The organism is Massilia sp. CT11-108 (genome assembly GCF_047302915.1).
GTDB classification, from domain to species: Bacteria; Pseudomonadota; Gammaproteobacteria; order Burkholderiales; family Burkholderiaceae_D; genus Telluria; species Telluria orientalis.
In genome coordinates this window covers 1-57,671 of the sequence record NZ_JBKYMO010000001.1, presented here as the reverse complement: position 1 = coordinate 57,671, position 57,671 = coordinate 1, and the positions used below count along the sequence as shown (strand labels likewise).

48 protein-coding genes, 2 tRNA genes and 1 riboswitch (1 of these 51 running past the window's edge) are annotated in these 57,671 nt (G+C 64.9%); of the genes, 16 read left to right on the top strand and 34 right to left on the bottom strand.

The window, feature by feature from the left end; translation table 11 throughout:
- Together ACEN88_RS00250 and ACEN88_RS00245 are read left to right on the top strand one after the other, a co-directional pair.
- Positions 1-339 carry the 3' portion of an asparaginase domain-containing protein gene (locus ACEN88_RS00250; RefSeq protein WP_413336835.1) on the top strand. It extends 147 nt beyond the left edge of the window, so the window shows 339 of its 486 coding nt (coding positions 148-486); its start codon lies off the left edge, out of view; it ends in the stop codon at positions 337-339.
- Positions 340-463: 124 nt separating this feature from the next.
- Positions 464-2,086, top strand: coding sequence for a catalase (locus ACEN88_RS00245; RefSeq protein ID WP_413336834.1), 1,623 nt, complete (start codon positions 464-466; stop codon positions 2,084-2,086).
- Between the two features lie 42 nt (positions 2,087-2,128).
- Here ACEN88_RS00245 and ACEN88_RS00240 read toward each other — a convergent pair whose 3' ends face one another.
- The 5 genes from ACEN88_RS00240 to ACEN88_RS00220 form a co-directional block, all read right to left on the bottom strand.
- Positions 2,129-3,025, bottom strand: a complete 897-nt coding sequence (locus ACEN88_RS00240) for a recombination-associated protein RdgC (protein WP_036233477.1) — start codon at positions 3,023-3,025, stop codon at positions 2,129-2,131.
- Positions 3,026-3,114: 89 nt separating this feature from the next.
- Positions 3,115-4,191 (bottom strand): DNA polymerase IV, encoded by a 1,077-nt coding sequence (gene dinB / locus ACEN88_RS00235; protein WP_413336833.1) that lies wholly within the window; start codon positions 4,189-4,191, stop codon positions 3,115-3,117.
- A gap of 113 nt (positions 4,192-4,304) precedes the next feature.
- Complete coding sequence (locus ACEN88_RS00230; protein WP_413336832.1) at positions 4,305-5,924, bottom strand: S8 family peptidase; 1,620 nt, start codon at positions 5,922-5,924, stop codon at positions 4,305-4,307.
- A gap of 138 nt (positions 5,925-6,062) precedes the next feature.
- Positions 6,063-7,898: a S8 family peptidase gene (locus ACEN88_RS00225; protein WP_413336831.1), complete on the bottom strand. Its 1,836-nt coding sequence runs from the start codon at positions 7,896-7,898 to the stop codon at positions 6,063-6,065.
- A 561-nt stretch (positions 7,899-8,459) separates the two neighbouring features.
- On the bottom strand, positions 8,460-10,682 hold the full coding sequence (locus ACEN88_RS00220; protein WP_413336830.1) for a TonB-dependent receptor: 2,223 nt from the start codon (positions 10,680-10,682) through the stop codon (positions 8,460-8,462).
- Between the two features lie 326 nt (positions 10,683-11,008).
- On the opposite strand from ACEN88_RS00220, the gene ACEN88_RS00215 reads away from it, so the two are divergent.
- Positions 11,009-11,084 (top strand) — tRNA-Val (locus ACEN88_RS00215).
- Positions 11,085-11,129: 45 nt separating this feature from the next.
- A tRNA-Asp gene (locus ACEN88_RS00210) sits at positions 11,130-11,206 on the top strand.
- A gap of 202 nt (positions 11,207-11,408) precedes the next feature.
- Here ACEN88_RS00210 and ACEN88_RS00205 read toward each other — a convergent pair.
- Positions 11,409-12,563 (bottom strand): diguanylate cyclase, encoded by a 1,155-nt coding sequence (locus tag ACEN88_RS00205; protein ID WP_413336829.1) that lies wholly within the window; start codon positions 12,561-12,563, stop codon positions 11,409-11,411.
- A 247-nt stretch (positions 12,564-12,810) separates the two neighbouring features.
- On the opposite strand from ACEN88_RS00205, the gene ACEN88_RS00200 reads away from it, so the two are divergent.
- Together ACEN88_RS00200 and ACEN88_RS00195 are read left to right on the top strand one after the other, a co-directional pair.
- Positions 12,811-13,293, top strand: coding sequence for a cyclic nucleotide-binding domain-containing protein (locus ACEN88_RS00200; protein WP_413336828.1), 483 nt, complete (start codon positions 12,811-12,813; stop codon positions 13,291-13,293).
- The gene (locus ACEN88_RS00195) at positions 13,290-14,426 is read left to right on the top strand and encodes an AI-2E family transporter (RefSeq protein WP_413336827.1); all 1,137 of its coding nucleotides are present in this window, start codon (positions 13,290-13,292) and stop codon (positions 14,424-14,426) included. Before ACEN88_RS00200 ends, ACEN88_RS00195 begins: the two co-directional genes overlap by 4 nt.
- Positions 14,427-14,504: 78 nt before the next feature.
- Here ACEN88_RS00195 and ACEN88_RS00190 read toward each other — a convergent pair whose 3' ends face one another.
- From ACEN88_RS00190 to ACEN88_RS00160, 7 genes are all read right to left on the bottom strand, one after another.
- Positions 14,505-16,691, bottom strand: coding sequence for a YgiQ family radical SAM protein (locus tag ACEN88_RS00190; RefSeq protein ID WP_413336826.1), 2,187 nt, complete (start codon positions 16,689-16,691; stop codon positions 14,505-14,507).
- Positions 16,692-16,844: 153 nt separating this feature from the next.
- Positions 16,845-17,126 (bottom strand): DUF4404 family protein, encoded by a 282-nt coding sequence (locus tag ACEN88_RS00185; protein WP_056126187.1) that lies wholly within the window; start codon positions 17,124-17,126, stop codon positions 16,845-16,847.
- Between the two features lie 76 nt (positions 17,127-17,202).
- Entirely contained in the window at positions 17,203-19,329 is a 2,127-nt protein-coding gene (locus tag ACEN88_RS00180; RefSeq protein ID WP_413336825.1) for a M3 family metallopeptidase, read from the bottom strand.
- A 186-nt stretch (positions 19,330-19,515) separates the two neighbouring features.
- Positions 19,516-20,112 carry a TMEM175 family protein gene (locus ACEN88_RS00175; protein ID WP_413336824.1) on the bottom strand — a complete coding sequence of 199 codons (597 nt, stop codon included), beginning with the start codon at positions 20,110-20,112 and terminating at the stop codon, positions 19,516-19,518.
- Between the two features lie 17 nt (positions 20,113-20,129).
- Positions 20,130-20,561, bottom strand: coding sequence for a hypothetical protein (locus ACEN88_RS00170; protein WP_413336823.1), 432 nt, complete (start codon positions 20,559-20,561; stop codon positions 20,130-20,132).
- A gap of 387 nt (positions 20,562-20,948) precedes the next feature.
- Positions 20,949-21,245: a DUF3144 domain-containing protein gene (locus ACEN88_RS00165; protein ID WP_413336822.1), complete on the bottom strand. Its 297-nt coding sequence runs from the start codon at positions 21,243-21,245 to the stop codon at positions 20,949-20,951.
- Between the two features lie 42 nt (positions 21,246-21,287).
- Positions 21,288-21,668 carry a GNAT family N-acetyltransferase gene (locus ACEN88_RS00160; protein WP_413336853.1) on the bottom strand — a complete coding sequence of 127 codons (381 nt, stop codon included), beginning with the start codon at positions 21,666-21,668 and terminating at the stop codon, positions 21,288-21,290.
- Between the two features lie 94 nt (positions 21,669-21,762).
- On the opposite strand from ACEN88_RS00160, the gene ACEN88_RS00155 reads away from it, so the two are divergent.
- Complete coding sequence (locus ACEN88_RS00155) at positions 21,763-22,533, top strand: hypothetical protein (RefSeq protein WP_413336821.1); 771 nt, start codon at positions 21,763-21,765, stop codon at positions 22,531-22,533.
- Here the strand turns inward: ACEN88_RS00155 and ACEN88_RS00150 are convergent.
- Both ACEN88_RS00150 and ACEN88_RS00145 read right to left on the bottom strand, forming a co-directional pair.
- Positions 22,527-22,730, bottom strand: a complete 204-nt coding sequence (locus ACEN88_RS00150; protein ID WP_413336820.1) for a SlyX family protein — start codon at positions 22,728-22,730, stop codon at positions 22,527-22,529. The two genes, ACEN88_RS00155 and ACEN88_RS00150, sit on opposite strands and share 7 nt — an antisense overlap.
- Positions 22,731-22,815: 85 nt before the next feature.
- Entirely contained in the window at positions 22,816-24,834 is a 2,019-nt protein-coding gene (locus tag ACEN88_RS00145) for a DUF4214 domain-containing protein (protein ID WP_413336852.1), read from the bottom strand.
- Between ACEN88_RS00145 and ACEN88_RS00140 the strand changes: the two genes are divergently transcribed.
- Positions 24,724-24,945 (top strand): hypothetical protein, encoded by a 222-nt coding sequence (locus ACEN88_RS00140; protein ID WP_413336855.1) that lies wholly within the window; start codon positions 24,724-24,726, stop codon positions 24,943-24,945. The genes ACEN88_RS00145 and ACEN88_RS00140 overlap by 111 nt on opposite strands.
- A 198-nt stretch (positions 24,946-25,143) precedes the next feature.
- Here ACEN88_RS00140 and ACEN88_RS00135 read toward each other — a convergent pair whose 3' ends face one another.
- A complete protein-coding gene (locus tag ACEN88_RS00135) occupies positions 25,144-27,204 on the bottom strand; it encodes a UvrD-helicase domain-containing protein (RefSeq protein ID WP_413336819.1) in 2,061 nt (686 codons plus the stop codon).
- Between the two features lie 180 nt (positions 27,205-27,384).
- On the opposite strand from ACEN88_RS00135, the gene ACEN88_RS00130 reads away from it, so the two are divergent.
- Positions 27,385-27,870, top strand: coding sequence for an SRPBCC family protein (locus ACEN88_RS00130; protein WP_413336818.1), 486 nt, complete (start codon positions 27,385-27,387; stop codon positions 27,868-27,870).
- Here ACEN88_RS00130 and ACEN88_RS00125 read toward each other — a convergent pair whose 3' ends face one another.
- The 3 genes from ACEN88_RS00125 to hemE form a co-directional block, all read right to left on the bottom strand.
- Positions 27,871-29,307 (bottom strand): dihydrolipoyl dehydrogenase, encoded by a 1,437-nt coding sequence (locus ACEN88_RS00125; RefSeq protein ID WP_413336817.1) that lies wholly within the window; start codon positions 29,305-29,307, stop codon positions 27,871-27,873.
- A gap of 70 nt (positions 29,308-29,377) precedes the next feature.
- A complete protein-coding gene (locus ACEN88_RS00120) occupies positions 29,378-31,384 on the bottom strand; it encodes a primosomal protein N' (RefSeq protein WP_413336816.1) in 2,007 nt (668 codons plus the stop codon).
- A 562-nt stretch (positions 31,385-31,946) separates the two neighbouring features.
- Complete coding sequence (gene hemE, locus ACEN88_RS00115) at positions 31,947-33,029, bottom strand: uroporphyrinogen decarboxylase (protein WP_413336815.1); 1,083 nt, start codon at positions 33,027-33,029, stop codon at positions 31,947-31,949.
- Between the two features lie 143 nt (positions 33,030-33,172).
- Here hemE and ACEN88_RS00110 point away from each other — a divergent pair, with 143 nt between their 5' ends.
- Positions 33,173-33,310 (top strand): hypothetical protein, encoded by a 138-nt coding sequence (locus tag ACEN88_RS00110; RefSeq protein WP_413336814.1) that lies wholly within the window; start codon positions 33,173-33,175, stop codon positions 33,308-33,310.
- Here ACEN88_RS00110 and ACEN88_RS00105 read toward each other — a convergent pair whose 3' ends face one another.
- The 5 genes from ACEN88_RS00105 to ACEN88_RS00085 form a co-directional block, all read right to left on the bottom strand.
- The gene (locus tag ACEN88_RS00105) at positions 33,311-34,552 is read right to left on the bottom strand and encodes a maltoporin (RefSeq protein WP_413336813.1); all 1,242 of its coding nucleotides are present in this window, start codon (positions 34,550-34,552) and stop codon (positions 33,311-33,313) included.
- A gap of 68 nt (positions 34,553-34,620) precedes the next feature.
- On the bottom strand, positions 34,621-35,529 hold the full coding sequence (locus ACEN88_RS00100) for a carbohydrate kinase family protein (RefSeq protein ID WP_413336812.1): 909 nt from the start codon (positions 35,527-35,529) through the stop codon (positions 34,621-34,623).
- Between the two features lies 1 nt (position 35,530).
- Positions 35,531-36,559, bottom strand: a complete 1,029-nt coding sequence (locus ACEN88_RS00095; RefSeq protein ID WP_413336811.1) for an ABC transporter permease subunit — start codon at positions 36,557-36,559, stop codon at positions 35,531-35,533.
- A gap of 11 nt (positions 36,560-36,570) precedes the next feature.
- The gene (locus tag ACEN88_RS00090; RefSeq protein ID WP_413336810.1) at positions 36,571-38,079 is read right to left on the bottom strand and encodes a sugar ABC transporter ATP-binding protein; all 1,509 of its coding nucleotides are present in this window, start codon (positions 38,077-38,079) and stop codon (positions 36,571-36,573) included.
- A 24-nt stretch (positions 38,080-38,103) separates the two neighbouring features.
- Positions 38,104-39,045: a substrate-binding domain-containing protein gene (locus ACEN88_RS00085; protein ID WP_413336809.1), complete on the bottom strand. Its 942-nt coding sequence runs from the start codon at positions 39,043-39,045 to the stop codon at positions 38,104-38,106.
- Between the two features lie 303 nt (positions 39,046-39,348).
- Here ACEN88_RS00085 and ACEN88_RS00080 point away from each other — a divergent pair, with 303 nt between their 5' ends.
- Positions 39,349-40,347, top strand: coding sequence for a LacI family DNA-binding transcriptional regulator (locus ACEN88_RS00080; protein WP_413336808.1), 999 nt, complete (start codon positions 39,349-39,351; stop codon positions 40,345-40,347).
- Between the two features lie 6 nt (positions 40,348-40,353).
- Here the strand turns inward: ACEN88_RS00080 and ACEN88_RS00075 are convergent, their stop codons facing one another.
- Entirely contained in the window at positions 40,354-41,013 is a 660-nt protein-coding gene (locus ACEN88_RS00075; protein ID WP_413336807.1) for an N-acetyltransferase family protein, read from the bottom strand.
- 113 nt (positions 41,014-41,126) lie between these two features.
- Between ACEN88_RS00075 and ACEN88_RS00070 the strand changes: the two genes are divergently transcribed.
- The gene (locus tag ACEN88_RS00070) at positions 41,127-44,183 is read left to right on the top strand and encodes a two-component regulator propeller domain-containing protein (protein WP_413336806.1); all 3,057 of its coding nucleotides are present in this window, start codon (positions 41,127-41,129) and stop codon (positions 44,181-44,183) included.
- 2 nt (positions 44,184-44,185) lie between these two features.
- Here the strand turns inward: ACEN88_RS00070 and ACEN88_RS00065 are convergent, their stop codons facing one another.
- From ACEN88_RS00065 to ACEN88_RS00050, 4 genes are read right to left on the bottom strand one after another with little or no spacing between them, the layout of a single operon-like run.
- A complete protein-coding gene (locus tag ACEN88_RS00065; protein WP_413336851.1) occupies positions 44,186-45,424 on the bottom strand; it encodes a multifunctional CCA addition/repair protein in 1,239 nt (412 codons plus the stop codon).
- 5 nt (positions 45,425-45,429) lie between these two features.
- Entirely contained in the window at positions 45,430-46,146 is a 717-nt protein-coding gene (locus ACEN88_RS00060) for a glutathione S-transferase family protein (protein WP_413336805.1), read from the bottom strand.
- A gap of 21 nt (positions 46,147-46,167) precedes the next feature.
- Positions 46,168-47,133 (bottom strand): complex I NDUFA9 subunit family protein, encoded by a 966-nt coding sequence (locus ACEN88_RS00055; protein ID WP_413336804.1) that lies wholly within the window; start codon positions 47,131-47,133, stop codon positions 46,168-46,170.
- Between the two features lie 29 nt (positions 47,134-47,162).
- Complete coding sequence (locus tag ACEN88_RS00050; RefSeq protein ID WP_413336803.1) at positions 47,163-49,184, bottom strand: transglycosylase SLT domain-containing protein; 2,022 nt, start codon at positions 49,182-49,184, stop codon at positions 47,163-47,165.
- A gap of 79 nt (positions 49,185-49,263) precedes the next feature.
- On the opposite strand from ACEN88_RS00050, the gene ACEN88_RS00045 reads away from it, so the two are divergent.
- The gene (locus ACEN88_RS00045) at positions 49,264-49,827 is read left to right on the top strand and encodes a 5-formyltetrahydrofolate cyclo-ligase (protein WP_413336802.1); all 564 of its coding nucleotides are present in this window, start codon (positions 49,264-49,266) and stop codon (positions 49,825-49,827) included.
- Between the two features lie 63 nt (positions 49,828-49,890).
- Here ACEN88_RS00045 and metF read toward each other — a convergent pair whose 3' ends face one another.
- From metF to metK, 4 genes are all read right to left on the bottom strand, one after another.
- The gene (gene metF, locus ACEN88_RS00040; protein ID WP_413336801.1) at positions 49,891-50,724 is read right to left on the bottom strand and encodes a methylenetetrahydrofolate reductase [NAD(P)H]; all 834 of its coding nucleotides are present in this window, start codon (positions 50,722-50,724) and stop codon (positions 49,891-49,893) included.
- On the bottom strand, positions 50,711-51,064 hold the full coding sequence (locus ACEN88_RS00035; RefSeq protein WP_160406869.1) for a phage holin family protein: 354 nt from the start codon (positions 51,062-51,064) through the stop codon (positions 50,711-50,713). Before ACEN88_RS00035 ends, metF begins: the two co-directional genes overlap by 14 nt.
- Before the next feature lie 90 nt (positions 51,065-51,154).
- Positions 51,155-52,570, bottom strand: a complete 1,416-nt coding sequence (ahcY, locus tag ACEN88_RS00030) for an adenosylhomocysteinase (RefSeq protein WP_413336800.1) — start codon at positions 52,568-52,570, stop codon at positions 51,155-51,157.
- 28 nt (positions 52,571-52,598) lie between these two features.
- Positions 52,599-52,669: riboswitch (S-adenosyl-L-homocysteine riboswitch) on the bottom strand.
- Between the two features lie 69 nt (positions 52,670-52,738).
- Positions 52,739-53,908 carry a methionine adenosyltransferase gene (gene metK / locus ACEN88_RS00025; RefSeq protein ID WP_413336799.1) on the bottom strand — a complete coding sequence of 390 codons (1,170 nt, stop codon included), beginning with the start codon at positions 53,906-53,908 and terminating at the stop codon, positions 52,739-52,741.
- A gap of 179 nt (positions 53,909-54,087) precedes the next feature.
- Here metK and ACEN88_RS00020 point away from each other — a divergent pair, with 179 nt between their 5' ends.
- Genes ACEN88_RS00020 through dapF form a run of 3 tightly spaced genes read left to right on the top strand, consistent with a single transcriptional unit; the run spans position 54,088 to position 56,674 of the window.
- Complete coding sequence (locus ACEN88_RS00020) at positions 54,088-54,939, top strand: lysophospholipid acyltransferase family protein (protein ID WP_413336798.1); 852 nt, start codon at positions 54,088-54,090, stop codon at positions 54,937-54,939.
- Positions 54,936-55,799 carry a lysophospholipid acyltransferase family protein gene (locus tag ACEN88_RS00015; protein WP_413336797.1) on the top strand — a complete coding sequence of 288 codons (864 nt, stop codon included), beginning with the start codon at positions 54,936-54,938 and terminating at the stop codon, positions 55,797-55,799. The genes ACEN88_RS00020 and ACEN88_RS00015 overlap by 4 nt, the downstream gene beginning before the upstream one ends.
- 11 nt (positions 55,800-55,810) lie before the next feature.
- On the top strand, positions 55,811-56,674 hold the full coding sequence (gene dapF, locus ACEN88_RS00010) for a diaminopimelate epimerase (protein WP_413336796.1): 864 nt from the start codon (positions 55,811-55,813) through the stop codon (positions 56,672-56,674).
- A 13-nt stretch (positions 56,675-56,687) separates the two neighbouring features.
- Here the strand turns inward: dapF and ACEN88_RS00005 are convergent.
- Positions 56,688-57,671 (bottom strand): tetratricopeptide repeat protein (locus ACEN88_RS00005; RefSeq protein ID WP_413336795.1); only part of this gene is annotated, 984 nt, incomplete at its 5' end.

Genomic DNA, 57,671 nt, shown 5'->3' with positions numbered 1-57,671 from the left:
CTGCTCGATTCGCTGGAGATGCAGGACAGCGATCGCCAGAACGTGCTGGCCGCGTGCCAGGCCGCGAGCGAGAAGCAGATCGTGATCGTGCACGGTACCGATACGATGCGCGAAACGGCCGAGGTGCTGGGCGCGGCAACGTCGGACAAGACGATCGTGTTCACCGGTGCCATGATCCCGTACGAAATCGCCAACTCGGATGCGCTGTTCAACTTCGGCTTCGCCTGCGCCGCCGCGCAGATGCTGCCGCCGGGCGTCTATGTCGCGATGAACGGCAAAGTGTTCACCTGGAATAACGTCACGAAGAATCGCGCAGCGGGCGTGTTCCAGGCGCTGTAAGCCGGGGTCAGAGCCCCGATTTGGGCAATTGCCCAAAATCGGGCTCTGACCCCGGTGTGTCGGGCGCTGCTCGCTTTCGTCAATTCCTATAATGGTTTTCCAACAAACCTGAAGGAGCCATGCGATGAGCGAGCAGCGCCCCACCCTGACCACGCGCCAGGGGCATCCCGTCCGCGACAACCAGGCCATGCGTTCCGTCGGCGAACGCGGTCCGGCCACCCTCGAGAATTACCAGTTCATCGAAAAGATCACCCACTTCGACCGCGAACGGATCCCCGAGCGCGTGGTGCATGCGCGCGGCACGGGCGCGCACGGTTATTTCGAGGCCTACGGCAAGATCGGCAACGAACCCGCCAGCAAGTACACGCGTGCCCGCGTCCTCAACGAGACCGGCGTGCAGACGCCCGTGTTCGTGCGCTTCTCGACCGTGATCGGTGGCAAGGAATCGCCGGAGACGGCACGCGATCCGCGCGGCTTCGCCGTCAAGCTCAAGACGGTCGACGGCAATTGGGACCTCGTGGGCAATAACCTGAAAGTCTTCTTCATCCGCGATGCGATCAAGTTCCCGGACATGATCCACGCCTTCAAGCCCGACCCCGTCACGAACCAGCAGGAGCCGTGGCGCTTCTACGATTTCATCTGCAGCCATCCGGAAGCGCTGCACATGGTTACGTGGGTCAAGAGCCCGTGGGGCATTCCCGCCAACTACCGCGAGATGGAAGGCTCGGGCGTCAACACGTACAAGCTCGTGAACGACCAGGGCATCGCCCACCTCGTCAAATTCCACTGGCAGCCGAAACAGGGCGTGCGCAACCTGACGAGCCAGCAGGCCGCCGAGATCCAGGCGCACGACACGAGCCACGCCACGCGCGACCTGTACGACGCGATCGCGCGCGGCGAGTTTCCGGAGTGGGAATTCTGCGTGCAGATCATGAGCGACGGCGAGCATCCGGAACTGGAATTCGACCCGTTGGACGACACGAAACGCTGGCCGGAAGACCGCTTCCCGCTGCTGCCCGTGGGTCGCATGGTGCTCAACAAGAACCCGGACAATGTCTTTGCCGAAACCGAGCAATCGGCCTTCGGCACGGGCGTGCTCGTCGACGGTATCGACTTTTCGGACGACAAGATGCTGCAGGGCCGCACCCTGTCCTACTCGGACACGCAGCGCTACCGCGTCGGGCCCAACTACCTGCAACTACCGATCAATGCGCCGCAAGAAAAAGCGATCGCGCGCACGAACCAGCGCGACGGCCAGATGACTTTCCATGTCGACGGCGGCGGCGAAGAAAAGCACATCAATTACGAACCGAGCCTGCTGGGCGGCCTGGGCGAGGCACCGCAGCCCGAGAAGGATTACCACCAGCACGTCGAAGGCCACCTGGGCCGCTACCAGACGAGCCGCACCGCCGACGACTACAAGCAGGCCGGCGACCGCTACCGCACGTTCGCGGATTGGGAACGGGACGACCTCGTCAACAATGTCGGCAACGACCTCAAGAAATGTCCGGAAGTGATCCAGCTGCGCATGGTATGGCACCTGTGGCATTGCGACGAGGATTACGGACGTCGCGTGGCCGACATCGCTGGCATCGACGTGGAAAAGGCGAAAGCCTTGCAGCCGCTGCCGGGCAAGCCGGCGCCGGGCGAGAATCGCCCGGGCTCGACCTATTCGGGCGGCCAGCCGGAAAGCGGCGTCGGCAAGAAAGAACCGGCCACGACGGAAGAAGTGGCGTCGGCGAAATAAAGACAAACGGCCCGGGGATGAAAAAATCCGGGCCGTTTTTCGTTACGCCTTGGCTTCGCCGCCCAGTGCCTCGACCAGGTCGGTCAGCATCTTGGCCAGCTCGCCGGTCATCAGCATGATGTCGTTATCAAAACGCTCGTCGTCGCTGTAGGTGATCGTTTCGTTTTCCTTGATCACGTCCAGCGGCTTGATGCCCTTGACGGCCAGCTGCTCGGTCAGCACGAACGAGATGCGGCTGTTCCACGTCATGGCCAGGCGCGTGCACTGCTTGCCGTTGGCGATGTGGCGGCGGATGTCTTCCGGATCCAGCGAGTGCTTCACGTAGCGGACGGCGGCCTTGCTCTCGCCGGTGGCGCGCAGTTCCGTGTCCTGGTCGATCGTGAAGTTGTACGGCGCTTCGTCCGATTCCAGCCAGCCCGTCATCACGGCGACCGGCGACTTTTGCACGCGCAGCGATTCCAGCGGCAGCTTGTCGACGGCCTTCAGCAGCAGCTTGATGACGTCGTCGGCCTTGCTCGGGCTGGCGGCGTCGACGACGAGCCAGCCGTTGACCGGATCGATCCACGTCCACACGTTGCCGCGGATCGAGAACGCGCGCGGCAGCAGCTCGTCGGCCACGCGTTCCTTGAGTTCTTTCATCGCCTTCTTGCCCGGCGGGAAGCCCTGCTGCTCTTCCAGCTCGGCGGCCTTGGCCTTGGCGACCTGGTTGATGACCGAGCTCGGCAGCAATTTCTTTTCCGTGCCCAGCATCATCAGCATCTGCTTGTTGACGACGTGAACGAGCTTGCCGTTGCCGCGTGGCGAATCCCAGCCCTGGCGCAGCAATTCGTTGCTGCTGGCGGGCGTGAACGCCTGCGACTGCAGGGCCTCTTCCATCTGTTCAGGGGAGAAATTCCACGGTGCGGGCAGGCGGTAGATCTGAAGATTCTTGAACCACATAACGTTGCTTCCAGTTATCTCGATATTTCAAAGGAACGACATTCTACACGCTGACTGGCGGCAAAATTCACGTCGTCGACAAGGGATTTTTATTGTGTTGCACGTTCGTCAAACAAGCTCAGCTGCTCGACCGTTTCCGTATCGCTCAGGCGCACGCCGACGCCCAGCAGCCGCACGGGACGGCTCGCCCGCAGCCAGCCCGTCTCCATCAGGTGACGGAACGTCGTCATGTTCGGCGCGTAGCCCACGCACTCGACGGTCGTACGCTGGAAGTCGGCAAATTTGATCTTCACGAACAATTTATTGATGAATTTTTCAGCATTGTTGCGCTTGATGCGGCCGAGCAGATGCTCGTACAGGTCCGGCAACAACGCGAGGCAGCCATCCAGGTCGGGGACGTCCGGCGTGTACGTCTCCTCCGTGCTGATCGACTTGCGCTCGCGCACGGGATTCACGTCGCGGTAGTCGATACCGCGGCACAAATCGTACAGCCGCGCGCCGAACGAGCCGAAGTGTTGCTGCAGCTTGTCCATATTCCAGTCGCGCAGGTCGCCGCACGTCTGCGCGCCGAGGCGATGCAGCTTCGCGGCCGTCACCTTCCCTACTCCGAACAATTTCTTCACAGGCAGCACGGCGACGAACGCGTCGACCTCATCCGGCCGCACGAGGAACAGTCCATCGGGCTTGTTCCAGTCGCTGGCGATCTTGGCGACGAACTTGTTCGGCGCCACGCCGGCCGACGCCGTGATGCCGACCGTTTCATGAATGCGGCGGCGAATCTCTTGCGCGATCAAGGTCGCGCTGCCCTTGCAATGCGGCGAGTTCGTCACGTCGAGATAGGCTTCATCCAGCGACAGCGGCTCCACGAGGTCCGTGTAGTCGCGGTAAATGTCCATGATCTGGCGCGACGCGACCCGGTACTTTTCCATGTTCGGTGGAATCAGGATCAGGTCCGGGCACAGCTTGACCGCCTGCGCGGTGGCCATCGCCGAATGGATGCCGAAGCGGCGCGCCTCGTAGTTGCACGTGGCGACCACGCCGCGCTGCTCGGCCCGCCCGCCGACGGCCAGCGGCCGCCCGCGCAGGGACGGGTCGTCGCGCATCTCGACGGATGCGTAAAAACAATCGCAATCGCAGTGGATGATCTTGCGGACGGGGGCGTTCACGGTGGCGGTCGCCCGCGCCGAGCGACTACTGTAATTGCATACAGTATCGCTGGGAATTAGGAATAGTGCAAGGGGGAACGCCGCCGCGGGGATGCGGCGGCGGTAGAGAGGACTTACTTGGTGACGCTGGAGTAACTGCACGACTTGGCGACGCGATAGGCCGGATCGCCGAACACCGAGTTCGAGCATTTCACGGAGCCGGTGAAGGTCTTCGTCACATAGCTCGTGGCGGTGCCGTAGCGCACGTCGCGCGTGCCGGTGAACGAGCAGGTACCGTTCTCGGCGGCGCAATACGTCCAGGTCGGGGTCGTCGTCGTCGTGGTCGTCGAGCCCAGCGCCGCGTTCACGGCGGCGGCCGCGTTGACGATGCCGGCGCCGCAGCCCGAGCACGCGGCCGGGAAGGCGCGCGCCGTCGACTTCAGCTTGGCGGCCACGTCATCCGGCGTCAGGTTCGGATTCGCCGACAGCATCAGCGCGACGACGCCGGCCACGTGCGGCGTCGCCATCGACGTGCCCATGTACCAGGCGTAATTGTCCGATGCCGGCGTCGTCGTGCCCGCGTTCAAGGTCGACAGGATGCCGGCGCCGTTGTCGCCGCCCGGTGCCGCAATGGTGACGTTGGTGCCGTAGTTCGAATACGACGCCTTGCCGCCCGCACGGTTCGTCGCCGCGACGGTGATCACGCCCGCGCAGTTGGCCGGGTTCGAATTGATCGCATTCGTGTTCGAGTTGCCGGCCGCGACGACGACCACGGCGCCGCGCGAGCGGGCGCTGTTGATCGCATTCTGCGTCGTGGTGTCGCAGGCGCCGGTGCCGCCCAGCGACAGGTTCAGCACGCGCGCCTTGTTCGCATTGGCGGGCACGCCGGTCACGGTGCCGCCCGACGCCCAGACGATGGCGTCGGCGATGTCGGACGTGTAGCCGCCGCAACGGCCCAGCACGCGCGCCGGGACGATCCTGGCGTTGTACGCGATGCCGGCGATGCCGAGGCCGTTGTTGGTCTTCGCGGCGATCGTGCCGGCCACGTGCGTGCCGTGCCAGCTCGAGTTCTGGTCCGCGACGGGGATCCCCGTGCCGCAGCTGCCGGCCGGGGCCCAGTCGCCCGGGTCGCTGGCGTCGGTGTCGCGGCCGCCGCCGTCGTTGGCGATCGTGGTCGTCGAGATGAAGTCATGGCCCTGCAGGATCTGCCCCGACAGGTCGGCGTGCGGACGATAGCCCGTGTCGATCACGGCCACGTTGATGCCGGCGCCGGTCGACTTGTCCCAGGCGGCGGGCGCGTTGATGCCGCCGGTGGCTTCGTACAGGTCCCACTGCTGGGTATAGCTGGGGTCGGTCGGGGTGGCCAGCGGGACCATGATGCGGTCCGGCTCAGCGTACTCGACGTTGGCGTCGCGCGACTTCAGTTCGGCGGCCAGCTGGCGCGCCTCGTCGAGCGACATCGTGCGGTTGAGTTGCAGCACGTTCGCGCCGTTCGCCGTCGCGCGCAGCGCGCGCATCGTGGCGCCATAGGTCTGGCCGGCGCGGTCGATCAGCGCCTGGCGTGCGCGGTCGATGCCGCGTGCGGCCACGCCGGTCTTCGACGTGTCGCTGTCGCCCTTGTACTTGACGATGATGCGGTCGGTCTGGACGACGGCGTGATTGGTCTGCGCCACGGCCGGGCCGGCGAAACCGGCGGCAACGAAGGCCGCTGCACAAATTTTCAACAAAGAAGAGATCTTGTGGCGCTGCGTCATGCTGCATCCTTTTCAGTAAACCGAACTGTGCAGCGTAACGAAAAACGGCCCACATGGGGCCGTTTTTCGGGTTTTTTACAACAGGAAAGTTTCGTTAAGTAATTGAATTTTAACGGTTATGAGTCCAGTTATAACGCATTACCAGGTGAGCTTGAGCGTGTACTTGCCGCTGGTCGAACCGGTGCCGCCGCTGTAGTAGACGACGCGTACATAACGGGTCACCGTGGTCGAGCCCGTGTTGGACGACGTGGCGGTATCCGCGCTGCCCGTGCCATTCTCGCTGCGCGCCAGCAAGGTGCCCGCGCTGTTGTAGATGTACAGGTCGTAGTCCGAGCTCGAATTCGGCGTCATCGTCGCGCTCAGGGTTTTACCGGCCGGCAGCTGGACGGAGAAATAATCCGTGTCCGTCGAGCTGCCCATCGCGGCATTGACCGTCGTGCCGGACGTCGTCACGCCGTTGGCCGTGCCGAGCGTGTTGTTCGACTCCGTTTCCGAAATCGTCGTGCCCGTACCGCCACCCGTGCCGGCCGCCGCGTCCACCGCGGCCGAGGCGTCCACGATACCGGTGCCGCAGCCCGAGCAGCTGGCCGGGAACGGACGCGTGCTCGACTTCAGGCGCGACTCGACCTCGTCCGGCGTCAGGTTCGGGTTCTTGGCCAGCATCAGCGCGACGACACCGGCCACGTGCGGCGTCGCCATCGACGTCCCCATATAGCCCGCGTAACTGTCGGCGCCCGGCGACTTGGTGCCGGCGTTCAGCGTGGACAGGATGGCCGCGCCGCTGTCGCCGCCCGGTGCCGCGACGTCGACCACGGTGCCGTAGTTCGAGTAGGAGGCACGGCCGCCGGAGCGGTTCGTTGCCGCCACCGTGATCACGCCCGCGCAGTTGGCCGGGTTGCTGTTGCTCGCGTTCTGGGACTCGTTGCCGGCCGCCACGACGATCACGGTGCCGCGCGAACGGGCGCTGTTGATCGCGTTCTGCGTCGTCGTGTCGCACGCGCCGCCGCCGCCCAGCGACATATTGATCACCTGGGCGCGCGCCGCGATGGCCGGCACACCGGACACGGTGCCGCCCGATGCCCAGATGATGCCGTCGGCAATGTCGGACGTGTAGCCGCCGCACTTGCCGAGCACGCGCACGGGCACGACCTTGGCGCCGTATGCGACGCCGGCGACGCCCGTGCTGTTGTTCGTCGCCGCGGCGATGGTGCCGGCCACGTGGGTGCCGTGCCAGCTCGAGTTCGACGCCGGTTCGCCGGCCCCGCACTCGCCTGCCGCGGTCCAGTCGCCCGGATCGCTGGCGTCGCTGTCGCGGCCGTTGCCGTCGTTCGCGATAGCGGTATCGGAAATGAAGTCATAGCCGGCCAGGATCTGGCCCGACAGGTCGGCGTGCGGGCGGTAGCCGGTGTCGATCACGGCCACGCGGATGCCGGTCCCGATCGACTTGTCCCAGGCGGCCGGCGCGTTCAGGCCGCCGGTCGCTTCGAAGAAATCCCACTGCTGGCTGTACATCGAGTCGTTCGGCGTGAACAGCGGATGCATCATGCGGTCCGGCTCGGCGTACTCGACGGAAGGATCGCGCGACTTCAGCTCTGCCGCCAGCTTGGCGGCATCGGCCAGCGACACCTTGCGGTCCAGCCTGAAGACGCGGGCACCGGTGGCGATCGAATGCGACGCCTTCACCAGCATGCCGAACTGCTGGCCGGCGCGGTCGACCACGGCCTTGCGCGAGGCGGACAGCGGCATTGCACGTGCGACCGATACCTGCCCGCCCTTGGAGACGACCGGTGCGCTCTCGTCCTTGTACTTGACGATGATGCGGTCGGTCTGGTCCGAGACGGCCACACGCTGCGCGGCGTGTGTGGCCGGCACGTCCGCGGGCACCCCCGCGCCCGCAACGCCGGCGCCGAGACCAAGGACGGCCGCGGCGCACAGTTTCAACACTGCCGGAGACTTCGATTGCTGAGACTTCATGTTTATTCCTTTTAGAAAAACACAAAAGTTGATTTTCCGCAGGCGTGATTGCCTGAGATCTTTTGTCTCGACGCTTTTTTAGCGTCGATTTCCCGTCTGAAAAGCGGGAGTGCCAGATTAGCGCGAAAGAAATGAACGTGTAGAAATTTCACAATTGGATTCGATGTCTATACAACACTTTCACCGATTGATAGCGCTAAAACCTAGATTCTTCGGAAAACTGTGAACTCAGCAGAAGAACATATCGCCTTGGCAAGACCAATTAATTAACAATGTTCCGTGACTGTCAGGCGTTGCTCACATATGCACATCCTCAACATTGAGATATCTCAATCGTCACCAACGAAGAAATTCGGCGTCAGAGCACTTTTTGGTGCACGAGCTTTAAAGCAATTCGCGATCGGGACGCCGCCTGCCTCTCCAAAGCGATACACCGACGGCGCCTGCGGACTTGAACGATTCGGGATGCGCAAGAAAATTGATCCGAAATGTGCTCTGACCCCGAATTAAAAAAAAGGCCGCGATCGCTCGCGGCCTTTCTGTCTGACGACTTGGTAAAACTTAGAAATTGCCTTTGAACTGGACACCGTAGGTGCGCGGTTCGTTGGTGAAGCCCGTCAGGTTGTTGAAGTCGATGGCACCCGAGATGCGGCGCTGGTCGAGGATGTTGCGGCCAAAGGCGGCCACTTCATACTTGCCGTCGGCCCAGATGTAGCCCAGGCGCAGACCGCCTTCCGTCAGCGGCTTGCCCGTGAACTCTTTCGCTTCGTACAGGAAGAAATTGATCTTCGAACGGTACGACCAGTCGGTGTAGACGTAGAACTCGCCATTGGCGACCGGCATGCTGTAGCGGGCGTTCAGGTTGACGATCCACTTCGGTGCCTGCGGCAGCGGGTTGCCATCGATGAGGACGTTGCCGGCGGCGTTCAGCGGATCGGTGATCGTGCAGGCTGCGCACTTCGTCAGCGACAGGCTCGCGTCGCGGATTTCCGTGAAGTTGTACGACGCGCTGGCGCCGACGCGCAGGTCCGGCGTCACGAGGCCTTCCAGGTCGAACTCGGCGCCGCGGCCAGCCGTCTTCTTCGCGTTGATCAGCTTGGTGACGTTGGTGTTGCCGCCGACCACGGTCAGCTGCTGGTTCTTGATCTCGTAGTCGTACAGCGAGAACGCGACGCGGGCACGGCGTTCGAACAGGTCGGCCTTGATGCCGCCTTCGTACGACGTGATGGTCTCGGCGTCGGCGACGGTGATGCCCACCGGTGCGAAGGTCGAGGCCGGCGCGATGCTCGGGGCGCGGAAGCCGGTCGCGACGCGCGCGTACAGGTTCACGTCACGATTCAGCTTGTACGTGCTCGACAGGTCCCAGCTGATCTTGTCCTTGCTTTCGCCGACACTGTCCGGGCCCACCGGCGTGAAGCCGATCGCGGTGACGGTGCGGAAGTCCTTCTTGTCGTCCGTGTAACGGATACCGCCGCGCACCGACAGGGCGTCGTTGATGTTGTATGTCACGGAACCGAACGCGGCCCAGGCCTTGTTATTCTGCTCGCTGGCCTGGCGCGAGGTGCGGGCACCCGTGGCGCTGTTGTAGCCGTCGCTGCCGCCCGTCACGTCTTCCTTGAAGTAGTACACGCCGGCCTGCCAGTTCAGCGGGCCCGTGCTCTTCGACTCGACGCGGAATTCCTGCGAATACTGCTTCAGGTCGTCGATGAAACCGCCCGTCTCGGACTGGAACGGAATGAAGCCCGGACCTTGCGGCGTGCCGCCGTCGATGTCGCCGCGGCTGTAGTAGCTGCCGACCGACTCGTAACCAGTGATCGAGTGGAAGATGACCGGACCCAGGTCCCACGTGATGCGGGCATTGGCGCCGTTCGTCTTGAGGCTCTGGAAGTTCTGGGCGTTCGTCACGATGCTGTCGAGATCGTAGCCGTCGGCGATATCGTTCGTGCCCTTCTTGATCAGGTTCGCGCGGAATAGACGGGCGCTGCCGTTGGTCGTGCGCTGGTGCACGTTGAACAGGGCGCTGAACGTGGTGTCCGGCTTGTACAGGAACTGCACGCGTTCGGCGTGTTCGTTGTAGCCGTCCAGTTCGCCGGTCTTGTTCGTCTTGGCGACGTCGCTATAGTTGTCGACGAAGTCGTCGCGGTGCTGGCGCAGGGTCGACACGCGCATCGCCCACTTGTCCGACAGCGGCACGTTGATCGCGCCTTCGACGTTGGCGGTGCCGTGGGTGCCGTACGACAGGTTGTAGTAACCCTCGGTCTTCTTGAGGTTCGGCTTCTCGGATTCGAATTTCACGACGCCTGCCGGGGTGTTGCGGCCGAACAGCGTGCCCTGCGGGCCGCGCAGCACTTCCACGCCGGCCAGGTCGAAGATCGGGTAGCCCTTCAGGATCGGGTTTTCCTGGACGATGTCGTCATAGATCAGCGACACCGGCTGCGATGCGAAGGTCGAGAAATCCGTGTTGCCGTAGCCACGGATATAGAAACGCGGGAACGTGCGGCCGTTCGAGGACTCAACGTTCAGGCTGGGAGTCTTGCCAGCCAGCAGGCGGATGTCTGCGCCGCCGGACACGAGCACGTCCAGCTTCTCGCCCTTGATGGCGGTGACGGACACCGGGACTTCCTTGATGTTTTCGGTACGGCGTTGTGCGGTCACGGTCACCGTCTGCAGTTCGGTCGCCTGCGCAGTCTGGGCCAGGGCCGCGCCGCCGGGTACGGCTGCGAGCGCCAGCATTGCGCCATGCGCGGCGATGACGCGCTTGTGCATCTTGGACATCTTGATCATTGAGTTTTTCCTAGCTGGGAAGAGTGAAAAAAACTGCCGCGTTGTCTCCGCCGTTCTCTCCTGCCTCGGCAAACTCGCACCTGATTGTTGATGTCTAAATATTGCCGGCATGTAAACTGGCAATTGTCGATTATGTGTATATCCTTATGCAAGGAATACGAATCGGCTTACACATCCATACAACAGTTTGTTGTATATGAGAACGTGGTGTGTCACATCCCTGTTCACTTTTTTCCGAAAACCCCTTGCAGGTTTTCGAAGGGATACGCTATGATTCGGGCCTCTTCGGACGTGATGACAAACGTCGGCAAGAAAAACCCTGAAACGGGCGCTTAGCTCAGTTGGTAGAGCGGATCCCTTACAAGGATTAGGTCGGGAGTTCGAGCCTCTCAGCGCCCACCAGTCAGTTTCAGAAGTCTTGCAAGTGAAGCACCGATCAGAGTAAACGGAGCGGTAGTTCAGTTGGTTAGAATACCGGCCTGTCACGCCGGGGGTCGCGGGTTCGAGCCCCGTCCGCTCCGCCAGCATCAAGAAAAAAGGTCCGATTCGTCGGGCCTTTTTTCGTTCTATCAGAGTGCCTCCCCTGCGGGAGGCACGGTTTGAGGCTCGAAGGGTTTCGCTTGCAAGCGAAACCGCGGCCCGCGGAACGTGGGCGAGCCCCGTCCGCTCCGCCAGCATCAAGAAAAAAGGTCCGATTCGTCGGACCTTTTTTCGTTCCATCTTCGCTTAAGCCCGCCTCAGCCGCGGCGCGCCGATCTCGACGCGGTTGCGGCCACCCGTCTTGGCCGCGTACAGGGCGTGGTCGGCACGCGCCAGGGCGGCCGTCAATTCCTCGTTCGGATCGATCATCACGAGGCCGATGCTGACCGTCATCCGATAGGACGCGGCGCAGGTGAGCGCAGGTGCTTCGGCGACGGCGATGCGCAGGCGCTCGGCCGCATACTGCGCGCCCGCCAGCGACGTACCGGGCATCGCCAGCGCGAACTCTTCCCCACCCAGCCGGCCGATCACGTCGTTCTCGCGCAAGGTGGCGCGCGCCGTGTCCGCAAACAACCGCAGGGCCTCGTCGCCGCAGGCATGGCCGAAGCCGTCGTTGAGCTGCTTAAAATGATCAAGGTCGAGCATCATCAACGCGATCGGCTTGCGCAGGCGAACCGCCGTCTGCAGGGCGCTCTCGGCTCGCTCGAAGAAGGCGCGGCGGTTCAGCATGTCCGTCAGGCCGTCGATCGTGGCCAGGCGCTGCATGCGCTTGTCGTCCTTCAGCTTGCACAGCAACAGGAAACCGAACCCGTTGACGATCATCAGCAGATAGCTGGCGAGGTACGCGAAGCCATACACCGGATTCGCATTGAACGGGCCCACGCCGCCATTGGCCACCGCCATCCAGATCCAGATCGCGATGGCGAACAGGGCATCGTTGACGCCGATGATCCGCTGCAGCAAAGGCGCATCGGCCTGCGGACGCAGCAGGATCGCGGCGGCGCCGGAGGCGAACAGGGCAACGATCACGGCCACCACCTGCGTCATCTGCTCGCGCGACGCCTGCACCAGCGCCGCGGCCGCGACGATGATCAATGCCGCAACGGCCGCGGGCGCAAGAATGCGGCGCCAGTTGCGGAAGCCGAAGAACACGCAGTACGACGCCAGTTCCAGCGCGACGCCGCCTACCCAGCCGAACGCGGCCAGTTCCTCCACGATGGGCAACCCGACATGCGGCGCCACCCAGCAGCAGATCTGTGCCAGCCCGGACGACAGCCGCGCCCACATCCAGGTGCGCAGGCCCGGATTGGGCGCCGCACCGCGCATGTAACCCGCCATCAGCAACGCAAACGCCGTGTTGCCGACGCCAAGCGCCAGCATGAAGGTCTGGATATCGATCACTCGATTCCTCCTGGCAGGAAGTGGTGAGATGATGCCATGAATGTAATTAATATTTCCCAAAGGAACTATATTACACGTTTCTCAAGCAGGTGCACGCACGATTTGCACCAATGGTTGGGCGGTATGCACAGCGGCTGGAGGGTGTTGTGTCGCGTCCAATCAACTGATCATTCGTTGCTGCGCAAGCACAAATGAATCGTTCATAATTGACAAAGCAGCCACTCGGCTGCATCGTCCTGGAGCATTCGTGATCTTTGGTTTCCTGAAATCGTCCACGCTGTCCCCCCGCCAGCTTCGGCTGCAGAACACGTCGCTGTTCCGTTCCCTCAAACCGTTGGAAATCAAGTTTGTCGACGGCCTCATGCATGAGCGCCGCTACCTGCCGGACGAGATCGTGTTCGACGAAGGCGAGGAAGGGCAGGCGCTGTATCTCGTGATGAGCGGCCGCGTGCAGATCAGCCGCAGCCACAGCCGGGGCCGCCAGATCGTGGGCGAAATGAGCGCCGGCAGTTTCTTCGGCGACCTCGCCCTGCTGGACAATTCCCCGCGCAGCGCCCAGGTCCGCGCCCTCGACACGTGCGAACTGGCCGTCTTCTTCCGCGACGACTTTCTCGCCTTGATGGAAACGGATGCCGTGATCGGCTACAAGATCTCGCTCGCCCTGGCCCGCCACATCGGCCAGCGGCTGCGCGGCTGGCTCGACGGCAACGCCCAGGTGGAGGCGCTGTGATCCACGGTGCCCTCCGCGACGAGCGCAGCGGTCCCTTCGTCTGGACCGGCATCATCGGCGTGACGTGTTTGCTGCTGGTGCTGCTCGAGCACATGCTGTGGCTGGTGCTGCCCTTCATCCTCGGCACCGTCATGTACTACATCCTGCTGGGCCCGATGCAACGCCTGCTGCGCGCCGGTTTTACACGCAACGTCTCCGCGACGCTCGTGTGCATCGTGTTCTACGGCGCCAGCGTCCTGCTGGTGATGGCGGCGATGACCTGGACCGGCACGCCCGGCGATACGGACAGCTGGCACGAGACGGGCGCCCTGTACCTGGACGGCGGCGTAGCCTTCGTGCGCAACACGATGACGCTGCTGGAAGCGAAGTTCCCGATCCTGGCCGAGATGCATTTGACGTCGATCATGAACAAGCGCTTCAAGGCCTACACGGACAATTTCGCGCAGCGCCACCTGACGACCATCCTGCTGGGCGCCGCAGGCTGGCTGCCGTCGCTGCTGCTGGCCCCGTTCCTCGCCTTCTTCTTCCTGCGCGACGGCCTGCGCTTCAAAAAATTCCTCGCCCGCGCCGTGCCGAACGCCTATTTCGAACGGACGCTGTTCCTGCTGCACCAGGTCGACCAGACCGCGCGCCGCTACTTCGAGGGTTTATTGAAGCTGACCGTGCTGGACACCATCGTGCTCGGCTTTGGCCTGTGGGTGATCGGCGTCTCGTCGCCGCTGCTGCTGGGTTTTATTTCCGCGCTGCTGGCGTGGGTGCCGTTCGTCGGCTCGGTCGTGGGCTGCATGATGGTCGTGGTCGTCGCAGCCACCGACGCGCCGAACAATCCGCTGATCGCGTATGGCGCGATCGTCGTCTTCATTCTCGCGCGCCTGCTGGACGATTTCGTCTTCATGCCGCTGACCCTGGGGCGCAGCCTGCATATTCACCCGCTGGTGACGGTGCTGATGATCTTCATCGGCGGGGCACTGTCCGGCGTGGCCGGGTTGATGCTCGTGCTGCCGCTGCTGGGGGTCGTGATGGTCGTTGGAGAGACCATGGGGCGGCTCATGACCAATCCGAGGCTGAGGGCGAGGCATCGGTATGCGCGCAGGTTGAGGGACAAGCAGGCCAGCGCGGATTTGAGTGTTTGAAACCGGGGTCAGAGCCCGAATATTGGCAATAGCTTTTGAGCTTATGCCAAAAAACGGGCTCTGACCCCGGTGCTGGGCTTACTTGCGCCCGGCCCTGGGCTTCGACTTAATGGTCGACAAAATCCCCGCCTTCGCTTTCGACGGCGGCGCCATGAACGGTGCCGGTTCGCTGCCGCGCCCTTTACGCCGGGTCGCGACCTCGATCACGCGGCCTTTCGGCGCCTCGCTACGCGGCGCCACCGGCGGCCGGCGCTCGCCACGCTGCGGCGCGACTTCCTGTTCGGAGCCGGCCGGCGGCACCAGGTGGCGCTCGCCGTTGCCGATCAGGTCGCCGCGGCCCATGCGCTTCAGGCCCTCGCGCAGGACCGGCCAGTTTTCCGGGTCGTAGTAGCGCAGGAACGCCTTGTGCAGTTTCCTCGTCTTGCCGCTCTTGGCGGTGAGGACCTCTTCCGAATCCTCGGTGACCTTGTGCAGCGGATTTTTACCCGAGTGGTACATCGTTGTCGCCATGGCCATCGGCGTCGGCGTGAACGTTTGCACCTGGTCGAGGTGGAAATTGTTCTTTTTGAGCCAGAGGGCCAGGTTCAGCATGTCCTCGTCCGTCGAGCCCGGGTGCGCGGCGATGAAGTACGGGATCAGGTATTGCTTCTTGCCCGCTTCGCGCGAGTACTTGTCGAACAGCGCCTTGAACTCGTCATACGCGCCGATGCCCGGCTTCATCATCTTGGAGAGCGTGCCCTCTTCCGTGTGCTCCGGCGCGATCTTGAGCAGGCCGCCAACGTGGTGCGTGACCAGTTCCTTGACGTACTCCGGCGAGCGCACGGCCAGGTCGTAGCGCAGGCCCGAGCCGATCAGGATCTTCTTGATGCCCGGGATCGCGCGCGCCTTGCGGTACAGCGAGATCAGCTTGCTGTGGTCCGTGCCCAGGTTGCTGCAGATGGTCGGGTACACGCACGACAGGCGGCGGCACGTTTCCTCGATCTTCTTGTCCTTGCACGCGAGGCGGTACATGTTCGCGGTCGGGCCGCCCAGGTCCGTGATGGTGCCGGCGAAATTCTTTGTCGTATCGCGGATCAGCTCGATCTCGCGCAGGATCGACGGTTCCGAACGGCTCTGGATGATGCGGCCCTCGTGTTCCGTGATCGAGCAGAACGTGCAGCCGCCGAAACAACCGCGCATGATGTTCACGGAATAGCGGATCATTTCCCACGCCGGGATGTGCGCCTTGCCATAGCTCGGGTGCGGCGCGCGCGCGTACTGCAGGTCGTAGACGCCGTCCATCTCGTCCATCGCGAGCGGCAGCGGCGGCGGGTTCAGCCAGACGTCGCGGTCGCCGTGCTGCTGCACGAGCGCGCGCGCATTGCCCGGGTTCGATTCAAGGTGGAACACGCGCGACGCGTGCGCGTACATCACCGGATCCTCGCTGACGGTCTCGAACGACGGCAGCCGGACGACGGTCTTCTGCGCCTTTTCGCGCGCGGCGGCCTGGCGCTGTTCGCGCGTCATGATGACGATCGGTTTGACTTCCGGTTCCGGCTGCGCATTGTCCAGCGCGCACTGCTTCGGATCTTCCAGTGCCATCGCGTACGGGTTCGGCTGCGCGTCGATGCGGCCCGGCACGTCCACGCGGGTGGAATTGTGCACCGTCCACTCTTCATCCGGCAGCCAGCCGTGCGGCACGAGGAACGCCGTGCCGCGCAGGTCGCGGATGGATTTGATGTTCTCGCCGGCCGCGATGCGGCGGGTGACGTCGACGAGCGCGCGTTCGGCGTTGCCGAAGATGACGAGGTCGGCCTTCGATTCGAACAGCACCGAGCGGCGCACCTTGTCCGACCAGTAATCGTAGTGGGCAATGCGACGCAGCGACGCCTCGATCGAGCCGGCGATGACGGGCACGCCCGGGAACGCTTCGCGCGCGCGCTGGCAGTAGACGGTCACGGCGCGGTCCGGACGTTTATTGGGCTCGGCGTTCGGGGTGTAGGCGTCGTCCGAGCGGATCTTGCGGTCGGCCGTGTAGCGGTTGACCATCGAATCCATGTTGCCGGCCGTGATCCCCCAGTACAGGTTCGGCTTGCCCAGCGCGCGGAACGGTTCCACGGAGGTCCAGTCCGGCTGGCTGATGATGCCGACGCGGTACCCCTGCGCTTCCAGCAGGCGGCCGACGAGGGCCATGCCGAAACTCGGATGGTCGATGTAGGCGTCGCCCGTGATCAGGATGATGTCGCACGAATCCCAGCCCAGCTTGTCCATTTCGGCACGGGACATGGGCAGGAACGGGGCCGCAGGGGCGCGGCTGGAACGCTTGGCGACGTTCGCGAAAAGATTGGCAGGGGAGTTCATTGGCCGGCATTTTACCGGAAAACGCCTGTTTAAGCTGCGGACCCCTCGAAAAATGGCTTAATTTTCAATGGCTTGTCGTTAAATCCCCATGCTCGCGAGGATGTTGCCGAGCTCACGCAGGGCCGGTTCCAGGTGCGGATGGCGGATGGCGAAGCGCGCTGTCAGCTCCTGCGTACGCGAAGCCAGGCCGTATGTGTTCGCGTCCGGATCCTGGGAGCGCTTGTCGAGCACGTGCTTGATGTCGCCGTCGAGCTGGCGCAGCAGCATTTCCAGTTCGTCATCGACTTCGCCGGTTTCCTCGAGGCTGCGGTGCAGCGTCTTGAGGTGCGCTTTCAGGGTATTTTCGTTTTCGGGCAGCATGGCTTTCTCACGTCATGATGTTGTGAGAAGTCTACACCGATAAGGGCGGCCTGGCGCGCCGCCCTTGTCGTCGCGATTATTCGCCCGTCAGGCCACGGCGCTCCAGCAGCGGCTCGATCTTCGCATCACGGCCGCGGAAGTTGCGGTACATGTCCATCGCATCCATCGTGCCGCCGCGCGACAGCAGCATCTGGCGGAAGCGGTCGCCGTTCGCGCGCGTCAGGCCGCCGTGTTCCTTGAACCATTCGACGGTGTCCGCGTCCAGTTTCTCGGCCCACAGGTAGCCGTAGTAGCCGGCCGAATAGCCGCCCGAGAACACGTGCGAGAAGTACGTCGTACGGTAGCGCGGCGGGACGAGCGGGAAGTCGACGCCGGCGTCGTGCAGCGCCGTCGCCTCGAAGCCCAGCACGTCGGTCGGGATTTGCGCGGCGCCCAGTTGGTGCCATTTCTGGTCGAGGATAGCTGCGGCCAGGTATTCGGTCGTGCGATAACCCTCGTTGAACCTGGACGAGGCCTGGACTTTGTCCAGCAGCTCCTTCGGCATGGGCGCGCCCGTCTGGTAGTGTTTGGCGTAATTTGCCAGCACTTCCGGCCAGGCCATCCACATCTCGTTGACCTGCGACGGGAACTCGACGTAGTCGCGCGGCACGCGGGTGCCCGAGAAGCACGGGTATTTCACGTTCGAGAACATGCCGTGCAGCGCGTGGCCGAATTCGTGGAACATCGTGCGCACTTCGTCGTACGTCAGCAGGGTCGGCTCGCCCGCGGCCGGTTTCGGGATGTTCAGGTGGTTCGCGACGACCGGGTGTGTGCCCAGCAGCTTGTTCTGGCCGACATACGCATTCATCCACGCGCCGCCGCGCTTGTTCGAGCGGGCATACGGATCGTGCAGGAAGATCGCGAGCTGCTTGCCGTCGGCATCGAACACGTCGAACACGCGCACGTCCGGGTTGTACACCGGCAGGTCGTGGCGTTCCTTGAACGTGATGCCGTATTCCTTGGTGGCGGCGAAGAACACGCCGTTCACGAGCACGTTGTTGAACTCGAAATAGGGACGCAGCTGGTTCTCGTCGAACGCGTAGCGCGCCTGGCGCACCTTGTCCGTGTAGTAGTTCCAGTCGTAGGCGGTCGCCTGGAACTTGCCCCCGTCGGCATCGATGACCTTCTGGATCTCGGCCGCTTCCTTCTTCGCGTTGCGCACGGCCGGCTTGGCAAACTCGGAAAGCAGATTGTTGACGGCGTCCGTCGTCTTGGCCGTCTGGTCTTCCAGCATGTACGCGGCGTGGTTCGGATAGCCCAGCAGCTTCGCGCGCTCGGCGCGCGCCTTGGCCAGGTCCAGCACGACCTGGCGGTTGTCATAATCGCCGCCGTGGCTGCCGCGGGCCAGCGACAGGGCCAGCAGTTTTTCGCGCGTCGCGCGGTTGGTCAGCACGGACAGCGGCGCCTGCTGCGTCGTGTTCACGACCGGCACCTTGAACTTGCCGTCGAGACCATCCTTCTTCGCCAGCGCGGCGGCGGCGTCGATGGCCTTGTCGGACATGCCGGCGAGTTCTGCGCGCGTGTCGACGACGAGCGCCGACGCATTCGCTTCCTTCAGCACGTTCTGGCTGAACTGGGTCTGCAGGGCGGCGATCTTGCCGTTATAGGCCTTCAGTTTTTCCTTGTCGGCGGCCGACAGTTTCGCGCCGGCGCGCACGAAGTCGGTGTGATAACGCTCGAGCAGGTAGGCCGATTCCGGATCGAGGTGCAGCTTGGCGCGCTTGTCGTACAGCGTCTGGATGCGCTTGAACAGCTTGTCGTTCAGGCGGATCTTGTCGCTGTGGGCGGCCAGTTTCGGCGCGAGATCCTTGTCGAGCGCGTCGAGCGTGGGATTGGTATTGGCGCCGACGAGGCTGTAGAAGATGGTCGAGACGCGGTTCAGCAGCAGTCCCGAACGCTCCATCGCGACGATCGTGTTGTCGAAGGTCGGTGCTGCACGGCTAGCGGCGATGGCATCGATCTCAAGCGACTGCTGGCGCATGCCTTCTTCGAACGCCGGCGCGAAGTCCTCGTTCTTGATCTTGTCGAAGGCCGGGTACTGGAACTGCAGGGTGCTCGGCTTGGCGAACGGGTTGGACGCCGGCAGCAGCGAAGCAGGGGCGGCATGGGCCAGGTTGGCGACGGCTGCGGTAACAGCGACGGCCAGGATGTGCGAACGGTTCATTCTTTGGGCTCTCCGGAGGGTTGTCGGATCCGACCGTGCTTGTGCCACGGACCGATCTCTTCTTGCTCGTGCACTCCATAATGGAAACCGCCGGGACGAACCCGGCGGCGAAGTGCGCCCTAAGGATAGCAGGGATATTGCCGTAAGTTACATATTTACGGCCTAAAAAAAGGCTTTGCGGGAGGCTCAGCCCCGCTCCGATTGCTCTTCCTGTGCCACTTTGTCCTCGATGCGCCGGTCCGGAATCAGCCACACGATGGCGACGGCGGCATAGACGAGGAACCCGAGCCAGGCGCCAAACCACGACAGGGCGACGCCGCACAGATACAGAACGCACGACAGCTTGCCCTTGCGATCCTTGCCGATCGCCTCGGCCAGCGCCGCGTTCTTCGGATGATTCGCCGTCAACACCTGCACCAGGATCAAATAGGCGACGGAGCACATGAACAGGACGAAGCCGTACGCCGCGGTCGGCCCGCTCTCGAAATGGTTCTCGCCCATCCACGCGGTGACGAACGGGATCAGCGACAACCAGAACAGCAGGTGCAGATTGGCCCACAGGACGCCGCCGCTGACTTCCTTCACGGCGTGCAGCATGTGGTGGTGGTTGTTCCAGTAGATGCCGACGTAGATGAAACTGAGCACGTAGCTCATGAAGACGGGCCACAGCGGCAGCAGCACGTCGAACGTGGCGCCGTGCGGGACTTTGAGTTCCAGCACCATGATGGTGATGATGATGGCGATGACGCCGTCGCTGAAGGCTTCCAGCCGGTTTTTGCCCATCTCTTTTCTCGTGAACGTTATACGTAAGAATGGCGGAGATCGATCTGCTCCGCTTTAGCGTCTGCAACCGAAATAAATGAAGCGGACTCAAGGATGAACCGGCGAAAGTCCGGTGTTGCATCCTCCCAGCAGTTACTCGTTCCGAGCGCATCCAGCTCAGCGCCTGGCTGGTACTTGTATGTAAGACTCAGCTGGCTGATCGCGTCGTCATCCTCGAGCCCTGCTTCGATGAATTGACGCGTGATGTCAAGTTCGAAGTATTTTCCGTTTCCCCAGTCGTAGGTTCCCCACTGGTACAGCAAGATATCATCGGAACATGCAGCGCATGCGGCCTGGGCGCGAAACTCAAGCATTGCTTCAATACCTACTCGGGGCGTTGACGCATTCAAATCAATGCCTTTTGATGCGGCGAAGTCCCGGAATGCTTGTACCGATTCAGCAGGTTTCATACGAAATCCTTGTGGTTGACAGCTAATTGTTGTGGCACTAACAAAAATAAAGAGGAATGTTTCTCTCCTCACACCACGCTCGCAATTGCTGGTGCAACGTGTCCCAAAGTTCCGATGCCCATGGTGGCGCAACTTCATGCCAACACGCCTTGATTGGCAGGTACACGGACATGACGCCCATCGGCATGTCCAACGTGAATGAACCAAGGGCGCAAGAGCAAAGCAGTTCCTCTTTCCACTGCGGCCTGAATTCGAATTGCACCATCGATACCTCTTCAGTTCACAATGACATCATGATAACCGCCGTCACGGGCGCACCGCTTGAACGCCATCTCCCTGCCCAAAAAAAATGGCCGCACGCGGCGGCCATGTGTAGAGCGCAGGCGCTTACTTGTCCGCCCGCTTCATGTAGGTGTCGAAGTTCTCGACGAAATCGTCGAGATTCGCTTCCATCATCTTGCGGAACTGGTCGGTGAAATACTCCAGCGCCCGCGCCTTTTCCGAGGTCATGGTCTCCGCGTTGCCGGTCGTTGCCGCGACGATGAAGGCGTTGAAGCGCGCCGAGGCGTACAGCGTCGATGCGCTGACTTCGCTCGGATGGGTCGACGCGCACTGGTCGTTCGCCAGGTTGATAAGGGCATTGGCGCGGTCGAAGAATTCCGGGCTGGGGGCGTTGTCAATCATGAGTCATCGTGGCTTGAGGTGGAGGTGCCGCCACTATAACAGTCATTTCCGGAACCGCTTCACCTGGCGGATCAGCGCGCCGTTCAGCGCATCGTACCGGCCGTGGACGTTCAGCAGCCAGGCCGTCCCGCTGCGCGCGCGGTGCAGCAGGACCAGGCCGCGCGTCTCCAGCACGTGCGTGGAGCGGAATTCCGCGTGCGGCGTGCCGTAGCCGAAGTCGATATGGTCGAACGTGAAATGGGCCAGCACGTCCTGCACGGCCAGGTGGATCGCGCTGGTGCCGACCGACAGATGCATATAGTCCTGCCGGCACAGGATCTTGTAGACATGCCAGACGGACGCCGAGCGCATGCCGTACACGACGGCGACATCGTTCTCGCCGCAACGGATCACGTAGGACAGCAGCAGGCCATGGCGCGCCAGGCTCTGCAGGCGCGCCGGCGGCGCGGGAGGCGTCGGTGGCGACCATGGCGTCCAACATGGCCCCGACCTGGCCGGGCTGGGTGATGCGCAGCACGTGCAACGAGCCGGCCGCTTCCGTCAGCAGGCGGACCTGGCGCGACAGGTTGTAGCGCTTCTTGGCGCTGAAATGCTTCAAATAGGCGTCGACGCCGTCCGGCAGCGGCTGCGTATGGCACGCGCGCCAGCCGTTCAGCACGTACGCCGCCACGCCCGCGATGCCTTTCCAGCCGTCTTGCGGCACGGCCTGCAGGTACAGCACGTGGCATTGCGCAAAGCGGACGAGCAGCTGCCGCGCGATGAATTCGGCGAGGCCCGGTTCCGCCGGGTCCAGCAACGGAACGCTGCCGAGGATCTGGCAGGCTCGCAATGTCCGCCCGAACAGCGGCACGGGGCCGGCATGGAACGCGATCCGGCACGGCAGGATGCGCACGGGAATGAAGCCGACGATCGCGTAATCGACACTGCGGCGGACGAGGAACAATTCATGGTTCGCATCCCGCCCGTGATCCATGTCGATCAGGTGGTTGAAGAATTGGGGCGACTGGTACAGCGTTTCCGGACCGGCCGCCGCAGCCAGCATCCGGTGCCACGCCGCGAGGATGTCCGGGCGGTCGTGATAGGCGGTCGCGACGTTCAGCTCGAACCTGTCCGGGCAGCGCGCCGCGCGGGGACGCGCTTCCCAAGGCGCAGGCAGCGCGCGCGAACTCGTCCCGAGACTCCGTATGGCCATCATGTCAGCCCCCCGCCAAAAAAATCACAGATTAGGCAAGGACCGCGGGTGACATCTTGTAAAAATCGATATGAACTGCCGGTGATGCGTCAATAATGCGGCGGCCGGTCGTTGATCGGGCCCTGCCCCGCGTCACGCAGCGCGCGCACGTGGTCGGCCAGCTTGGCCACCATGGCTTCCAGCTGGTCGATGCGGCGTCCCTGCTCGTAGATCGTGCGGTTGAGGGTATCGACGAGGTTTTCCTGGTCGGCCAGCTTGATTTCGATGTCGATGAAACGGTTCTCGTCGCTCACGTGGATGTCCGGTGAAGTAAAAGCTGCATGATACGTGGGCGAAAAAAAGGCCGCCAGTCGCGGCGGCCTTCTGCGTGCATCGGCGTCACGCGCCGAAAGGCGTATAGGTAAAGCCGTTCTCGATCGAGCCGATCACCTGCAACTGGTTTTCCGGGCTTTCGCTGAAGAAGGCGAGCAGGTGTTCGCGCGTGGCGATCTTGGTGTCCAGCGCATTCAGCCAGAATGCGTAACCTTCGCCGTCCGGCCCGCGGTGCAGGACATGGGCATACAGGTTCGTCAGGAAGTCCGCGTTGGACGGGGTCTTGCCGTACATCCTGTCCCACTCGGGCTGGTTGGTCATGAACTCCTTCGCCATGTCTTCCAGTTGCAGGCCATGGTCGACCCGATCGATCCAGTAATTGATCTGGGGATCGGGTTCACGGTCGAACGCGGCCTTGTACAGCCGGTAGACCTGGCCCGCGGGACCATCGATGTCCAGCGCGACATTGACATCGTTGAATTGCAGACGCTCGACGTTGATGAGCGAATCGTGTCCGCCGCTGCCCAGCTTGTCCGTGACCCCGTAGCCCCAGGTTTCCTTGCCCACCTTGTAATCAGCAAACTTGCCCGCAATAACCGCCGTGTCGCGCCCCGCGCCGCCGTCGATCGCGTGACCGCCGTTCGCAGCCGTCACCTTGATCACGTCGTCCTTGGCCGTACCGCCCTGGAAGGCGCTGTTCGCCACCGTGAACGTTGCGCTGTTGAAGCTGGCGGTGGCGTTCCCCGCCTTGTCGGACGAGACGACGTTGACCTGGTAGCCGGCATTGGGCAGCGGCGACGTGGTCACCGACCACGAGCCGTCCAGGCGGACGGTGGTGGTGGCGATGTCGATGTAGTCGTCGACGGTCGCCCCCGCGCGCACGACCTGGATCAGCGTGCCGGCTTCGCCGGTGCCGCTGAATGTGGCGATGTTGTCGCCCGACGCGTACTGCATGCTGAAGGTCGGGATGACGGGCGGAGTCGCGTCGACGTTGAACGTCGCCGTGCCGCTGTGCGTCGAGGTATTGCCGGCCGCATCGGTGGCGGTCGCGTAGATCGTGTACCCGAGCCCGTCGGCGAACGGGCTCAGGTTCGTGCTCCACACGCCTTTCGCATCGGCCTGGGCGGTTCCCACCTGCACGTTGTTGGCCGTGTAGATCTTGACCACGGCATTGGCTTCCGCGGTGCCGCTCACGTACGGCTGGCTGCCCTGCGCATAACCGGCGCCGTTGCGGGTGACCGCCATCACGGGCGCGCCGGGCGGCGTCGTGTCGCTGCTGAGGACCGTGCTGGCACTGACGGACTTGCTGCTGCCGAACTGGATCAGTTCGATCGAATGCAATGTCGTGGTACCGGTCTTGTCGACGGCCTGCAAGTCGCCGTCGGCAAGCTTCGTGAACGTGTAATCGATGCGCGCGCCGCTGAATACGGCGGTATCGTTTCCTGCTCCTCCGTCGATCATGTTGTTTCCTCCATTTCCAGCAAGCTTGTCATCGGCGCTCGTTCCGGTGAGGGTGTCCGTACCGCCGGTTCCCGTGATGTAGCGCCCTCCGCCGGTCGAGTTCATGCCCTGCGCGCCACCGAGGCCATCGTCCCCGTACAGCCAGTGCAATGCGGCGAGGTCGTAGTCGCGGTATGTCGCGTACGGGCCGCCATTGGCGTCGTAGGACATCAAGGTATAGGCCGTGTTGTCCTGTGCATCCGGCAGCACGGCCTTGTTGTCGCCTGTGTAGTCAGGCTCATAGAACGGGTGCTTGAAACCCAGCGCATGGCCCAGCTCGTGCAGCAGCGTCTCGTAGCCGTCGCCGCCTTTGCTCAGGTTCGCGTTCTGTGCGCCCCAGGTCGCATCGTTGTCGAGGTAGACGTAGGCGTCCGCGTCGTAAGTCACCAGCTGACCACTTTGATAGTTGGTGAAACTGCTGTGCCAGCTGCACAGGCCGGTCACGTTCGTGGCTATCAGGTTAGCGTACGACAGATGAATCTGCGCATCGCTACCTATGGGGGTCTCGACAAACTCGATGCCCGTGACTTGCTTGAGATAGTCAAAGGCGGCTCGAGCAGCCTGTTGCTGTGTAGCGGTGAATATCTGCTGGGCGCCCGTGAAATTCTTTTGCGTATCTTTTGGATCTTCGTTACCGGACGCGATGGAAAACGTGTAAGTCAGCTGATAGACGGGCTTTCCAAATTCATCCGTTAAATAGTTCCAGTCTGGACCGGTATCGAGCAGGGCATCGATGTGGTTCAACCCGGACACGGGCGTGGTCGTGATGTCAGATACGGTAGCCATGAAATTAACGATGCTTGCTGCTTGAAAATTGATTCATGAAAGTATTTCCCGCGCAACAGTTGAAGTCAAATAAGAATTTCAATCGTGCGCACCCCCTGCGGGTGAACGTCACACTTTCGGCGTGGCCAGCAACGCCTTCAGGCTGGCAAGACGTTCCTTGGGCGTGAGGACTTCGTTTTCCTTCGGCGGCGCATCGCCCACGTCGAGTGCCATTTCCTTGATGAAGCGCGACGGCTCGCAATGCACGAGCTCGCCTGCCCGCTTGCGCTTCTTGCACCACGTGACGTGCAGGCTGCGCTGGGCGCGCGTGATGCCCACGTACATCAGGCGCCGTTCTTCCTGGATGCGGGCAGCGATCTTTTCGACGGGGTCGTCCGGATCGCCCTTGTGCGGCAGGATGCCCTCCTCGCAACCGACGAGGTAGACGTGCGGATACTCGAGGCCCTTGGAGGCGTGCAGGGTCGACATGCGGACGGCGTCCGGCTCCTCGTCCTGGCCCTCGAGCATGGACATCAGCGCCACCATCTGCGTCAGTTCCAGCAGGTTTTTCTCTTCACCGTCGCGGTCACGTCCGCCGCGGCCTCTCTCCTTCAGCCAGTTCAGGAACTCGAGCACGTTCTGCCATTTACCCTGCGCGGCCCTGTCGTCGAAGTTTTCGTACAGGTAGTGCTCGTAATTCATCTCCTTCATCATGTCGTCGATGAGCTCGGCGGCATTGTCTCCGCTGCCGGACGGGCCGGGCCGCGTGGCGCGCGATTCCAGTTCGTCGATCCAGTGGCAGAACTCGCGCAGCGGGTACAGCTGGCGCTCCTGCAGCAGCGCTTCGATGCCGCCCTTGCGCGCCGCCTCGAACAGCGAGCAATTCCACTGGCGCGAGAATTCGCCCAGCTTTTCCAGCGTGGTCATGCCGACGCCGCGCTTGGGCGTGGTGATGGCGCGAATGAAGGCCGGGTCGTCGTCCTGGTTCGCGATCAGGCGCAGGTAGGCGATGATGTCCTTGATCTCGGCCTTGTCGAAGAAGCTCTGGCCGCCCGAGATCGTGTACGGGATGCGCTCCTTGCGCAGCGCCTGCTCGATCACGCGGGCCTGGTGGTTGCCGCGGTACAGGATCGCGAAGTCGGACCATTTGTTCTTGCGCTGGAAATGGTCGGCCGAGATCATGATCGCGATCTGGTCCGCTTCCGTCTCGTCGTTCGGCATGCCGAGAACCTTGATGGGCTCGCCCAAGCCGTGCTCGGACCACAGCGATTTTTCGAACAGTTTCGGGTTGTTGCCGATGACGGCGTTGGCCGCCTGCAGGATGCGCGTCGTGGAGCGGTAGTTCTGCTCCAGCTTGATCACTTTCAGGTCGGGGAAGTCCGTCTGCAGCGTGCGCAGGTTTTCCACCGACGCGCCGCGCCACGCATAGATCGCCTGGTCGTCGTCGCCCACGGCCGTGAACATCGGCTTCTTGCCCAGTCCCGTCACCATCAGTTTGACCAGTTCGTATTGGCAGGTATTGGTGTCCTGGTACTCGTCCATCAGCAGGTAGCGCAGGCGGCGCTGCCAGCGGTCGCGGATCGGCTCGTTATTGCGAAACAATTCCACCGGCAGGCGAATGAGGTCGTCGAAGTCGACGGCCTGGTAGGCCTGCAGGGTCGCGACATAGCTGCGGTAGATGCGGCCGGCCTGGGCCTCGTCCTCGTCGCGTGCGTCCCGGATCGCGTCCTCGGGGTCGACGAGGCCGTTCTTCCACAGCGAGATGGCGTTCTGGATGCGGCGGATTTCCTGCTTGTCGGTGGTCACGGCCAGGTCGGAGACGATGGTGTAGCAGTCGTCGCTGTCCATGATGGAAAACTTGTCCTTCAAACCAACGCCGGCCGCTTCCTGGCGCAGGATTTTCACGCCCAGCGAGTGGAACGTGGACACCGTCAGCTGCTTGGCCTGCTTGGGTTGCTTGAGCAGCTTGGCGATACGCTCCTGCATCTCGAGCGCGGCCTTGTTCGTGAAGGTGAGCGCCGCGATCGTGCGCGGGTCGTAGCCGCGGTGCTCGATCATGTAGGCGATCTTTTGCGTAATGACGCGCGTCTTGCCCGACCCGGCGCCCGCCAGCACCAGGCACGGACCGTCGAGATAGAGCACGGCTTCGCTTTGCGGACCGTTCAGGCCGAAATTCGGGGTGTTGGACATTGGAAATATTGGAGGGGACAGCCCAGCATTGTAGCGAAGCTGGGAGCTCATGCGTAACGTTCGTGTCGAATCCACGACGCCGCTTGAGTAAACCGCAAGCCGCCTCCACATGTGCCTTTTGCATCGGTCCTGCGCCGCTTACGCTAAGATGGGCCTTGCAGCGCCAACGAGGAATACAACATGAAATTTGAACACCTGATCGAGATTAACGACCCGCTGAATCCGCTGGCCGACACCATGACACGCGAACAACTGTGGCGCGGCCTCGTGCTGCGCGCCGAAGATCCGAAGATGTTCGTGCCGCACCTGGACGAATGCACGATCAGCGAGCGCGAATGCGGCAGCTTCATGCGCCGCCTGCGCTACGGCGACCTCGTCATCGACGACAAGGTGGTCCTGCACCCGCTGCACGAAGTGCGCTACGAAGTGCCGGCGCAGGGAGATATTGCCCAGTCGCTGCTGACCATGACCATCGAGGCGCCGTCCGAAGGTGTGCTGTGGGTGCGTTTCCTGTACGACGACGGCAATGCGTCGGCGACCGACGAGACGGGCCGCATGTACGAGGATTTCAAGAAGTCGGCGTATCAGGAAGCCGACATCGATACGATCAAGATCGTGCGGCAGCTGGCGTCCGAAGGGAAGCTGGACGCTTCGCTGCTCAACTGATCAGGTTCCCGGCTCGACCGAGTCGGGATCGATATCGCTTTCTCCCTTCGCGAGATTGGCGGCGAGATCCCGCAACGCCGTGCGCACGCCCTCCTCGATCACGGGGTGGTAGAACGGCATCTCCAGCATCTGGTCCACCGTCAGGCGCGACTGCACGGCCCAGGCGAGCAGGTGGCCGATGTGTTCGCCGCGCGGCGCGATCATCTCGGCGCCGAGGAAGCGTCCCGTGCGGTATTCGCCGTACACGCGCAGCATGCCCTTGTTCTGCAACATGACGCGGCTGCGGCCCTGGTTCTCGAACGACACCTGCCCCACCGCGAACTTCGATTTGCCCGGCGCGCACAGGGCCTTGTAGCTGGCGCCCAAGGTGACGATGTTCGGTTCCGTGAACGCGGCCGTCAGCGGCGCGCGGCGCAGGCCGGGGCGGATGTCCGGGAAGCGGCCGGCATTGTCGCCCGCGATCTTGCCGTGGTCGGCCGCTTCCGGCAGCACGGGGCGCTCCTGGTTGGCGTCGCCCGCGATGAAGATGTGGCTGTTCCCGCACTGCATGGTGCGCGGGTCGAAGACCGGCACGCCGCTGGCGTCGAGCGCGATGCCGGCGTTTTCCAGGCCCAGGTCGTGCACGTTCGGCGTGCGGCCTGCCGCCTGCAGCACATATTGAAAGCGTTCCGTGATCGCCTCGTCATGGCGGCCCGTCGTCAGCACGACGTCGTCGCCGTCCTGTTCCGCTTTCAGGATGCGCGACTGGAAATGGATGTCGAGTTCCTCGCACAGCACGCGCGACGCCGTCCTGAGCACGACCGGATCGGACAACTGTGCCACGCTGCCGCCGCGCGCATACACGCGCGTGCGCACGCCCAGCCGCGCGAGGGCCTGGCCGATTTCCAGGCCGATGACGCCCGTGCCGATCACGGCCACGGACCGCGGCAGGTCGTTCCAGTAAAACACGTCGTCGCTCGTGATCACGCCGGGGCCCACGTTTTCCAGCGTCGGCAGGCGCGTGGGGCTGGACCCGGTGGCGATGACGATGCGGCGGGCGTCGATCTCCGTGTGGTCGTCGACCTGCAGCGTGTGCGGATCGACGAAGCGGGCATGGCCGCGCACCTTGTCTTCATCCGGCATCGCGTCGACGCCTTCGACCACGAAGCCGACGAAGCGGTCGCGTTCGCGCCGCACGCGCTCCATCACGGCGACGCCGTCGATGCGGGTCGTCCCGGGATGGACGCCGAACTGGGGGGCCAGGTGCAGCATGTGGGCAGCCTCGGCGGCCGCGATCAGGAGTTTGCTGGGCATGCAGCCCACGCGCGCGCACGTGGTGCCGTACACGCCGCGTTCGATCAGCACCGTCCGCGCCCCCTGCGCCTTCGCGGCGCGGTAGGCGACGAGGCCGGCGGTACCGGCGCCGATCACGGCGACATCGACCTTCAGTTTTTTCATCTGACCTCCGGGAAGTTCACGAGCGTGACGATACGCTGTTTTCAAGAACTCGGCTTGGACGTGAGTAATTTCAGATGTCGAGCGGATCCACCTCGAGCGACCACCGCACCCGCGACTTCATCGCCCGCAGCACGTCGACCCACTCGGTCAAAAACGCCTGCAGCGCCGGCCGCGAATTCGATTCGACGAGCAGCTGCGCGCGATCGACGTTGTGCACGCGGGTCATCGTCATCGGGATCGGCTCGTTGATGACGACCGTGTCCGACGGCACCGCGTCGCGCGCCGCCCCGAGGAATTCGATCGCCGTCGCCAGCTCGGGCGCCTCGGCACGCAGCAGCGCCTGGTACATGTAGGGCGGCAGCGCCGCCTGGTGACGCTCTTCCAGCAGGCTGCCGGCAAAGCGGTCATAGTCGTGCCGCATCACGGCGCCGTACAGCGGATGCTGGCAGTAGCGCGACTGGATCAGCACCTCGGATTCCAGTCCGGCGCGACCGGCGCGGCCCGCGACCTGCATCAGCTGCGCGAACAGCCGCTCGCTGGCGCGGTAGTCCTGCGAGAACAGCGCCGTGTCGGGATTCAGCACGCCGACGAGCGTCAGCCTTTTGAAATCGTGGCCCTTCGCGACCATCTGCGTGCCGATCAGGATGTCGACGTCGCCCCGGTGCACCGTGTCGAACGCCTCCTGCGCGCTGCCCTTGCGGCGCGTGGAATCGGCGTCGATGCGCAGGATGCGCGCGTCCGGGAACAGCGCCTGCAGGCCTTCCTCGATGCGCTGCGTGCCGCGGCCCAGCGGCTGCAAATCGATGTTGCCGCAGGTCGGGCACGCGTGCGGAATACGCAGTTCGAGCGAGCAGTGGTGGCAGCGGAGCCGCCGCTCCGGACGATGCAGGACCATGAACGCGGTGCAGCGCGTGCAGTTGCTGATCCAGCCGCACGCCTCGCAGCACAGCACGGGCGCATAGCCGCGCCGGTTCAGGAACAGCAGCGACTGTTCTCCCCGTTCCATGCGCAGGCGCAGCGCCTGCATCAGCGCCGACGTGAGGCCCTCCTTCGGCTTGTCGCGCTCCATGTCGATGAGTTTCACGCGCGGGAGCACGGCGTCGCGCACGGCGCGCTCGCGCAGTTCGAGCCTGCGGTAGCGGCCCGTCTGCGCGTGGTGCCAGCTTTCCAGCGACGGCGTCGCGGAGCCCAGCACGATGGGGATGCCCAGTTGGCGCGCGCGCCACACGGCCAGGTCGCGCGCCGAATAGCGCAGGCCTTCCTGCTGCTTGTACGACGGGTCGTGCTCCTCGTCGATCACGATCATCTTCAGATTCGGCAGCGACGCGAGGATCGCCAGCCGCGTCCCGAGCACGATGCGCGCGCGGCCCGTGTGCGCGGCGAGCCAGTGCAGCATGCGCTCGCCTTCCGAGAGACTGCTGTGCAGCGTGGCCAGCATCACGCCGGGGAAGCGTGCGCGGATGTTCGCTTCCAGCTGCGGCGTCAGGTTGATCTCGGGGACCAGGATCAGGATCTGCGCGTCTTCATCGCGCGCGAGTACCTGGGCGCACGCCTGCAGATAGACCTCGGTCTTGCCGCTGCCCGTGACCCCGTACAGCAGCAGCGGACTGAATCCTTGCGCGCCGCCGATCGCATCCGCCGCCAGCTGCTGGGCCGCGTTCAGGACGGGCATATCGGCCGGCGTGGGATCGTGGGCGTCTTCGACCTTGTTCAGTTTTTTCAGCGCCCGGTCCAGCGCCACCGTCGTCGACAGCCGCAGATTCTTCGGCAAGCCCGGCATCGCCACCTCGCCCAGCGGCCGGTGGTAGTACGCGGCGGCGAAGCGCGCCAGCGCGATCCACCGCTCCGGCAGCGGGGACAACTGGCTGCGTACGGCGAGCGCATCCTTCAGCTTGTCGGCCGGGACGTCCGTCTCGTGCTTGACCGCGACGATCAGCCCGACCGCCTCGCGCCGCCCGAAGTTCACGAGCGCCAGTTGCCCGACTTCCGGCTCGCTGCCGGGTTCGCATGCCCAGCGGTAGTCGAACAGGCTGTCGAGCGGCGTGTCGAGCGCGATTTGCAGGATGCAGTGGGACAATCCGGTACCTTGTCGAGAAGCTGTGGAAAACTGTGGAAAACTTTGTGGAAAATGGAAAAGTTGACCGTGGAGAAGGTTTACGCTAGATCAAAACGTTAGGAAATTCTCTACATAAAGTCTGAAATTTTCGCTATAAATTCAATGACTTACGATTTTCCACTTTGAACGGGTGAAATATCCCATCGCTTGCGCGCTTCTGTGCATAACTGTGCCTTTCCGGTGAAAAACTTGAGCGCAGTGCAGCAAATTCTTGATACAACACTTGAAGAAAACTCGTAAACCACGGTAAACCAAGCACTTTTCCGGATTATTCACAGAACCTGTGCATAACTTTGTGAACAATAGGCTGACAGCTTCGGTGGATAACTGGTCACTCCTCTGGGAGCACCTCGCCAGGCCGCCCTTGGCCCAGCATTAAATCCAATAAAATCAATCACTTACCATATTTTGGCGGGCACTGTACATTTCTACAGTCCACGCTGATCGAATCCGATTTTTTGTGAATAAGTGTGATTGCCTGCCACCGTGCTGCACAAAATGCAGCACGGCTGCTGTGGAACGATCAGGCGGCGCGCTGGCGGCGGCTGAAGTCGTGGACCGCGTCGACCATCGCCGTCACGGATTCCGGCGGGGTGAATTGCGAGATGCCGTGGCCCAGGTTGAACACGTGGCCATGACCCGCGGACGGCGTGCCGTAGCTGGCCAACGCCTTTTCCACTTCGGTGCGGATCTGGTCCGGGCCGGCGAACAGGATGGCCGGATCGAGGTTGCCCTGCAGGGCGACGCGGTCGCCCACCTGCGCGCGGGCGCGGCCCAGGTTGACGGTCCAGTCCAGGCCCAGCGCGTCGGCGCCGATATCGGCCATGGCGTCCAGCCACAGGCCGCCGCCCTTCGTGAACACGATGGCCGGGATGCGCACGCCATCCTTTTCACGCTGCAGCTTCGCGACGACCTTCTCCATGTACGCGAGCGAGAACTGTTGATAAGCGCCGTCGGCCAGCGCGCCGCCCCACGAGTCGAAGATCATGACGGCCTGCGCGCCCGCGTCGATCTGGGCGTTCAGGTATTGCGCGACGGCTTCCGCGTTGATCTCCAGGATGCGGTGCATCAGGTCCGGACGCGAATACAGCATCTTCTTGATCGTGTGGAATTCGCGCGAGCCGCCGCCTTCCACCATATAGCAGGCCAGGGTCCACGGGCTGCCGGAAAAGCCGATCAGCGGCACGCGGCCGTTCAGCGCCGTGCGGATCGACGTCACGGCATCGAACACGTACTGCAACGAGGCCATGTCGGGCACGCGCAGGGCGGCGACATCGCTTTCCGTGCGCACGGTGCGCTCGAATTTCGGGCCTTCGCCATCCTCGAAATACAGGCCCAGGCCCATTGCGTCCGGCACGGTCAGGATGTCGGAGAACAGGATCGACGCGTCCAGCGGATAGCGGTCGATCGGCTGCAGCGTGACTTCGGTCGCGAAGTCCGGATTCTTGGCCAGGCCCAGGAACGAACCGGCCTTCGCGCGCGTGGCGCGGTATTCCGGCAGGTAGCGCCCCGCCTGGCGCATCAGCCACACCGGCGTGTAGTCCGTCGGCTGGCGCAGCAGCGCACGCAGGAAGGTGTCGTTCTGGAGCGGGGCAAATTGTGGCATGGCTGACAATCCGTTCGCGGGTTGAGTGGGCAAACCTCTATTATCGCATCACTGGCCCCCCGTACCGCATCCGCGTGGACATACCCCCGCGCGGCAGACACTTATAATGGCTGTCTTCCCGCTGCCCGTCTCCAGAACCGACCATGACCGACACCACCCGCAAACAGGCCGCGCCCTGCGGCACCTGGACCTCCCCGATCACCGCCGCCGTCGTCGCGGCCGGCGCCACGCCGCTGTCGCTGGCCGCCATCGATACCTTGCTGGCCGGGATGCACGCCTGATCACTTCCAGCAGTTTTCGTAGGTGGCGCCGACGGTGAATCCGGACAGCGTCGTGCCATGGATGCCGTTCGCGGCCAGCGGATCGTTCATCCGCGCGGCCGCGCGCGCGGCCTCGTTCCAGCGCGCGTGCGTGACGAACAGGCGCAATTCCGGACGGTCGAAATAGCCGGGCTTCGACATCAGCGCGACGGCGCCCGTGACCTTGGTCAGCCGGCGCACGTCGCCGTTCTGCGGCGCCACGCGGTCATGGCCGATATCCGCCAGCAGTTTTATCTTGTCGGACAGCGCATACGACATGCGGCCGCCGGCGGAGGCCCACGTTTTTGCCTTGGCCGGATCGTGTGCCGAAGTGTGAGCCGAATCGCGCTGCCAGACGGCGACGAGTTCTCCGCCGAAGCGGCGCGTGACTTGCGCGTACCAGCTGTCGACGATGCGCAGCCGGTGCACGTCGTCGCCGCTCGTGATGTCGCCCGTCGCGCCATTGTCCGTGCCGGCGCCCGTGCCCCACTGGACCGCGAGACGGTTGTCGCCGGCGCCGTCCAGCACGCGCTGGCGGTGCTGCACCGTGATCATCGAACCGCCGTGATGATCACGCTGGCCATCGCTGCGGATCAGCGCCAGGCCCAGTTCCAGCGTGCCGCCCGGATTCACGGGCACGCCGCGCAGCTGAACATCGTGGCGGTTCGCCGTGTCGCCGACGCGCATGATCGGCATCGTCTGCTGGTCGTCGTGCAGGTAGGCGTAGCTGAACTTCATGGGTCCCAGCGGCACGTCCTCGATGCCGACGCCCATGCCGGACGGATTCCAGTACAGGAAATCGTTGACGTTCGCGCCTTCGCGCTTGTAGTAGCGGCGCCCGATCCACAGCGCGGCGTCACCGAGTCCGCTCACGTGTTCGATGGCGAGGTACGCTTGCGGCAGGCCGATCTTCCAGCCGCCCTGCGGCCGCCTTGCATTGCTCGACGCGGCCGCGTTGCCCAGGTTGAGCATGGCGTACGCCTTCACGTCCTCGCCGGCGTCGCCCCGCACGAGGTGCTGGCCCAGCAGCATCTCACCGTAGACGCCGCATTCATTCCCCAAGCGGTACTTGGCGCCCGCGCCGGCCAGGCCGAAGCAGGTCTGGCCGCCGCCTTCGGAATTCGCGGCCGCGTTGGCGCGCAGGTAATTCTGGACGTCCACGGCGGACGCAGGGATGCAAAACGCGAGCGCGAGCAGCGCCGGCGCGATGGTTGGCATGCGCATGGTATCTCCTGATTGTTTTTATGGGCAAAGCGGATCCCGTCCGGCCGCGGCGCAGATGCCGCGGCAGGTCAACGGAACAGGATCGGATGACGGCTTAGTCGAGCAGTGCGCTGACTTCTTGCGCCGTCGGCGCATACGGCCCGGCATGCATGGCGGCCGTGCCAGCTCGCGCGCATCTCCGGATGCAGCAGCAGGCCGGTGATCCAGCCGGCCATCGACGCGTCGCCGCAGCCGACGGTGTCGACGACGTCCACGCGGCGCGCGGGCGCATCGAGCACCTCGTCGCCGCGGATCAGCGACAGGCCATCGGCACCGCGCGTGTACAGGATCTCGGCATCGGGCGCCAGCGCGCGCAGCGCGGCCAGCGCGTCGCGCTGTTCGAAGCCCGGGAACAAACCTTCCAGGTCTTCGTCCGACACCTTGATGTGGCTGGCGAGACCCGCGATGAGTTCGAACGTGGGCCGGTACGCCGCGTCGCGCATCGCGTTGCGGAAGTTCGGATCGAAGGCGATGCGCTTGCCGGCCTGGCGCGCCATCAGCGCCTGCTCCACGAGACGCCGCGCCAGCGGACCGCGCGCGAGCGCGAGGCTGCCCACGTGGATGAAGTCGGCCGCTTCCAGCCAGCCGTCCGGCAGCAGCTCGGGCCGGAAGTGCAGGTCCGCGCTGTTCTCGCCCAGGAAGACGTAACGGGGCGGATGGCGCGACGTCACCATCGCGATGAACGGCGGCGCGTCCACGCGCTGCAGGAAGCGTTCGTCCAGGCCAGCCTGCGCGCCGGCGTCCGCGATCTCGTCGCCGAAGGCATCCATGCTGACGGCGCCGGCATACCCCGTGTGCAGCCCGAGCCTTGCGCCGACGCGCGCAACGTTCCAGCACGAACCGCCGGGCAGCGAGCGCCACGTGCCGTCGTCCTGGCGGATCATGTCGGTCAGCGCTTCGCCGAAGACCACGTAGCGGGGGAGTCGTTGTGCTTGCATGTCAGTTCGCCTGTTGTTGATAACGCCATTTATCGAGCATCACGGCGAGCACGATGACCGTGCCCTTCGCCACGTACTGCCAGAACGAGGACAGGCCGAGGATCGTGAGACCGTTGTTGAGCAGGCCGATGATCAGCGCGCCGATGACGGTGCCCCAGATCGTGCCCACGCCGCCCATCAGGCTCGTGCCGCCGAGGACCACCGCGGCGATCGCATCGAGCTCGTAGCCCGAGCCCCAGTTGCCGTTCGCGCCATACAGGCGGCTGGCCGACATCGCGCCCGCGGTGCCGGCGCACAGGCCGGAGAACGCATAGACGAAGACGAGGACCAGGCCGACCTTGATGCCCGTGAGCCGCGCCGCCTGCGGATTGCCGCCGACCGCGTACACATGCATGCCCAGCACCGTGCGGCGCAGGATGAACCAGGCCACCAGCACGAGCGCGGCGGCGACCCACACGAGCCACGGCAGGCCGGCGAACGAATCGTTGCCGATCCATTCGAAGGTCGGGATCTCGCGGTTCAGGATCGTGGTGCCGTCCGCGAGCAGGTACGCCGTGCCGCGCAGCGCCGTCATCGTGCCAAGCGTGACGACGAACGGGTTGATCTTGAAGACGGCGACGAGCGTGCCGTTCAGCAGGCCCATGCCGAGGCCCGCGAGCAGGAAGATCGGCAGCGACAGCGCGGGCGCGTGGCCCGGCAGCGACGCGATCATGCCCAGCACCGCGGACACCGCCAGCACGGAGCCGACGGACAGGTCGATGCCGCCCGTGAGGATCACGAACGTCATGCCCGTCGCCAGCACGACGTTGATGGAACTCTGGCGCAGCACGTTCATCGTGTTGGCCGTCGTCGCGAAATTCGACACGCCGTCTTCGGCGAAGTAGCCGGTCAGGAAGTAGAACACGATGTACAGCGCGACGAGCACGGGCAGCATGCCCATCGTCGCGAACATGCGGGAAAAGGCCTGGCCAATGCCGCCGTGCGCGCTTGCACGCGGCGCCGTGGGAAGGGATGATTTGAGGGTCTGCATGATGTCGTCTCCTATGCGGCCTGGGCCTGGGTGGCCAGTGCCATGATGTTTTCCTGGGTGATGCGTTCGCCAAGCAGCTCGCCGGACAGCCAGCCTTCGCGCATGACGAGCACGCGGTCGCACACGCCGATGATTTCCGCCAGCTCGCTCGAGATGCACAGCACGGCCACGCCCGCATCCGCCAGCTCGTGGATGATCCGGTAGATCTCGTGCTTGGCGCCGATGTCGACGCCGCGCGTCGGCTCGTCGAGGATCAGCACGCGCGGCTTGATCTCCAGCCAGCGCGCGAGCAGCAGCTTTTGCTGGTTGCCGCCCGAGAGGCCGCCGATGATGCCGTCCGGCCCCGCGCCGCGCGCCGACAGTCTGGCAATCGCGCCGCGCGTGACGTCCAGCAGTTCCCCGCGCCGGAGTACCCCGCAGCGGGCATGCTTGCCGAGCACGTTCATCGTCACGTTCGCCAGCAGCGACTGTTGCAGGAACAGGCCCTGCCCCTTGCGGTCTTCCGGCACGTAGGCGATGCCGAGGCGGATCGCATCGCCCGGCGTGCGGATCGCCACTGCGCGGCCATCGACTTCGAGCGTGCCGCCGGACAGAGGGTCCGCGCCGAACACGAGCCGCGCCAGTTCCGTGCGGCCGGCGCCGACGAGGCCCGCGAGGCCGACGATCTCGCCGGCGCGCACCTCCAGCGACACGGGATGCACCTTCGCACCGTGCACGTCGGTGAGCTTCAGGCGCACGGGGCCCGGCGCGCGCCGCTGCGCGCGCTCGTAGAAGCCGTTGAGTTCACGGCCGACCATCATGCGCACGACCGTGTCCGGCGTCGCTTCGTCGCGCGTCAGTTCGCCGATCCACGTGCCGTCGCGTAGCACGGTCACGCGGTCGGCCAGCATGCGCACTTCCGCCATGCGATGGCTGATGTAGATGATCGCGATGCCCCGTTCGCGCAGGGCGCGCATCACGTCGAACAGGCGCTCCGTCTCGCGCTCGGACAGCGCGGCCGTCGGCTCGTCCATGATCAGCACGCGGCTGTCGTGCACGAGGGCGCGGGCGATTTCGACCTGCTGCTGGTCGGCGATCGACAGGCCGCTCGCGAGACGGTTCGGCGCGAACGTGGCGCCGAGACTTTTCAATACCTCGGCCGCGCACCGGTTCATCTGCGCCGTGTCGACGACGCCGAAGCGTCCGCGCGGTTCCGCGCCCATGAAGATGTTCTGCGCGACCGTGAGATTGGCCGCGACCGACAGCTCCTGGTAGATCAGGTTGATGCCGCACGCACGCGCATCGGCGGGACACCCGATGCGGACTGGCTTGCCGGCCACGCGGATCTCGCCGGCGTCCGGCTGGTACACGCCGGCGAGGATTTTCATGAGCGTGCTCTTGCCGGCACCGTTTTCTCCCATCAGCGCGTGGATCTCGCCGGGGCGGATGGTCAGCTGGACGCCGTCGAGCACCGTGACGGCGCCGAACCGCTTGCGGATGCCGGCGACCTCCAGCACGGGCGGTGGATTAATTGTTGCCATGTCTCCTCCAATGAGAGGTGTCTTTTAATGACTGGCCCAGCCCTTGTAGGCCAGTACGTTCTGCTTGGTGATTGCGGGGGTGGGAATCAGCACGACCGGGTTCGCGGGACGCTTGCCGTTCATGATCCCGTAGCCGATGTCGACGGCCAGCGTGGCCATCTTGTAGGGGTCTTGCGCGGTGGTGACGGCGAAGATGCTGTTCTTCGACCTGAGCGCCGCTTCCGCATCCGGCGCGCCGTCGACCGACGCGACCATCTGCACGTCCGGGCGGCCCGCCTGCTTGACCGCGAGTTCGGCACCGATCGCGGACGGGTCGTTGATGGCGAAGACGGCATCGATGCGGCGGTGCGCGATCAGGAGGTTCGTCATCACTTCCATGCCGCCATCGAGGCTGCCCTTCGCATCCTGGTTGTCGGACACGATGCGGATGCCGGTGCCGGCAAAGGCCTGCTTGCAGCCGGCCACGCGCGCGATCACGGCGGTGACGGGTGGCCCGTTGACGATGACGACATTGCCCTTGCCGTGCAGGCGAAGGGCGATGCGCTTGCAGGACTCGGTACCCGCCATCGTGTTGTCGGACATGACCGTCGCATCCGCATTGTCCGCGCCGACGTCGACGGCCACCACCACGATGCCGGCATTGCGCGCCTTTTGCAGCACGGGCGCGATGCCTTTCGGATCGGACGCGTTGACGATGAGGATGTCGACCTTGTTGGCGATGAAGTTTTCGATCTGGCCGACCTGGGTGTTGAGGTCGTACTTGCTGGAGACGGTGGTGACCTTGACCTTGTCGCCGCCGACCTTTTTCGCGGCGTCAAGCGCGCCCTTGCCGATGGCGACAAAGTATGGATTGGCCAGGTCGCTGACGGCGACGCCGACGGACTTCAGCGGGCGCGCGGCGTGCGCCACGCCGGCCAGGGAGAAGGCGAATGCCGCGATGCACGCGAACACGGCGGATCTTTTCATGACGGTGTCTCCGAGCTGTTTTAGGTATGGGATACTGCCTGACGAAAGAACTTTACACGTGTCGACTTTTTGTCGTCAACAGATTTTTTTACAAAATTTTTAATGGTTGAGTGACCACAACAACACGTGATCCACGGCGGGCGAATGGCGCGTGTGCTAGGGGAATCCGCGCTCTTATTGCACGCAAGTATTTTTGCTATGATGGTGACGCGCCTGTCGGCGGGCGCTTACTTTACACGAGTCAACAAACTGATGAAAACAGCGCAAAATCCCCGTGGCCCAGCCTCTCGTGGCCCGGTGACCATGCACGACGTCGCCGCGCGGGCCGGCGTGTCGCGCGCCACGGTGTCGAAGTATTTCAACGACCGCGAGGGATTGAAGGCCGATACGCGGGCCCGCATCGAGCAGGCCTGCCGCGACCTCGAATACGTGCCCGACCCGCACGCCGTGAGCCTCGTGCGCGGGCGCTCGCGCATGGTCGGCGTCATCCTGCCGGTGGTGAACGAACCGTTCTTCGCCGAGGCGCTGCGCGCGATCGAGGCGAAGGCCAAGGCGCTGGGCATGGACGTGATCATCCAGTGCTCGTACAACGACCCGGCCGAGGAAGCGGCGGCGCTGATGACGATGCGGTCGATGAAGGTGGCGGGCGTGATCCTGACCGCGGTCGCGTCGACGGCGAACCTCGACCTGCTGCTGCGGCTGGAGCAGGAAATGCGCATCGTCTACATGGACAGCTATGTCCACGAAGACTGCAACTACGTCATGAACGACAACCGCCAGAGCATGGCGATGCTGACCCGCTACCTGCTGGGCCGCGGCCACCGTCCGGCCTACCTGGGCGCGCCGCCGGTCGCGCATCCGTCGCCGGAAGAACGGCTGGCCGGCTACCAGGACGCGATGGCGGAAGCCGGCATGCAGCCGTACCTCGTGCCGGCCAGCACGCAGCCGTCGTGGGATTTCGAAGCGTACGCGTTCCGCCACGTGCTCGACTGGCTCGCGAGCGGCGCGTGGAAGCGCGCCGGCGTCACGGCGCTCGCCTGCGGCACCGACAGGCTCGCCATCGGCGCGATGTCCGCGTGCCGCCGCTTCGGCCTCGAACCGGGCAAGGACCTCGCGATCGTGGGCCACGACGACCTGCCGATCTCCGCCTACCTCTACCCGCCGCTGACGACGTTCCGGCAGGACGTCGCGGCCATCGGCGTCGCGGCGATGGAATGCCTGCAGGCGCAGCTGGACGGCGCCGACGTGGCGCCGTACCGCAAGCGGTTTACGGGCGGATTGGTGCCGCGCGATTCGGCTTAGGAACGTTCAGCGCTTCGGCCGGAACCATTTGACGGCAGCGCGCGCATTGGCCTTGACCGTGTAATCGATCTTGGCGAACTGCTCTTCCAGCGCCTCCGCAAGCACGCTGCCCGGGCTGGGCGGCGGCAGGTGCAGGTGGGCGTCCGCTTCTCCGTATTCGCGGCGGATCTCCATGCCGGCCTTCTTCGCAATGTGCATCATCGTGCGGTTCGACGACAGGCACTGCATGTACAACGTGTCGACGTCGGAATTGCGGCAGTGGATGGCGGCCCGTTCGAACAGCCGCGTGCCGACGCCCTGCCCCCGCGCGGATGCCGAGACGGAGACACCGAACTCGGCCACCTTTTCCTTGTCCGTGTAATGGATGCTGTCCGGATGCGCCTCGCGCGACGTGAACGCGAGGTGGCCGACGCCCACGAGCTGGAACCGCCCGTTGTAGACGCCGAACACGATGTCCTTCGAAAAATCGAGTTTCGCGACATACGCTTCGATCAGCTCGTCCGGCAACACGCTGCCGAAGCGCAGCAGGCGGTCGTCGCGGTCGAGGGCCAGGAAGTGGCGCAGGATCCGCCGCCGGTCGCGCCTGGCCAATGCCTTGACCAGCACGGCCTGACCCTTCTTCTTGATCAGGTGGTTCAGCCAGCGGCGGAGTGGATGGTCCTGCATGGGCGCTCTATTCTTGCGTCGATACAACAGAATTTGATCACTTATCGCTGCGAACGGGATACCAAGGGTAAAGCGGCATATACTTGATTCTAAAGAGAAATCGAGAGTGTCGCATGCCATTTTTTCGCCAGGCCCTGCCCTGCCTGATCTTCTGGATGAGCGCGCTGCTCGCGTTTCCGTCCACCGCAGCCAACGCAGATGCATCCGCAGCCTGGCAACCATTTTCTCATGTCTCGTTCCGGCATCACACCGAAGAAGCGCTGCGTTTCGGCACGTCTCTCGCCCAGGATCGCGACGGTTTCCTGTGGCTGGGTACGCAGACCGGCCTGGTTCGCTGGGACGGTTTCCGGGTGCGGCGCTATGTGGCCGATCCGGCGCGGGAAGGTAGCCTGCCGGACGGCTATATCCAGAGCGTGCACGTGGACGCGGGCGGCCGCCTGTGGATCGGTACGAGCGCGGGCGGCCTGGCGCGCTACGACGCGGCGCGCGATCGCTTCACCGTCATCCCGGCCGGCCCGGGCGGCCTGGGCCATGCACGCGTCTCCAGCATCGTCGACGACGGCGCCGGCGGCATCTGGGTCGGCACCGGCGCGGGACTGGGACGCGTCGACGCCGCCGGCAAGGTGCATGCCGCCGCCAGCGGCGCCCCGCAGCTGGCCGCATCCGTGCTCGCACCGGATGGGGTGGACGTGCTGTTGCGCGACCGCCAGGGCGGTCTCTGGATCGGCACCCGCGAGGGCCTGTTCTACCGGTCCGGCGACCACGACCGGCTGGAGGTCGTGCACCTGGGGCTGCCGGCGCCGAACGAACCGTCGATCAACGCCTTGTACCAGGACAGCGCGGGGCGCGTATGGATCGGCACCCGCACCCATGGCGCCTTCGTCATCGCCACGCGGGGCGCGGCGCCCCGTCCCATCGTGGAAACGGGTCCGCAGCCCGCCTTGCAGGGCGAGCGCGTGTTCACGATCGTGCAAAAGGATGACGACGTCGTCTGGCTCGGCACGGAGAGCGGCGGCATCGTCGAGGTCGACGTACGCCAGGGCACGACGCGGCGCCTGCGCTACCGCGGCGATGTGCCGGACAGCCTGCGCAGCGACGAGATCCTCGCCATGCTGCGCGAGCGCGGCGGCCAGATCTTCGTTGCCACCGGCGGCACCCTGAGCCAGCACGATCCCCTCCCGCGCGGCATCGTGACGGTGCGGACGATCGGCAGCATTACCGGCCTCAACATTTATCATCTGCTGCCCCGCCCGGACGGCAAGGTATGGCTGAGCGTTCCCGGCGGTGGCGTGAGCATCGTCGAGCCGCACACCGGCGCGCTGGCCGAGATCAGGGCGGACGCCGATGCCCTGCCCAAGGGCCGGGTGCTCGCCATGGCGAATGCGCCGGACGGCAGCGTCTACATCGGCACCCAGCAAGGCCTGTATCGCAGCGACGGCACCGGGCGTACCGTACGGCACGTCGAGATTGCGGGCCGCCGTCCCGACGCGTCCGTCTGGGCCCTGGCATGGCGCGACGGTCTCCTGTGGCTGGGCGGGCTCGACGGGGCATGGGCGGTGCGGCCGTCCTCCGCCGGGCCGGCGACCGTGTTGCGCCACGAAGACGAGGCGCTGGGCGACCGCCGCGTCACCGCCCTGCTGCCGCTCGCGGACGGCAGCGTGTGGATCGGCACCCGGCGCGGCGTCGTGCGGCTGGACCGGGACGGCACGACGGTGGAGCGCCTGCCGACCGACAACGCCGACCGCACGCGCGTGCCGAACGGCTTCGTCTCGTCCCTGCTCGTCGACCGCACGGGCCGCCTGTGGGTGTCCTCGTTCGGCAACGGCGTCGCCATCCTCGATCGCACCGATGCCGGCGGGCGCCGCTGGTTCCGGCGCCTGACGACGGCCGACGGCCTGCCCGACAACAGCGTCAACATGCTGGTACAGGACCGCAGCGGGCAGATCTGGCTGAGCACCGACCTCGGCCTGGCCGGCGTGCACCCCGACACCCTGCAGGTCCGCCGGCTGGGTGAGGCCGACGGCGCCCACGTGCCGAGTTACTGGACCAGCTCGGGCGCGCTGGGGGCGGACGGCGAGGTGCTGTTCGGCGGTTTCACCGGCCTCTCCGTCGTATTCCCCGACCGGCTGGACACCCGCCGTCCCCTGCCCCCGCTCGCCATCACGCAACTGATGCTCGGCGGGCGTGCGATCCGTGCGCTTGCGCCGGTTGCATCGGGCCGCGAGCCCGCCGCGCTGACCGTCACGCCCGCCGATCGCGAACGCGGTTTCGCGGTCGAGTTCGCGACCCTGGATTACATGCCGGCCGAGCACCGCCACTACGCCTACCAGCTCGAAGGCTTCGACACCGGATGGATCGAAGCCGACACGACCGTGCGCCGTGCCAGCTACAACAACCTGCCGCCAGGGAACTACCGCCTGCGCGTGCGTGCCTCCGGTAACAGCGACGATACCGTCAACCTGGAGCTGCCGGTCCGCGTCCTCCCCGCCTGGCACCAGCTGGCCTGGGTGCGGGCAATGGGTGCGATCGCCGTGCTGGGCATCCTTGCCGCCCTGATGCAGGCCCGCACGTCGCTGCTGCGCCGGCGCCAGCGCGAGCTGGAGGCCGTGGTCGCCAGCCGCACCGCCGAGCTGCGCGCCACCCAGCTGAAACTGGAAACCATGGCCTACAACGACGCGTTGACGGACCTGCCCAACCGGCGCCGCTTCAACGACGAACTGCAGCGCCTGGCCGCCCTCGGCCGGCGCGGCGGCGACCCGTTCGCGCTGCTCCTGATCGACCTGGACCGCTTCAAGCACATCAACGATACGCTCGGCCACGATGCGGGCGACGCGCTGCTGGTCGCGGCGGCGGAGCGCCTGCGTGCGGCCGTGCGCCAGACCGACTGCGTGGCGCGGCTGGGCGGCGACGAATTCGCCGTCCTGCTGACGCCGGCCAGCGACGCCATCGTGGGCGACGTGGCCCAGCGCATCGTCGATTCGATGCGCGCTCCGATCGCGTTCGGCGCCCACGACATGCGCGTCAGCGCCAGCGTCGGCGCCGCCGTGGCCTGGCGGGACGGTGTGGACACGGACGCCCTGTACAAGAACGCCGATACGGCGCTGTACTGCGCCAAGGAAGCGGGCCGCGACACGTGGTGCAGGTTCGGGGCCGACACCGCGGCGGCCTAGGTTCAGTCGCGCACGTCGCCCAGCGCCGCCTTCACGGCGCTCACCCGCGCGGCGTGCACGGCTTCGGGGATTTTTTCGCGGTTCTCGGCGTAGCGCGCCGCCACCTCGCCCGCGTTCACGCCGCGCGCCGCGTCCAGCGCGCGCAGCAGCCAGGGCGCCTGCGGATAGGCGCGGCTGCGCATCTCATGTCGTTCGTCGCCGCGCCCGCGCGCATCGCATTCGGACGCCAGCAGCATCTGCGCGAAGCGGTCCGGCTTGCGGAACGCGTCGCAGCGTTCGAACAGGGTCACGATCGTGTTCGGCCGCAGGTCGAGCGCGCGGCTCACGTTGCCGTGCTCGCGCGCCGTCATCACGGCCAGGTCGCGGCAGTCCGTCGGCACGCGCAGGCGCTTGCTCAGTTCCGTGATCAGGCGCGGCCCCATGCCTTCGTGGCCATGGTGCTTGGGCCAGTGTTCGGGCGACGTTGACCCTTTACCCAGGTCGTGCATGAGCGCGGCGAAGCGCACGGGCAGGTCGTAGCCCTGTTCGGCTGCGTAATCGATCACGAGCATCATGTGCACACCCGTGTCGACTTCGGGATGGTGCAGCGGCGGCTGCGGCACGCCCCACAGCGCATCGAGCTCGGGCAGGATGCGCGCCAGCGCGCCGCAGTCGCGCAGCACGGCCAGCATGCGCGACGGCTTTTGCTCCATCAGCCCGCGCGACAGTTCCTGCCACACGCGCTCCGGCACGAGCGCATCCACCTCGCCCGCCTCGACCATCTGGCGCATCAGCGCGAGCGTCGTGTCGGCCACCGTGAATGCCGGGAAGCGCGCGGCGAAGCGGGCCAGGCGCAGGATGCGCACGGGGTCTTCGGCGAACGCGGGCGACACGTGGCGGAACACGCGGTCCTGCAGATCCTGCAAGCCGCCGTAGGGGTCGACGATGGTGCCGTCCTCGGCGCGCGCCATCGCATTGATCGTCAGGTCGCGCCGGATCAGGTCGTCTTCGAGCTTGACGTCGGGGGCGGTGTGGAACACGAAGCCGTGGTAGCCCGGCGCCGTCTTGCGCTCGGTGCGCGCGAGCGCGTATTCCTCGTGCGTCTGCGGGTGCAGGAACACGGGGAAATCCTTGCCGACGGGCCGGAACCCCTTGGCGATCATGTCCTCGGGCGTGGCCCCGACGACGACCCAGTCGTGGTCCTGCACGGGCAGCCCCAGCAGCTCATCGCGGACGGCGCCGCCGACGACGTACGCCTGCATCGTCATCAGTCCGGCAACTCGTCTTCGTGCAGGCCGGCGATTTCCGTTTCGGCCATCGCTTCCTCGACCCAGCGCGCGACGGCCGGGTGCGCGAGCACGCGCGTGCAATAGGCCTGCAGCGCGGGCGCCAGCGCCACGCCATAGGTCTGGAAGCGCGTGACGACGGGCGCGAAGAACGCGTCGGCGATGGAGAAATCGCCGAACAGGAAGTTGTGGTGGCCGAAGCGGGACAGGCACTCTTCCCAGATCTCGCAGATGCGGCCGATGTCGGCCTGGGCGCCCGGCGTGCGGCCGCGGCCCGGCAGGCGCGCCTTGATGTTCATCGTCATCGCGGTGCGCAGGTCGCCGAAGCCGGAATGCATCTCGGCCACGACGGAGCGGGCCAGCGCGCGGGCGGCCACGTCCTGCGGCCACATATGCTTCTCAGGAAATTGCTCTGCTACGTATTCGCAGATGGCGAGACTGTCCCAGATGGTCATCTCGCCGGCCAGCAGCACGGGCACGCGGCCGGAAGCCGAATACTGCGCGATGTTGGTGGCCGTGTCCGGCTGGTCGAGCAGGACGCGCACTTCCGTGAACGGGATGCCGGCGGCGACGAGCGCCACCCAGGGGCGCATCGACCACGAAGAGTAATTCTTGTTGCCGATGACCAGGGTCAGGCCGGCCTGGCGTGCGTTGTCGAGGGTCTGCGTCAATGTCGGGTCGAGTTCGAGAGTCTGCATGGTGTGGCGTGATCGTTGAGGTCAGCGCCCGGCACGGGCGCGCAGAGCGTCGAGTCCGCCGGGCGGCGCCAGGTACTGCGGCGCGACGGCCTCGAGCGCCGTGAGCTTGATTCCCAGCGCCGCTGTTGTCAAGACTTTATTGTCCCTGGACGGCTGGAGCACATTGTCGACCTTCATCGAATCGAGATTGTCGCGCGTGATGACGGGCTCGCCCGGCAGCAGCTCGAACAACATCGCCTGCAGCCGCGCGAGCGCATCCGGCAAGGCGATCACTTTGCGCTCGTGCCCCGCATAGCGCCCCGCCAGCCGCACCAGTTCCGCCAGCTCGTAGACTTGCGGCCCACCCAGTTCATAGGTGAGGCCGGCCGTGTGCGGATCGAGCAGCGCACGCACGAACGCCTCGGCCACGTCGCCCACGTACACGGGCTGGAAGCGCGCATGCGCGCAGGCGAGCGGGACGACGGGCAGGTGGCGCTGCAGGCGCGCGAACATGTTGAGAAATTTATCTTCCGGGCCGAACACGACGGACGGCCGGAAGATCGTCGCCGCGACGCTGGGCTGGCTCGCCGCGGCCGCCTCGCCGTCGGCCTTCGAGCGCTGGTACATCGAGGGGCCGTTGCGGGCAGCGCCCAGCGCGCTCATGTGCAGATAACGCGGCACGGCCTCGAGCGCGCAGGCGGCGGCGATGCGGTGCGGCAAATCGACGTGGGCCCGGCGGAAGTCCGGCCCGTACGGATTGCCGCGGCGCGAGTGCAAGATGCCGACCAGGTTGATCACGGCATCGCGCCCGGCCACGAGCTTGCGGAGCGCCGTGTCGTCGTAAGGATCCGCCTGCACGATGTCGACGCCCAGCGGCATCAGGTGCATCGCGTGGCTTTCGTGCCGCGTGGGCACGACGATGTCGATGGCGTGCTCGGACAGCCTGGCCGCCAGGTGGCTGCCGATGAATCCGGTCCCGCCGAACAATACGACCGATTGCGCGTGCATGCTGTCCTCCTGCTCGTTGTTCGCTCTCCTTACGGGAGGCCGATGCCCCCGCCGCGCGGCGTGATCGTACCCAGGCGCGCCTTGAGCGATTGCGGACGCTTGTCGAACAGCGCGGCATAGTTCGTCGCGTTCGACATCACGTTGCGCACGTAGGTTCGCGTTTCCTCGAACGGGATCGACTCGACGAACACGGCCCCTTCCATCGGCGCCGTCAACAGCCCGCGCCACGTACGCGCGCGCCCCGGTCCGGCGTTGTACGCGGCCGTCGCCAGCACCTGCGAGCCTTCCGCACTGTTCAGCACCATGTTCAGGTAATTGGTGCCGAGCACGATATTCGTCCGGATATCGCTGAGCATGCCGTGGCCGTAGTCCGTCAGCCCGATCTTTTCCGCCACCCACTTGCCGGTCGACGGCATCACCTGCATCAGGCCGGACGCGCCCACGCCCGACTGCGCATCGGAGACGAAACGCGATTCCTGGCGGATCAGGCCATAGACCCAGGCCTGGTCCAGGCCGAGGCCCTGCGCCGTCGGGTGCAGGATGTCGTTGTGCGGCGCCGGGAAGCGCTGCGTGTAGTCGAACTCGGTGCGCGTGCGTTCGGACGTGGACAGCATGCGGTCGAGGATATCGTTCTGGCGCGCAAACTCGGCGGCGGCGAGCAATTGCCGTTCCGTGAATCCGGTGAGCGCCCAATTCCATTCGCGCGTGCCTTCGAAACGCATGCGCATCGAAAAGAATTTCAAGGCGCGCCTGAAGCCGGGGTTCGCGGCCACCTGCGCCAGCTCGGCCGGCGTGGGCGGCGCGGCGCTGGGCGGGATGCTGATCTGCATGCCCAGCTCTTCCATCGCCAGCTGGCCATAGAAACTGTTCTGGTCGGCGATGCCGCGGTACAAGGCCTGCGCATCCTCGCGCCGGCCTTCGGCCTGCAGCGCGCGGCCCAGCCAGTACGTCCAGGCGGGCTCGTCGTGCTGCTGCGGCGGCATCGCCTCGATCGTCGCACGCACCGTCTTCCAGTCGCCGCGGCGCAGTGCGATGCGCGTCTTCCACTCCAGCTGGTTCCACGTCAGCGGCGCCCCTTCCGCCTTCTTCCAGTCGTCGTACGCTTCGGGCGCCAGCGTCAGCGACGCGGCCAGCGCGATGTTCGCCCAGCCGATCGCCTTTTCCTCGGCTGACAGTTTCGATGCGTTCCTGTTGAGCGCCACCGTCGCCAGTTTCAGGCTCGTGCGCGCCATGCGGCCGATGGCGACGAGGTAGATCTCGTGGTCGGCGCGCGTGCTGCCGATGCCGCGCGCCATTGCCACGGCCGGCAGGTCGACGGCCTGCGCGGCACGCGTGTCGGACGCACCCAGCAGCAGCGCCGTGCGGCGCGACGGCCCCGTCGCATGCATCTCGCCGGCCAGGCGCAATTGCGCCAGCAAATCATTGTTCGTGAACTGGCCGGACTGGACGAGCTGGTTGACCAGCGCGGCGCACGCTTCGCCATACATCGGCGGATTGTCGAGCAGCACGCGTGCCTCGGCCGCCACGTTTTGTCCCTTCGATGCGCGCGACAGCAAGGCATAGCACTTGACCTGGTAATCGTCTTTCTTGACGAACAGGGGCAGCTCGCGATCGAAGTTGACCCAATCGCGCTTGCGGCCGAGTTCCAGCAGCCAGTCGTTGCGCAGGCGGTCGGCGATGGCGCTGCCTTCGTAACGTTTCAGGAAATCCAGTATTTCCTCGTTGGAAGCGTCGCGCAGCCGCGGTTTGAGCCGATAATAGTCGACGTACGACGGAATCGCGTAGTCCGGCAGCCGGGCCGCCAGCGCCGCGGCTTTATCGGCATCGTTCTTGCGGGCGGCGTCGCGCAGTTGCGCGAAGATCTCGTCCTGCTCGCGGCTGGCATCTGCCTGCGGTCCGGGCGCGACGACCGGCGCAGGCACCGCGGTGGGCGCAGCGGGTGTGGGGGGTGCCGTCCCTGGCGACACGGCCTGGGCCGCGACAGCGGACGACGCGAGGAAGAGCAGGCTGGAAGCGGCCGCGACGGCGCCGGCTAACAGTGTCTGCGACATCGATAATGCAATATTCAATGTAGGCTTCATTTCATCCATGACCGGCGATTCAAGAATACCATGCCCCTCGAGCCCGAGCGTGGCGGACGAGAAACAGGCGGCAAAATCGGCATTGCGCAAGGCGCTCAGGACTGCACGTGGGGGGCTTGATCCCGCAATCAAGGTCCAGTGGGATGCACACATCGGCGCACAGGTCGTTGCGTGGTGGAGATTGCGCCAAGTAAGTGTCATCGGTGTGTACTGGCCGCTGGCCGGCGAGCCCGACCTGCGCGCCGCATACGCGGAGCTGCACCAGGCGGGTGTGCGCCTGGCGCTGCCCGTCGTGATGGAACGCGACGCGCCGCTGACGTTCACGGAGTGGACGCCCGGCGAAGCCATGTTGCCGGACGAAGCCGGCGTGCAGGTCCCGGCCCAGCTGCGCTTCATCGAGCGCCCGCCGGCCCTGCTGATCCCCTGCCTCGGCTTCAATGCCGACGGGTATCGCCTCGGCTATGGCGGCGGCTACTACGACCGCACCCTGGAACAGCCGCCGCGCCCGCACACGTTGGGGATTGCCTACAGTAATCAGGAAGCCCAGTTCTCGCATGCGCCGCACGACGTGCCGCTGGACGTGATCGTGACGGAAACCACCAACGTCACCTGATGCCTAAAAAAAATGCCCGCGCGGCCTTCCGGTCGCACGAACATTCGTGAGGGTGACACCGGATCAGGCAGCCGTGATGCGCTGCCAGATCGCGGTCGTGGCCGCCGCCTGGTTCATGCTGTAGAAGTGCAGGCCGGGCGCGCCGCCGGCGAGCAGTTTCTCGCACAGGCCGCTGACGACGTCCAGGCCGAACGCCTTGATCGACGCGGAATCGTCGCCGAAGCTGGCCAGCTTCAAACGGATCCAGCGTGGAATCTCGGCGCCGCACATGTCGGAGAAACGCATCAGCTGCGTGTAATTCGTGATCGGCATGATGCCGGCCACGATGGGCACGTCCACACCCAGCTTGCGCGCATTGTCGACGAACTGGAAGTACGCGTCCGGATTGTAGAAATACTGCGTGATCGCGGCATTCGCGCCGGCCTGCACCTTGCGGACGAACGCTTGCAGGTCGTCCTGCGGCGACTTGGCCTGCGGGTGCATTTCCGGATACGCAGCCACCTCGATGTGGAACCAGTCGCCCGTTTCCTGGCGGATGAACTCGACGAGGTCGCTGGCATAGCGCAGTTCGCCCGCGCCACCGTAGCCGCTCGGCAAGTCGCCGCGCAGCGCCACGAGACGGCGGATGCCCTTCTCCTTGAATTCCTGCAGGATCGCGCGGATCGATTCGCGCGTGCCGCCCACGCACGACAGGTGCGGTGCGGCATCGTGGCCTTCGGCCAGGATCTCGAGGACGGTGGACAGCGTGCCGTGCTGCGTGCTGCCGCCGGCGCCGAACGTCACGGAGAAATATTTTGGATTCAGCTCGGCCAGCTTCTGCCGGGCCACGCGCAGCTTGTCCGCACCCTCGGGCGTCTTGGGCGGGAAAAACTCGATACTGATGTTAGGGGTTTCCATCTTTGTTGAGTAATAAGGTAGAAAGCGCCCACGAAATGACACTGTACAGGATCGCCGCCAGGAACGCGGACCAGAACCCCGCCACGTGAAAGCCCCCGACGAGGTGCGCGACCAGCCAGAACAGCAGTGCGTTGATCACCAGGATGAACAAACCGAGCGACACGACCGTCACGGGCAAGGTCAGCACGACGAGCAAGGGACGGATGATCGTGTTCACGAGGCCCAGGACGAGGGCCGCCACGAGGGCGGCGCCGACGTTGTCGACCGTTACCGAATGCATCAGGTAAGGCAGGGCCATCAGGGCTGCCGCATTGATCAGCCAGGTCAGGAGCAGGCGCATGTTGTGTCTTTCGTGAGAGGTTGTCCAGCACACCTCCGCCGACGATGGAATCCGGCGGAGGTGCATCAGTTCACGGAAGAGCTTACCAGATCAATAACGGTAATGTTCCGGCTTGTACGGGCCTTCCTTGCTCACCGAGATGTAGGCGGCCTGCTCTTCGGTCAGCTCGGTCAGCTGGGCGTTGAGCTTTTTCAGCTGCAGGCGGGCGACTTTTTCGTCCAGCTTCTTCGGCAGCGTGTACACGCCGACCGGGTAGGCGGCGGTATTGGTGAACAGTTCGATCTGGGCGATGGTCTGGTTCGCGAACGACGAGCTCATCACGTACGACGGGTGACCCGTGCCGCAGCCCAGGTTCACGAGGCGGCCTTCGGCCAGCAGGATGATGCGTTTGCCATCCGGGAAGATTATGTGGTCGACCTGCGGCTTGATGTTTTCCCACTCGTACTTGCGCAGCGCGGCAACTTCGATTTCGTTGTCGAAGTGGCCGATGTTGCAGACGATCGCCTGGTCCTTCATGCGCAGCATGTGCTGCTCGGTGATCACGTGGTAGTTGCCCGTGCAGGTGACGAAGATGTCGCCGTGTTCGGCGGCCTGGTCCATCGTCACGACGCGGTAGCCTTCCATTGCGGCCTGCAGTGCGCAGATCGGGTCGATCTCGGTAACCCAGACCTGGGCCGACAGCGCGCGGAGCGCCTGGGCCGAACCCTTGCCGACGTCACCATAACCGGCCACGACGGCGACCTTGCCGGCGACCATCACGTCCGTCGCGCGCTTGATGCCGTCGACCAGCGATTCACGGCAGCCGTACAGGTTGTCGAACTTCGATTTCGTCACGGAGTCGTTGACGTTGATGGCCGGGAACGCCAGCTTGCCGTCCGCGTGCATCTGGTACAGGCGGTGCACGCCGGTGGTGGTCTCTTCCGTCACGCCCCTGATCTGCGGCAGGCGCTTCGAGTACCACTGCGGATCGATGGCCAGGCGGCCCTTGATGGCGTTGAACAGGCAGATTTCTTCTTCCGAACCCGGCTTGTCCAGCACCGAGATGTCCTTCTCCGCGCGCACGCCCAGGTGCAGCAGCAGCGTGGCGTCGCCGCCGTCGTCCAGGATCATGTTGGCGTAGACGTCATCGCCCCATTCGAAGATGCGGTGGGTGTAGTCCCAGTACTCGTCCAGCGTCTCGCCCTTGACGGCGAACACGGGCGTACCGACCGAGGCGATGGCGGCGGCAGCGTGGTCCTGCGTCGAGTAGATGTTGCACGAGGCCCAGCGCACTTGCGCGCCGAGGGCTTCCAGCGTGCGGATAAGCACGGCGGTCTGGATGGTCATGTGCAGCGAACCGGCAATGCGCGCGCCCTTCAGCGGCTGGGCGGCCGCGTATTCGTCGCGGATGGCCATCAGGCCCGGCATTTCCGTTTCGGCGATGCGGATTTCCTTCTCGCCCCACGAGGCGAGGCCGATGTCGGCAACGAGGTAGTCCTGGGTGGTGTCTTTGAGTACGGCGCTCATCACGCCCTCCTTTCAAGTTAAGAAAAAAGTAACGTGAGCGCGGTGTTGATATCCGAGCCTGGCGAGATGGGGAATCTCGTCGCAACGCTCCTCGGAATTTACAAGTGTAGCACGGTGGGCACGTGTCTGCCCACCGGCTACGGGCGTTTTTGCAACGCGCGTTGGGTGTTACGCGAGACCGGCTTCGGCGCGCAGCAGCGCGGCCTTGTCGGTGCGCTCCCAGCTGAATTCCGGCTCTTCGCGGCCGAAGTGGCCGTAGGCGGCCGACTTGGTATAGATCGGGCGCAGCAGGTCGAGCATCTGCACGATGCCTTTCGGGCGCAGGTCGAAGTGTTCCATCACCAGTTCGGCGATCTTCTCGTCCGAAATGACGCCCGTGCCTTCCGTGTAGACCGTGATGTTGATCGGACGGGCCACGCCGATCGCGTAGCTGACCTGCACCTGGCACTGGCGCGCCAGGCCGGCGGCCACGACGTTCTTGGCGACGTAGCGGGCGGCGTAGGCGGCCGAGCGGTCGACCTTGGACGGATCCTTGCCGGAGAACGCGCCGCCGCCGTGCGGTGCGGCACCGCCGTAGGTGTCGACGATGATCTTGCGGCCGGTCAGGCCGCAGTCGCCCTGCGGACCGCCGATGACGAAGCGGCCGGTCGGGTTGACCAGGTAACGGGTATCCTGCAGCCATTCGCGCGGCAGCACCGGCTTGATGATCTCCTCGATCACCGCTTCCTCGATCTGGCTGTGGCTGACTTCCGGCGCGTGCTGGGTCGACAGCACGACGGTGTTCACGGACACCGGGCGGCCGTTGACGTAGCGCAGCGTGACCTGGGACTTGGCATCCGGGCGCAGCCACGGCAGGCGGCCGTCCTTGCGCAGTTGCGACTGGCGCTCGACGAGGCGGTGCGCGTAATAAATAGCGGCCGGCATCAGTTCCGGCGTCTCGTCGCACGCATAGCCGAACATCAGGCCCTGGTCGCCCGCGCCCTGGTCGAGGTCGAGGCCGGCGCCTTCGTCCACGCCCTGGGCGATGTCCGGCGACTGCTTGTCGTAGGCGACCAGCACGGCGCAACCTTTATAGTCGATGCCGAAGTCGGTGTTGTCGTAACCGATGCGCTTGATGGTATTGCGTGCAACTTGAATATAATCGACGTTTGCGTGCGTCGTGATTTCACCGGCCAGGACGACCAGACCCGTGTTGCACAGGGTCTCGGCAGCCACGCGCGCGCGCGGATCCTGTTCCAGGATGGCGTCGAGGATGGCGTCGGAAATCTGGTCGGCGACTTTGTCCGGGTGGCCTTCAGAGACGGACTCGGAAGTGAAGAGGTAGTCGTTGGAAGACATTAAGGCTCCTGATACTGTTGTAAAAATTGCCGCAGCACCAAGGCCTGCGACGCTTTAGCGAGATTTATATTCCGCTTCGCAAGTTGTCATTAACTCCGCGGATGCTACAAAGTGGTATTTTACGCTCCTCCAAAAATTCTGGCACAGCAACCCGTCGGTTCTCTACCCTAAATCAATCAATGCTTGTCCTTTTGTTTCGGATCCTGTCGTTTTTGCCGCTGCGCGTCCTGCATGCGCTCGGCGCCGCGCTCGGCTGGATCGTCTATCTGCTCTCGCCGTCGCACCGCCGGCGCCTGCGCGAAAACCTCGAACGGGCCGGCTACGGCGGCCATCTGCGCGCCGCGATCGCCGAATCCGGCAAGGCCATCGCCGAGCTGCCGTTCGTCTGGTGCGCGCCGCAGGAGCGCGTCACCCGCCACGTCACCATGGAAAACTGGGAACTGGTGCAGCGCCAGCTCGACGCCGGCCGCGGCATCGTCTTCCTCACGCCGCACCTGGGCTGCTTCGAACTGACCGCCCAGCAGGTCTCGCTGCGCGTCGAACTGACGGTCATGTACCGCCCGCCGCGCCAGAGCGCCCTGAAGCCGCTCGTCGAAGGCGCCCGCGAGCGCCAGCACATGCACCTGGCACCCGCCAACCTGGCCGGCGTGCGCATGCTCGTCAAGGCGCTGCGGGGCGGCCAGCCCGTCGGCGTGCTGCCGGACCAGGTCCCGCAGGAAGGCGAAGGCGTGTGGGCGCCGTTCTTCGGCCGCGACGCGTACACGATGACCCTGCCCGCCAAGCTGGCCCAGCTGGGCAAGGCCGACATCCTGACCGTGTACGCGGAACGCCTGCCGCGCGGCCGCGGCTTCGCCATCCGCTTCGTCCCCTTCGAAGGGTCGCTCGACGGCGACGCGGCCCGGCAGGCCGCCGCCATCAACCGCCAGATGGAAAAGCTCATCGCCTACTGCCCCGCCCAGTATTTCTGGAGTTATAACCGCTACAAGAAGCCGCAAGGCGTCGAAGCACCGCACCCCGAGACCGTCGCATGAGGTTCCTGATTTTCCTGTTGTGGCTGCTGCACTTCCTGCCGCTGCCCGTCCTTGGTCGCATCGGCAACGCCGTCGGCTGGCTGATGTATTACGCGATTCCCAAGCGCCGCAAGATCGCGCTGGTCAACCTGCGCCTGTGCATGCCCGAACTGGGCGAAGCGGAGCGGGTCGATATCGCCAAGCGCCATTTCATGGCCTATTCGCGCAGCATCCTGGAGCGCTCGCTGATCTGGTGGGCGCCGTTCGAGCGCATCCGCAGCCTGATCGAGATCGTCCCCAAGGTGCCGAAAGCGCAGCTGGAAAGCGGCCCGACCATCTTGTTCTGCCCGCACTTCGTGTGCCTGGACGTGGCGGGCGTGGCGTCGCGCGTGGTGCCGCTGTCGAGCATGTATTCGCCGCAAAAGAACAAGGCGTTCGACGATTTGTTGCGTAATGGCCGCGAACGTTATGGCCCGGTGCGCCTGTTCACGCGCACCGACGGCATCAAGCCGATCATCCGCGCACTGCGCGAGGGCCTCCCCTACTTCATGCTGCCGGACATGGACTTCGGCGAGAAGGATGCGACCTTCGTGCCGTTCTTCGGCATCCCGGCCGCCACGTTGACGGCGATGGGCCGGCTGGCGGGCGCGACGGGTGCAAAAGTCATCCCGGTCGTCGCCACTTTCCTGCCCAACTACAAGGGATACCGGGTAGAGTTCTATCCTGCATGGGAAGATTTCCCCGGCGACGACATCATTGCCGCCACGCGTCGCATGAACGCCTTCATCGAGGACCGCGTGCGCGAACATCCGGCCGAGTACTTCTGGACCCATAAGCGCTTCAAGACCCGGCCACCCGGCGAGCCTTCGTTCTACGATTAATGACAGATACCATGAAACTCAAGTTCACCAAGATGCACGGCGCCGGCAACGATTTCGTCGTCATCGACGCGATCAACCAGCAACTCGACCTCGGCCCGGAACAATGGCGCCGCCTGGCCGACCGCCGCTTCGGCGTCGGTGCCGACCAGATCCTGGTCGTCGAGCGCCCGGTCACGGAAGGCAGCGATTTCCGCTACCGCATCTATAACAATGACGGCGGCGAGGTCGAGCAATGCGGCAACGGCTCGCGCGCCTTCGTCCGGTTCGTCAGCGACAAGGGGCTGACCGACAAGCGCAGCATCCGCGTCGAAACGATGAGCGGCATTATCACCCCGCGCCTGGAAGACGACGGCAGCATCACGGTGGACATGGGCGCGCCGATCCTGGAGCCGAGCCAGGTTCCGTTCGATGCGGCCGGCCTGGAAGGCGTCGCCGAAGGCCGCGACACGCTGTGGCCGATCACCGTCTCGAACAAGGGCCAGGAACAGACCGTGCTCGTGTCGACGGTCTCGATGGGCAACCCGCACGCGGTGCAGGTCGTCGCCGACGTCGATGCGGCTCCCGTCCTGGAAACGGGCCCGCAGATCGAGCACCACCCGCGCTTCCCGCGCCGCGTGAACGCCGGCTTCCTGCAGATCGTGGACCGCGGCCATGTGAAGCTGCGCGTCTACGAACGCGGCGCCGGCGAGACGCTGGCCTGCGGCACGGGCGCCTGCGCCGCCGTCGTGGCGGGCATCCGGCGTGGCCTGCTGGATTCGCCGGTGCAAGTCCAGGCTCGCGGCGGCAAGCTGACCATCAACTGGGCCGGCGAAGGCCAGCCGGTTTATATGAGCGGTCCGGCCGAGACCGTGTTCGAAGGCGAGATCGAGATCTGAAGCGAGATCTGATTCAGGCGGCCAGCGAATAGTCTCCGTCCGGCGCCGGGGACTCTTCCGGTTCTTCCGTCCCGGACTCCGCGCTCGCCATCTCCGGCAACAGGCTGCGCAACCGGTACAGGCGCTGGCGATAATTCCCTTCCGGCCCGCCCGGACCGCAATCGACGTTCTCGAAGACGAGCGCCACGCGGTCGAGCAGCTGGCGCTCCTGCGCCGTTTCCACCGAGATCAGCCTGCGCCGGCTGCGGCCGTAGCTGGCGCGGATGTCGATCACGAGGCAGTGGCCGCGGTCGGCGCCGCGGATATCCAGCAACAGCGCCTCGGCCCGGCTCAGGCCAAAGGCCACCGCCAGTTCCAGGCGCGCGGCCAGCAGCGGATGGGCCGCGAGGTCACGCCCGGCCAGTCCACCCAGGTCCGTCCAGGCGCCAGGCTGGCGCGGCGCCAGCTTGCGCAGCGCGGCCGCAGCCTTGGGACAGGCCTGCGCCGCCGCCTTCTGCAGCCAGAACAGCGCGCGCACGTCGTTGTTCTCGTTCTCGCGGCGCGCACGCCATGCCGCGTTCCCGCATTCCAGCTGGGCATCGCGATAGCCCATCTCCGCCGCGCGCTCCAGGTATTTCTGCGCTTCCAGCACATTGCGCTGGGAGAATTCCGGCTTGATATAAATACGCGACAGCGCGTACCAGGCTTCGGCCAGGCCCTGCTCGCCAGCCAGGGCCAGCCAGCGCACGGCCTTCTTGAAGTTGGCCGCGCCATGGCTGCCGGGAATCCGCTTGCCGTCCACCCGCATGCGGGCGCACCACAGGCCGAGCGCGAACTGGGCATGGCGGTCCTGCTCGGCCGCGGCGATTTCCCAGAACCGCAGCAATTCATCCTGGCCGACGTCGTGCGGGGCCTCGTTCGCGGCCACGAGCCGGGCACAGCGCGACAGCAGCAGCACCTCGTCCGGCGCCAGGCGGGCGGCCGTGTGGTCCTGGGCGGCATCGGAACCGGCCAGGGC

What these genes read in the sequence shown, in the direction of transcription:
- ACEN88_RS00245 (WP_413336834.1), top strand. Translation starts at nt 464, where the DNA reads ATGAGCGAGCAGCGCCCCACCCTGACCACGCGCCAGGGGCATCCCGTC.
- ACEN88_RS00240 (WP_036233477.1), bottom strand. Translation starts at nt 3,025, where the DNA reads ATGTGGTTCAAGAATCTTCAGATCTACCGCCTGCCCGCACCGTGGAAT.
- ACEN88_RS00230 (WP_413336832.1), bottom strand. Translation starts at nt 5,924, where the DNA reads ATGACGCAGCGCCACAAGATCTCTTCTTTGTTGAAAATTTGTGCAGCG.
- ACEN88_RS00225 (WP_413336831.1), bottom strand. Translation starts at nt 7,898, where the DNA reads ATGAAGTCTCAGCAATCGAAGTCTCCGGCAGTGTTGAAACTGTGCGCC.
- ACEN88_RS00220 (WP_413336830.1), bottom strand. Translation starts at nt 10,682, where the DNA reads ATGATCAAGATGTCCAAGATGCACAAGCGCGTCATCGCCGCGCATGGC.
- ACEN88_RS00190 (WP_413336826.1), bottom strand. Translation starts at nt 16,691, where the DNA reads ATGTCCCGTGCCGAAATGGACAAGCTGGGCTGGGATTCGTGCGACATC.
- ACEN88_RS00185 (WP_056126187.1), bottom strand. Translation starts at nt 17,126, where the DNA reads ATGCTGCCCGAAAACGAAAATACCCTGAAAGCGCACCTCAAGACGCTG.
- ACEN88_RS00180 (WP_413336825.1), bottom strand. Translation starts at nt 19,329, where the DNA reads ATGAACCGTTCGCACATCCTGGCCGTCGCTGTTACCGCAGCCGTCGCC.
- ACEN88_RS00175 (WP_413336824.1), bottom strand. Translation starts at nt 20,112, where the DNA reads ATGGGCAAAAACCGGCTGGAAGCCTTCAGCGACGGCGTCATCGCCATC.
- ACEN88_RS00170 (WP_413336823.1), bottom strand. Translation starts at nt 20,561, where the DNA reads ATGAAACCTGCTGAATCGGTACAAGCATTCCGGGACTTCGCCGCATCA.
- ACEN88_RS00165 (WP_413336822.1), bottom strand. Translation starts at nt 21,245, where the DNA reads ATGATTGACAACGCCCCCAGCCCGGAATTCTTCGACCGCGCCAATGCC.
- ACEN88_RS00140 (WP_413336855.1), top strand. Translation starts at nt 24,724, where the DNA reads ATGAATCTGCGCATCGCTACCTATGGGGGTCTCGACAAACTCGATGCC.
- ACEN88_RS00135 (WP_413336819.1), bottom strand. Translation starts at nt 27,204, where the DNA reads ATGTCCAACACCCCGAATTTCGGCCTGAACGGTCCGCAAAGCGAAGCC.
- ACEN88_RS00130 (WP_413336818.1), top strand. Translation starts at nt 27,385, where the DNA reads ATGAAATTTGAACACCTGATCGAGATTAACGACCCGCTGAATCCGCTG.
- ACEN88_RS00125 (WP_413336817.1), bottom strand. Translation starts at nt 29,307, where the DNA reads ATGAAAAAACTGAAGGTCGATGTCGCCGTGATCGGCGCCGGTACCGCC.
- hemE (WP_413336815.1), bottom strand. Translation starts at nt 33,029, where the DNA reads ATGCCACAATTTGCCCCGCTCCAGAACGACACCTTCCTGCGTGCGCTG.
- ACEN88_RS00110 (WP_413336814.1), top strand. Translation starts at nt 33,173, where the DNA reads ATGACCGACACCACCCGCAAACAGGCCGCGCCCTGCGGCACCTGGACC.
- ACEN88_RS00105 (WP_413336813.1), bottom strand. Translation starts at nt 34,552, where the DNA reads ATGCGCATGCCAACCATCGCGCCGGCGCTGCTCGCGCTCGCGTTTTGC.
- ACEN88_RS00100 (WP_413336812.1), bottom strand. Translation starts at nt 35,529, where the DNA reads ATGCAAGCACAACGACTCCCCCGCTACGTGGTCTTCGGCGAAGCGCTG.
- ACEN88_RS00095 (WP_413336811.1), bottom strand. Translation starts at nt 36,559, where the DNA reads ATGCAGACCCTCAAATCATCCCTTCCCACGGCGCCGCGTGCAAGCGCG.
- ACEN88_RS00090 (WP_413336810.1), bottom strand. Translation starts at nt 38,079, where the DNA reads ATGGCAACAATTAATCCACCGCCCGTGCTGGAGGTCGCCGGCATCCGC.
- ACEN88_RS00085 (WP_413336809.1), bottom strand. Translation starts at nt 39,045, where the DNA reads ATGAAAAGATCCGCCGTGTTCGCGTGCATCGCGGCATTCGCCTTCTCC.
- ACEN88_RS00080 (WP_413336808.1), top strand. Translation starts at nt 39,349, where the DNA reads ATGCACGACGTCGCCGCGCGGGCCGGCGTGTCGCGCGCCACGGTGTCG.
- ACEN88_RS00075 (WP_413336807.1), bottom strand. Translation starts at nt 41,013, where the DNA reads ATGCAGGACCATCCACTCCGCCGCTGGCTGAACCACCTGATCAAGAAG.
- ACEN88_RS00070 (WP_413336806.1), top strand. Translation starts at nt 41,127, where the DNA reads ATGCCATTTTTTCGCCAGGCCCTGCCCTGCCTGATCTTCTGGATGAGC.
- ACEN88_RS00065 (WP_413336851.1), bottom strand. Translation starts at nt 45,424, where the DNA reads ATGCAGGCGTACGTCGTCGGCGGCGCCGTCCGCGATGAGCTGCTGGGG.
- ACEN88_RS00060 (WP_413336805.1), bottom strand. Translation starts at nt 46,146, where the DNA reads ATGCAGACTCTCGAACTCGACCCGACATTGACGCAGACCCTCGACAAC.
- ACEN88_RS00055 (WP_413336804.1), bottom strand. Translation starts at nt 47,133, where the DNA reads ATGCACGCGCAATCGGTCGTATTGTTCGGCGGGACCGGATTCATCGGC.
- ACEN88_RS00050 (WP_413336803.1), bottom strand. Translation starts at nt 49,184, where the DNA reads ATGTCGCAGACACTGTTAGCCGGCGCCGTCGCGGCCGCTTCCAGCCTG.
- metF (WP_413336801.1), bottom strand. Translation starts at nt 50,724, where the DNA reads ATGGAAACCCCTAACATCAGTATCGAGTTTTTCCCGCCCAAGACGCCC.
- ACEN88_RS00035 (WP_160406869.1), bottom strand. Translation starts at nt 51,064, where the DNA reads ATGCGCCTGCTCCTGACCTGGCTGATCAATGCGGCAGCCCTGATGGCC.
- ahcY (WP_413336800.1), bottom strand. Translation starts at nt 52,570, where the DNA reads ATGAGCGCCGTACTCAAAGACACCACCCAGGACTACCTCGTTGCCGAC.
- metK (WP_413336799.1), bottom strand. Translation starts at nt 53,908, where the DNA reads ATGTCTTCCAACGACTACCTCTTCACTTCCGAGTCCGTCTCTGAAGGC.
- ACEN88_RS00020 (WP_413336798.1), top strand. Translation starts at nt 54,088, where the DNA reads ATGCTTGTCCTTTTGTTTCGGATCCTGTCGTTTTTGCCGCTGCGCGTC.
- ACEN88_RS00015 (WP_413336797.1), top strand. Translation starts at nt 54,936, where the DNA reads ATGAGGTTCCTGATTTTCCTGTTGTGGCTGCTGCACTTCCTGCCGCTG.
- dapF (WP_413336796.1), top strand. Translation starts at nt 55,811, where the DNA reads ATGAAACTCAAGTTCACCAAGATGCACGGCGCCGGCAACGATTTCGTC.